54 protein-coding genes and 1 tRNA gene (2 of these 55 cut by a window edge) are annotated in these 55,910 nt (G+C 64.3%); 32 read left to right on the forward strand and 23 right to left on the reverse strand.

Going from position 1 to position 55,910, the window contains the following annotated elements; genetic code table 11:
- Both ABID26_RS05990 and ABID26_RS05995 read right to left on the reverse strand, forming a co-directional pair.
- A protein-coding gene (locus ABID26_RS05990; protein WP_354414476.1) for a tyrosine-type recombinase/integrase crosses the window boundary here: on the reverse strand, positions 1-952 show its 5' portion. The gene continues 308 nt to the left of window position 1, outside the view; only the first 952 of its 1,260 coding nucleotides appear in the window; its start codon is at positions 950-952; its stop codon lies off the left edge, out of view.
- Between the two features lie 177 nt (positions 953-1,129).
- Positions 1,130-1,219, reverse strand: a tRNA-Ser gene (locus ABID26_RS05995).
- 405 nt (positions 1,220-1,624) lie between these two features.
- Here ABID26_RS05995 and ABID26_RS06000 point away from each other — a divergent pair.
- The 4 genes from ABID26_RS06000 to ABID26_RS06015 all read left to right on the forward strand — a co-directional run bounded on the left by ABID26_RS06000 (position 1,625) and on the right by ABID26_RS06015 (position 4,457).
- Positions 1,625-2,326, forward strand: a complete 702-nt coding sequence (locus ABID26_RS06000; RefSeq protein WP_126097969.1) for a hypothetical protein — start codon at positions 1,625-1,627, stop codon at positions 2,324-2,326.
- 90 nt (positions 2,327-2,416) lie between these two features.
- Positions 2,417-2,737, forward strand: a complete 321-nt coding sequence (locus ABID26_RS06005) for a hypothetical protein (RefSeq protein WP_126097970.1) — start codon at positions 2,417-2,419, stop codon at positions 2,735-2,737.
- Positions 2,738-2,943: 206 nt separating this feature from the next.
- Positions 2,944-3,933 (forward strand): BMP family lipoprotein, encoded by a 990-nt coding sequence (locus ABID26_RS06010; protein WP_126097971.1) that lies wholly within the window; start codon positions 2,944-2,946, stop codon positions 3,931-3,933.
- Between the two features lie 68 nt (positions 3,934-4,001).
- The gene (locus ABID26_RS06015; RefSeq protein ID WP_292299735.1) at positions 4,002-4,457 is read left to right on the forward strand and encodes a GNAT family N-acetyltransferase; all 456 of its coding nucleotides are present in this window, start codon (positions 4,002-4,004) and stop codon (positions 4,455-4,457) included.
- Here the strand turns inward: ABID26_RS06015 and ABID26_RS06020 are convergent.
- Positions 4,452-4,859 (reverse strand): hypothetical protein, encoded by a 408-nt coding sequence (locus ABID26_RS06020; RefSeq protein ID WP_292299736.1) that lies wholly within the window; start codon positions 4,857-4,859, stop codon positions 4,452-4,454. The two genes, ABID26_RS06015 and ABID26_RS06020, sit on opposite strands and share 6 nt — an antisense overlap.
- A 37-nt stretch (positions 4,860-4,896) precedes the next feature.
- Positions 4,897-5,106, reverse strand: a complete 210-nt coding sequence (locus tag ABID26_RS06025) for a SlyX family protein (RefSeq protein WP_292299737.1) — start codon at positions 5,104-5,106, stop codon at positions 4,897-4,899.
- 165 nt (positions 5,107-5,271) lie between these two features.
- On the opposite strand from ABID26_RS06025, the gene ABID26_RS06030 reads away from it, so the two are divergent.
- Genes ABID26_RS06030 through deoA form a run of 6 tightly spaced genes read left to right on the forward strand, consistent with a single transcriptional unit; the run spans position 5,272 to position 11,515 of the window.
- Positions 5,272-6,804, forward strand: a complete 1,533-nt coding sequence (locus tag ABID26_RS06030) for an ABC transporter ATP-binding protein (protein ID WP_292299738.1) — start codon at positions 5,272-5,274, stop codon at positions 6,802-6,804.
- Positions 6,801-7,940, forward strand: coding sequence for an ABC transporter permease (locus ABID26_RS06035; RefSeq protein ID WP_292299739.1), 1,140 nt, complete (start codon positions 6,801-6,803; stop codon positions 7,938-7,940). Before ABID26_RS06030 ends, ABID26_RS06035 begins: the two co-directional genes overlap by 4 nt.
- A gap of 1 nt (position 7,941) precedes the next feature.
- A complete protein-coding gene (locus tag ABID26_RS06040; protein WP_126097977.1) occupies positions 7,942-8,913 on the forward strand; it encodes an ABC transporter permease in 972 nt (323 codons plus the stop codon).
- A gap of 56 nt (positions 8,914-8,969) precedes the next feature.
- Complete coding sequence (cdd, locus tag ABID26_RS06045) at positions 8,970-9,362, forward strand: cytidine deaminase (protein ID WP_292299740.1); 393 nt, start codon at positions 8,970-8,972, stop codon at positions 9,360-9,362.
- Between the two features lie 30 nt (positions 9,363-9,392).
- A complete protein-coding gene (locus tag ABID26_RS06050; RefSeq protein WP_292299741.1) occupies positions 9,393-10,199 on the forward strand; it encodes a purine-nucleoside phosphorylase in 807 nt (268 codons plus the stop codon).
- Positions 10,199-11,515 (forward strand): thymidine phosphorylase, encoded by a 1,317-nt coding sequence (deoA, locus tag ABID26_RS06055; RefSeq protein ID WP_292299742.1) that lies wholly within the window; start codon positions 10,199-10,201, stop codon positions 11,513-11,515. Before ABID26_RS06050 ends, deoA begins: the two co-directional genes overlap by 1 nt.
- A gap of 223 nt (positions 11,516-11,738) precedes the next feature.
- Here the strand turns inward: deoA and ABID26_RS06060 are convergent, their stop codons facing one another.
- The 3 genes from ABID26_RS06060 to ABID26_RS06070 all read right to left on the reverse strand — a co-directional run bounded on the left by ABID26_RS06060 (position 11,739) and on the right by ABID26_RS06070 (position 14,169).
- The gene (locus ABID26_RS06060) at positions 11,739-12,305 is read right to left on the reverse strand and encodes a TIGR02281 family clan AA aspartic protease (RefSeq protein ID WP_126097981.1); all 567 of its coding nucleotides are present in this window, start codon (positions 12,303-12,305) and stop codon (positions 11,739-11,741) included.
- 105 nt (positions 12,306-12,410) lie between these two features.
- A complete protein-coding gene (gene upp, locus ABID26_RS06065) occupies positions 12,411-13,040 on the reverse strand; it encodes a uracil phosphoribosyltransferase (RefSeq protein WP_059184513.1) in 630 nt (209 codons plus the stop codon).
- A 154-nt stretch (positions 13,041-13,194) separates the two neighbouring features.
- Positions 13,195-14,169: an adenosine deaminase gene (locus ABID26_RS06070; RefSeq protein ID WP_292299743.1), complete on the reverse strand. Its 975-nt coding sequence runs from the start codon at positions 14,167-14,169 to the stop codon at positions 13,195-13,197.
- Between the two features lie 168 nt (positions 14,170-14,337).
- Here ABID26_RS06070 and ubiE point away from each other — a divergent pair, with 168 nt between their 5' ends.
- The 3 genes from ubiE to coaBC all read left to right on the forward strand — a co-directional run bounded on the left by ubiE (position 14,338) and on the right by coaBC (position 18,254).
- Entirely contained in the window at positions 14,338-15,114 is a 777-nt protein-coding gene (gene ubiE / locus ABID26_RS06075; RefSeq protein ID WP_292299744.1) for a bifunctional demethylmenaquinone methyltransferase/2-methoxy-6-polyprenyl-1,4-benzoquinol methylase UbiE, read from the forward strand.
- A 13-nt stretch (positions 15,115-15,127) separates the two neighbouring features.
- On the forward strand, positions 15,128-16,702 hold the full coding sequence (ubiB, locus tag ABID26_RS06080; RefSeq protein ID WP_292299745.1) for a 2-polyprenylphenol 6-hydroxylase: 1,575 nt from the start codon (positions 15,128-15,130) through the stop codon (positions 16,700-16,702).
- A gap of 79 nt (positions 16,703-16,781) precedes the next feature.
- Positions 16,782-18,254: a bifunctional phosphopantothenoylcysteine decarboxylase/phosphopantothenate--cysteine ligase CoaBC gene (gene coaBC / locus ABID26_RS06085; RefSeq protein ID WP_292299746.1), complete on the forward strand. Its 1,473-nt coding sequence runs from the start codon at positions 16,782-16,784 to the stop codon at positions 18,252-18,254.
- 99 nt (positions 18,255-18,353) lie between these two features.
- On the opposite strand, the gene ABID26_RS06090 is transcribed toward coaBC, so the two are convergent.
- From ABID26_RS06090 to ABID26_RS06120, 7 genes are all read right to left on the reverse strand, one after another.
- On the reverse strand, positions 18,354-19,781 hold the full coding sequence (locus ABID26_RS06090) for an MFS transporter (RefSeq protein ID WP_292299792.1): 1,428 nt from the start codon (positions 19,779-19,781) through the stop codon (positions 18,354-18,356).
- Positions 19,782-20,074: 293 nt separating this feature from the next.
- Positions 20,075-20,551, reverse strand: coding sequence for a DUF992 domain-containing protein (locus ABID26_RS06095; protein ID WP_354414488.1), 477 nt, complete (start codon positions 20,549-20,551; stop codon positions 20,075-20,077).
- Between the two features lie 202 nt (positions 20,552-20,753).
- A complete protein-coding gene (locus ABID26_RS06100; protein WP_126097986.1) occupies positions 20,754-21,605 on the reverse strand; it encodes a tetratricopeptide repeat protein in 852 nt (283 codons plus the stop codon).
- Between the two features lie 132 nt (positions 21,606-21,737).
- Positions 21,738-22,004 carry a 30S ribosomal protein S21 gene (gene rpsU, locus ABID26_RS06105; protein WP_027165252.1) on the reverse strand — a complete coding sequence of 89 codons (267 nt, stop codon included), beginning with the start codon at positions 22,002-22,004 and terminating at the stop codon, positions 21,738-21,740.
- Between the two features lie 178 nt (positions 22,005-22,182).
- On the reverse strand, positions 22,183-22,569 hold the full coding sequence (locus ABID26_RS06110) for an SET domain-containing protein (protein ID WP_292299747.1): 387 nt from the start codon (positions 22,567-22,569) through the stop codon (positions 22,183-22,185).
- Positions 22,570-22,678: 109 nt separating this feature from the next.
- Entirely contained in the window at positions 22,679-23,437 is a 759-nt protein-coding gene (locus tag ABID26_RS06115; protein ID WP_126097988.1) for an SDR family oxidoreductase, read from the reverse strand.
- Between the two features lie 102 nt (positions 23,438-23,539).
- Positions 23,540-23,908, reverse strand: a complete 369-nt coding sequence (locus ABID26_RS06120; RefSeq protein ID WP_292299748.1) for a YrdB family protein — start codon at positions 23,906-23,908, stop codon at positions 23,540-23,542.
- 198 nt (positions 23,909-24,106) lie between these two features.
- On the opposite strand from ABID26_RS06120, the gene ABID26_RS06125 reads away from it, so the two are divergent.
- From ABID26_RS06125 to ABID26_RS06150, 6 genes are all read left to right on the forward strand, one after another.
- A complete protein-coding gene (locus tag ABID26_RS06125; RefSeq protein ID WP_292299749.1) occupies positions 24,107-25,360 on the forward strand; it encodes a sarcosine oxidase subunit beta in 1,254 nt (417 codons plus the stop codon).
- A gap of 9 nt (positions 25,361-25,369) precedes the next feature.
- Complete coding sequence (locus ABID26_RS06130) at positions 25,370-25,753, forward strand: hypothetical protein (protein WP_354414492.1); 384 nt, start codon at positions 25,370-25,372, stop codon at positions 25,751-25,753.
- Complete coding sequence (locus tag ABID26_RS06135; RefSeq protein WP_067325793.1) at positions 25,753-26,049, forward strand: sarcosine oxidase subunit delta; 297 nt, start codon at positions 25,753-25,755, stop codon at positions 26,047-26,049. The genes ABID26_RS06130 and ABID26_RS06135 overlap by 1 nt, the downstream gene beginning before the upstream one ends.
- Complete coding sequence (locus tag ABID26_RS06140) at positions 26,046-29,054, forward strand: sarcosine oxidase subunit alpha (RefSeq protein ID WP_292299751.1); 3,009 nt, start codon at positions 26,046-26,048, stop codon at positions 29,052-29,054. Before ABID26_RS06135 ends, ABID26_RS06140 begins: the two co-directional genes overlap by 4 nt.
- Entirely contained in the window at positions 29,047-29,631 is a 585-nt protein-coding gene (locus ABID26_RS06145) for a sarcosine oxidase subunit gamma (RefSeq protein ID WP_292299753.1), read from the forward strand. Before ABID26_RS06140 ends, ABID26_RS06145 begins: the two co-directional genes overlap by 8 nt.
- An 89-nt stretch (positions 29,632-29,720) precedes the next feature.
- The gene (locus tag ABID26_RS06150; protein WP_126092088.1) at positions 29,721-29,945 is read left to right on the forward strand and encodes a hypothetical protein; all 225 of its coding nucleotides are present in this window, start codon (positions 29,721-29,723) and stop codon (positions 29,943-29,945) included.
- 79 nt (positions 29,946-30,024) lie between these two features.
- Here the strand turns inward: ABID26_RS06150 and ABID26_RS06155 are convergent, their stop codons facing one another.
- The 6 genes from ABID26_RS06155 to ABID26_RS06180 all read right to left on the reverse strand — a co-directional run bounded on the left by ABID26_RS06155 (position 30,025) and on the right by ABID26_RS06180 (position 34,362).
- Positions 30,025-30,261 (reverse strand): DUF680 domain-containing protein, encoded by a 237-nt coding sequence (locus ABID26_RS06155; RefSeq protein ID WP_292299755.1) that lies wholly within the window; start codon positions 30,259-30,261, stop codon positions 30,025-30,027.
- 174 nt (positions 30,262-30,435) lie between these two features.
- On the reverse strand, positions 30,436-31,080 hold the full coding sequence (locus tag ABID26_RS06160; RefSeq protein ID WP_292299757.1) for a TetR/AcrR family transcriptional regulator: 645 nt from the start codon (positions 31,078-31,080) through the stop codon (positions 30,436-30,438).
- Between the two features lie 91 nt (positions 31,081-31,171).
- Entirely contained in the window at positions 31,172-31,948 is a 777-nt protein-coding gene (locus ABID26_RS06165) for an SDR family NAD(P)-dependent oxidoreductase (RefSeq protein ID WP_292339058.1), read from the reverse strand.
- A 3-nt stretch (positions 31,949-31,951) separates the two neighbouring features.
- Positions 31,952-33,019, reverse strand: a complete 1,068-nt coding sequence (locus ABID26_RS06170; RefSeq protein ID WP_292299761.1) for a phosphotransferase — start codon at positions 33,017-33,019, stop codon at positions 31,952-31,954.
- Positions 33,016-33,501: a MaoC family dehydratase gene (locus tag ABID26_RS06175; RefSeq protein WP_435528558.1), complete on the reverse strand. Its 486-nt coding sequence runs from the start codon at positions 33,499-33,501 to the stop codon at positions 33,016-33,018. The genes ABID26_RS06170 and ABID26_RS06175 overlap by 4 nt, the downstream gene beginning before the upstream one ends.
- Before the next feature lie 45 nt (positions 33,502-33,546).
- Complete coding sequence (locus ABID26_RS06180) at positions 33,547-34,362, reverse strand: SDR family oxidoreductase (RefSeq protein ID WP_126098000.1); 816 nt, start codon at positions 34,360-34,362, stop codon at positions 33,547-33,549.
- Positions 34,363-34,482: 120 nt separating this feature from the next.
- On the opposite strand from ABID26_RS06180, the gene ABID26_RS06185 reads away from it, so the two are divergent.
- Together ABID26_RS06185 and ABID26_RS06190 are read left to right on the forward strand one after the other, a co-directional pair.
- A complete protein-coding gene (locus ABID26_RS06185; RefSeq protein WP_292299763.1) occupies positions 34,483-35,724 on the forward strand; it encodes an acyl-CoA dehydrogenase family protein in 1,242 nt (413 codons plus the stop codon).
- 5 nt (positions 35,725-35,729) lie between these two features.
- A complete protein-coding gene (locus ABID26_RS06190; protein ID WP_292299765.1) occupies positions 35,730-36,767 on the forward strand; it encodes a zinc-binding dehydrogenase in 1,038 nt (345 codons plus the stop codon).
- A 242-nt stretch (positions 36,768-37,009) separates the two neighbouring features.
- Here ABID26_RS06190 and ABID26_RS06195 read toward each other — a convergent pair whose 3' ends face one another.
- The 3 genes from ABID26_RS06195 to ABID26_RS06205 all read right to left on the reverse strand — a co-directional run bounded on the left by ABID26_RS06195 (position 37,010) and on the right by ABID26_RS06205 (position 42,361).
- The gene (locus ABID26_RS06195; protein ID WP_292371380.1) at positions 37,010-40,141 is read right to left on the reverse strand and encodes an efflux RND transporter permease subunit; all 3,132 of its coding nucleotides are present in this window, start codon (positions 40,139-40,141) and stop codon (positions 37,010-37,012) included.
- Entirely contained in the window at positions 40,138-41,289 is a 1,152-nt protein-coding gene (locus ABID26_RS06200) for an efflux RND transporter periplasmic adaptor subunit (RefSeq protein WP_354414508.1), read from the reverse strand. Before ABID26_RS06200 ends, ABID26_RS06195 begins: the two co-directional genes overlap by 4 nt.
- A 241-nt stretch (positions 41,290-41,530) precedes the next feature.
- On the reverse strand, positions 41,531-42,361 hold the full coding sequence (locus ABID26_RS06205; protein WP_292299773.1) for a MurR/RpiR family transcriptional regulator: 831 nt from the start codon (positions 42,359-42,361) through the stop codon (positions 41,531-41,533).
- A 145-nt stretch (positions 42,362-42,506) separates the two neighbouring features.
- Here ABID26_RS06205 and ABID26_RS06210 point away from each other — a divergent pair, with 145 nt between their 5' ends.
- The 11 genes from ABID26_RS06210 to ABID26_RS06260 all read left to right on the forward strand — a co-directional run.
- Complete coding sequence (locus ABID26_RS06210; protein WP_292299774.1) at positions 42,507-43,325, forward strand: N-formylglutamate amidohydrolase; 819 nt, start codon at positions 42,507-42,509, stop codon at positions 43,323-43,325.
- A 22-nt stretch (positions 43,326-43,347) separates the two neighbouring features.
- On the forward strand, positions 43,348-44,904 hold the full coding sequence (locus tag ABID26_RS06215) for an amino acid permease (RefSeq protein WP_126098007.1): 1,557 nt from the start codon (positions 43,348-43,350) through the stop codon (positions 44,902-44,904).
- Positions 44,905-44,992: 88 nt separating this feature from the next.
- Positions 44,993-46,363, forward strand: coding sequence for a glutamine synthetase family protein (locus tag ABID26_RS06220; RefSeq protein ID WP_292299776.1), 1,371 nt, complete (start codon positions 44,993-44,995; stop codon positions 46,361-46,363).
- Between the two features lie 162 nt (positions 46,364-46,525).
- On the forward strand, positions 46,526-47,914 hold the full coding sequence (locus tag ABID26_RS06225; protein WP_354414511.1) for an aldehyde dehydrogenase family protein: 1,389 nt from the start codon (positions 46,526-46,528) through the stop codon (positions 47,912-47,914).
- Between the two features lie 18 nt (positions 47,915-47,932).
- Entirely contained in the window at positions 47,933-49,105 is a 1,173-nt protein-coding gene (locus ABID26_RS06230) for an iron-containing alcohol dehydrogenase (RefSeq protein WP_354414514.1), read from the forward strand.
- Between the two features lie 246 nt (positions 49,106-49,351).
- Complete coding sequence (locus tag ABID26_RS06235) at positions 49,352-50,458, forward strand: ABC transporter substrate-binding protein (protein WP_126098011.1); 1,107 nt, start codon at positions 49,352-49,354, stop codon at positions 50,456-50,458.
- A gap of 61 nt (positions 50,459-50,519) precedes the next feature.
- Positions 50,520-51,509 carry an ABC transporter permease gene (locus ABID26_RS06240; protein WP_435528549.1) on the forward strand — a complete coding sequence of 330 codons (990 nt, stop codon included), beginning with the start codon at positions 50,520-50,522 and terminating at the stop codon, positions 51,507-51,509.
- On the forward strand, positions 51,506-52,297 hold the full coding sequence (locus ABID26_RS06245) for an ABC transporter permease (protein WP_126098013.1): 792 nt from the start codon (positions 51,506-51,508) through the stop codon (positions 52,295-52,297). Before ABID26_RS06240 ends, ABID26_RS06245 begins: the two co-directional genes overlap by 4 nt.
- Before the next feature lie 11 nt (positions 52,298-52,308).
- Positions 52,309-53,373, forward strand: coding sequence for an ABC transporter ATP-binding protein (locus ABID26_RS06250; RefSeq protein ID WP_354414517.1), 1,065 nt, complete (start codon positions 52,309-52,311; stop codon positions 53,371-53,373).
- Positions 53,374-53,573: 200 nt separating this feature from the next.
- Entirely contained in the window at positions 53,574-55,127 is a 1,554-nt protein-coding gene (locus ABID26_RS06255; RefSeq protein WP_292299785.1) for a cation:proton antiporter, read from the forward strand.
- Between the two features lie 112 nt (positions 55,128-55,239).
- Positions 55,240-55,910, forward strand: the 5' portion of a protein-coding gene (locus ABID26_RS06260; protein WP_292342738.1) for an endonuclease/exonuclease/phosphatase family protein. The gene runs 247 nt beyond the window's last position; only the first 671 of its 918 coding nucleotides appear in the window; the start codon lies at positions 55,240-55,242; its stop codon lies beyond the right edge, outside the window.

Here is a 55,910-nt window from a genome sequence, read left to right on the forward strand (position 1 = left end):
AGCCTACTAGGGGGATGTCACGAGCTGAATGATCAGTCTTCAGCCGACGCCCGTTGGGACGCACCTGTATGTGCGGGATCTCGTGATCGAGGCGGATTGTTTCCGTGGTGAGGTTTGCCGCTTCAGAGAGCCTGAGTCCGGTATCGGCAATTAGATAAACAAGATGGCGCGCCTCGTCGTTCAACCCATTCAGCGCGCCTTCCGCCAGAATCTGTCCCTGTACGAACTCCGCTGTGAACGCCGCCCGTTGACCCGCGACGGCACCGGAGAGACGCAATTGGTGGAAAACCGGCTCCAGTTTGAGCTGATGGGTGAGGTCCACGACGCGCAGCATCTTGGAGATGTGACCGATGTCCTTGTTGGCTGTAGCGATATCGAGACCGCCCCCGACGATCCGCTTCTGCCACCACTCACGGAAAGCGACTGCGTCATCGCGGGTCAGGCGAGCGATCTCTTTGTCGCCAATGACGCCGATACAGTTTGCGATCGCGCGCTTCTTGGGGTTCCGCCACTTCTTAATCTGGTTTGGCGACATCGCCAGCAGGTTCTGTTGTTCAATCGCCTCGAACTCCTTGAGAAGCCCGCTCAGGCGCAGCGCCGGCCGCTGCTCACCGCCCATCACCGCGGAGACGTCCGTTGCGTTATCGACGGCATTTCTATCGAGAAGCAGCTTCATGCGGGCTATGAGTTCGTCCAGCGGCCCCGCCGCCAGTTCCTCATTGGTTCGATAGGCCAGCCCGAACGATCGTGCGCGCTTCCTCGCTGCCTCGAAACGCAGAACTGCCTCTGCGGACTGGCCATCGCCCAGTTTGCGCCAATAGGTCTCGAGCTCCGCCCCGAGGCTTCGCACGGCATCGCGAGCCCTTACACCACGCGGATCGTCAGCAACTGCGACCCCAGTGGAAATACGCACCAACCCACGGCGGTCGAACGACGAGAATTCCTTCGGCACCCGACGCACGAGGTACCAGATGCCATCCCGCTTATGCGGGCGGGGCGCTGTCGATCGCCGCATTAGCTTGCTCTAATGTTACACAGTTTGTTACACAGAATGAGATATGTTTCGATGCCGGGCAGTCAAGGGCTATAACGAAGATTTTGAAAATAAACGGTTTTTATGGAAGTTAGCTGGCGGAGAGAGCGGGATTCGAACCCGCGTTACGGTTTCCCGTAAACACACTTTCCAGGCGTGCGCCTTCAACCACTCGGCCACCTCTCCGTCCTTGCACTCTCGCGCCGGCCGGTTTCGCCGCGCGGGTTGGGGAGATGCACCTCCCTCGGGAAGTCCTCGGCGGACTATTTGGGGTGCCTTCAACCGGCGGGCAACCCTTCCCAGCACCTCTAGCCGTCTAGGCAAAACAGGCGCGGGGCTCATCTAGTCGATCCTAAGGCGAATGCCAAGCCATAAAGGCGGTGCAAAGGCTTTTGCCGTTGATGGCTCGAAGGCGGGCTCGATAAAGCGCTGCCGACCTTCGAATGATGTGCACAGGGCGGGCCGCAGCCTCAGCTGCGCTTGACTTCGGCCTTTGCCACCTGTCGACTGACTGAAATATTCGTTTTTGCGCAATTGCGGATGGAAAACCGCTGCGCGCGTTTTGGGCTTTGCGAGGGGCATCGTCCTGACATGACATCGATCCACCAGCAACCCGCGGGCCGGCCGGACAGCGGGCTTACCTTCATCCCGGTGGCGTGGCTGATCGTCGTCATGGGCCTGTCGGCCTACGGCCTGATCTCGAGCTGGCGGCTGATCGGCGACTTCAACCTGCCGGAAAGCGTGCTCTTCCTGATCTATGGCGGGCTGGCCGGCGGCCTTGTCACCATTTTGTGGGGGCTTTATCTGCTTAGCCTCGCCTTCAACCGGTCGGCGCGGTTTCCCCGCCATTACACCATCTGGCAGGTGGCGATCATCCTGTGGCTCATCGTGCGCCAGGCTTACACGCTTCTGATGCCCGACTTCGTCTTCTCCGCAGAAGCGCTGGGCTTCACGGCCGCCGAGATCGCCATCGGCCTGCTTTGCATCTACCTGTTGCGGCATGGCGCCGGCGCCGAGACCGTCTATGCCAATCCCGAGACCGAACGCCCGCCACTGCTGGTCTCGCTCGTTGCCGCGCTGCTCGGCATCATCCTTGGCGGCGCCAGCGGCGCCTGCGCCGGCTTCTTTGCCGGTTCGCTGATCGCCGACGCCACCCATATGAGCTGCTTCGAGGGCGCCTGCGGGTTTTTCGCCGCTTTCATCGGCCTCGCAGGCCTGATCGTCGGAGCCATCGCCGGCGGAATCTTCGCCATCTGGCGGGTCAACCGGCGCAAAACGGCAAAAACAGTCTAACCTCAAAATCACGTGTCGCGATTGCGTGGCGATTGCGCTCGCTCTATGTCGGTTGCGGGCAGACGGGAGCATTCCCGGGGAGTGCGTTGGATGTTGCGTTTCATCTTTCGGCTGGCGGCTATGATTGCGTTGTCGATTTCCGTCATCATGGCGGTGATCGACACCACGCGCTCGGTGGCGGCGTCGGCGCTCGTCATGACACCGCTCAACACGAGCTGGCTGGCGGTATCGCCCGACACCCGCGCCGCCTTCGAGACCTATGTGCGCGCCAAGGCCAGTCCGCTGGTCTGGGACGGTGCCATCGCCTGGGTGCTCGGCCAGCCTGGGTTCGCGGTGTTCGCCGTGCTGGCGTTCCTGCTCTACGCCCTCGGCTACCGGCGTCGACGCCACGAATTCGCCCCGACCAACTGACGCGGACGTTTCGCTCCGCCCGGAAACGGGCAGGCCGGCCGCTTTTTCCAACAGGTCAAAATTCCACGTGAATTTTGTTTCGGGCCGTGCCAGATTGGCCACCAGCGGGGAGGGGCATACACTTCCTGCATGACGTCGTGTGCCTGCCGGAGAACCGGGCGGGAATGCGGTGCAACGGAAAAAATAACCGACAGGGTGTGGATCACATGAAACGTATCGTTCTCGGCCTCCTGGCCGCAACTGCAATGGTTCTTCCGGCTTTCGCCGCGGATGTCCAGCCGGCCATTCTCTACGATCTCGGCGGCAAGTTCGACAAATCCTTCAACGAGGCCGCCTTTCACGGCGCCGAGAAATTCAAGGCCGAAACCGGCGTCGCTTACGTCGAATTCGAGGTTTCCAACGCCTCGCAGCGCGAGCAGGCGCTGCGCCGCTTCGCCGAGGACGGCCGCAACCCGATCGTCATGGCCGGCTTTGCCTGGGAGGATGCGCTGAAGAAGGTCGCGGCCGAATATACCGACCTCAACTTCGCCATCATCGACGATGCCGTCGACCTGCCCAATGTCCGCTCGCTGGTATTTAAGGAAAATGAGGGCTCCTACCTCGTCGGCATCCTGGCGGCGATGGCGTCGAAGTCGAAAAAGGTCGGCTTCGTCGGCGGCATGGACATTCCGCTGATCCGCAAGTTCGAATGCGGCTATGTCGGCGGCGCCAAGTCGGCTGGCGCCACCGACGTCATCCAGAACATGACCGGCGACACGCCGGCCGCCTGGAACGACCCGGCCAAGGGCGGCGAGATCGCCAAGACGCAGATCGACCAGGGCGCCGATGTGGTCTACGCCGCCGCCGGCGGCACCGGTGTCGGCGTGCTGCAGGCCGCGGCCGATGCCGGCAAGCTCGGCATCGGCGTCGATTCCAACCAGAACGGCCTGCAGCCCGGCAAGGTGCTGACCTCGATGATGAAGCGCGTCGACGTTGCCGTCTACAACGCCTTCATGGACGGCAAGAACGGCACCTTCAAGGGCGGCGTCCAGAATCTAGGCCTCAAGGAAGGCGGCGTCGACTATGCCATGGACGACAACAACAAGGCGCTGGTGACCGACGAGATGAAGGCGGCCGTCGAAAAGGCCAAGGCCGACATCATCGCCGGCAAGGTCGAGGTGCACGACTACACCGCCGACAACAAGTGCCCGTATTGATCGGCAACTGAACCAAGGTTTTTGGACCGCCGGGCGAAGTCCCGGCGGTTTTATTTTGGGCGAGCGCGATGCTACCGATTATCGAAGCAATGGCCGAGCCTGACGTCGAGGCCATCGCAAGGCTGCGCCTGGCTGCCTTCTTCGGAGGGACGGCCCGGACGCTCGAAGAGGACATCGCGGGGCTTGGCGGACTGGTCGCGGGCGACGGGTTCGAGGCGGCCTTCGTCGCTCGCCTCGGCGATGCGCCGATCGGCAGTTGCCTGTTCGTCCGCAACGAGATCGATCCGGCGCATGATCTGACGCCCTGGCTCGCCGGGCTTGTCGTGGACGAGAATTATCGGGGTCGGGGTATCGGCGTGGCGCTTCTCAAGGCCGTTGAGGCCCATGCGGCCTCCGTCGGCGTGGACAAGCTCTATCTCTACACTTGGCAGGCACGACGCTTCTACGAGGCCCTTGGCTGGACTGCGGTCGAGACCTTTGAGCAGGGCGACGAACCGATGGTGCTGATGGAGCGATCTCTATAGGGTGCCGGCGAGATAGCCGAGCGCAAACGCCGCCAAGAGCGCCATCGCGATGACAAATCCAAGCCGACCGCCCAGGGAATGCAGGCCGACACCGTAAGGCTTGCGCTCAAGCCGGTGGATCACGATCGGCTGCGGTTTCGCCTCTCCGTCCGTCAAGCCGGCAAGTCGCATCTGCGGCAGTTCGCCGAGGCGGCGCTGGACGAGCTGCCAACGTTGGTCCGAAGCGGCATTCGACGCTCCCGCCGGCTCCAGGGCGCGCATACGTTCGGCGAGCCGTAGCACCGCGCCGCGAAAGGCGGGATCGATCTCAAGGTCGCGCTCGGCGCGGGCGCGCTCCCGCTCATCCATCAGGCCAAAGACATAGTCGCCGGCCCTTGCGATGCGGTCTCCTTCACTGGGCATGACCGTTCTCCCCAATGCTCGCTCACCCCGTGCTTGCTCACCAGTGCGGCGGCTTGGTCACCGGCACGTCGGGCGCTGCCTGCTCCTCCAGGGCCAGGAACCGGTCGGTCAGGGCGGCGAGCTTGCGTTCCATGCGCTCGATCACCTTCCACTGCTCGGCGATCTGGCCGGACAGCTCCTCGATCGTCTTTTCCTGCTCGGCGGCGCGGATTTCCAGCCTCGTCAGCCGGTCGTCAGGTCTGGTCATTCAAAACCCGGGTTCTGTGAATGTGAAGCTCTCGGCCACCTTCGAAATTGACAAGCGCGCGGGGATTTGTCGAGAGTGAATGACGTTCCGTGCCAATTGGCATGGGCGGGGCATCATGCTAGGCATTTTGACCAAGCGATAAAAAAACTGAGTGGGACAGGCTGCATGGCGCAAGCCGCAATCGAGCTCATAGGCATCAACAAGAGTTTTGGCGCCGTGCGCGCCAACCGCGACATCAACCTGGAAGTCGCGCGCGGCACCATCCACGGCATTGTCGGCGAAAACGGCGCCGGCAAGTCGACGCTGATGTCGATCCTCTATGGCTTCTACCAGGCCGACAGCGGCGAGATCCGCGTCGGCGGCAAGCCGGTGTCGATCAACACCTCCAACGACGCCATCGCGCTCGGCATCGGCATGGTGCATCAGCACTTCATGCTGGTCGACAATTTCACGGTGCTGGAAAACGTCATTCTCGGCGCCGAGAGCGATGCGCTGTTGAAGAAAAGCATCGCCAAGGCGCGCTCCGAGCTCGAGCGGCTGGAGCGCGAATACGGCCTCGAGGTCGATCCCGACGCCATCATAGAGGAGCTGCCGGTCGGCCTGCAGCAGCGCGTCGAAATCCTCAAGGCGCTCTATCGCGGCGCCGAGATCCTGATCCTCGACGAGCCGACGGGCGTGCTCACGCCGGCCGAGGCGGACCATCTGTTCCGCATCCTCAAGCAATTGAAGGAGCAGGGAAAAACGGTGGTGCTGATCACCCACAAGCTGCGCGAGATCATGGCCATCACCGACACGGTCTCGGTCATGCGCCAGGGAACCATGGTGGCCACCAGGGTGACGAAGGAAACCACGGTCGGCGAATTGGCCGAGCTGATGGTCGGGCGGCGCGTGCTCTTGCGGGTCGAGAAGGGCCAGTCGGAAGCCGGCGCCGTGAAGCTCTCGGTCAAGAACCTGACGGTCAAGGATTCACGCGGCGTCACCATGGTCGACGACGTCTCCTTCGACCTGCGCGGCGGCGAGATCGTCGGCATCGCCGGCGTGGCCGGCAACGGCCAGTCGGAGCTGCTCGAGGCGATTTCCGGTATCCGGCACGCCGTCTCGGGTGAAGTCATGCTCGAAGGCAAGCCGGTCGACCTGACCGGCAAGGCCGACCCAGGCGAGTTGCGCGACCGGGGTCTCGCCCATGTGCCGGAGGACCGCCACCATGTCGGGCTGGTGCTCGCCTTCGAGGAGAACGAGAATTCGATCCTCGGCTATCACGACGACGAGCGCTACCTGAAGGGACCGTTCCTCAACGTCGATGCCATCCGCAACGACGCCAAGGACAAGATCGGCAAATACGACATCCGTCCGGCCGACTGCAGGCTGAGGACGGCCAATTTCTCCGGCGGCAACCAGCAGAAGATCGTGCTGGCGCGGGAGATGGAGCAGGATCCCGGCGTGCTGATCGTCGGCCAGCCGACGCGTGGCGTCGATGTCGGCGCCATCGAATTCATCCACAAGCGGCTGATCGCCATGCGCGACCAGGGCAAGGCCGTGCTGGTGGTGTCGGTCGAGCTCGACGAGATCCGTTCGCTCTCCGACCGCATCCTGGTGATGTTTGCCGGCCGCATCGTCGGCGAACGGGGGCCGGAGGCGACCGAAGGCGAGCTTGGCCTCTTGATGGCCGGTGTCGAGCACCAGGAGGCCGCCGAATGAGCACGCCTTACGCAAAACTGCCGGCCTGGGCCGATTACGGACTGATCCCGCTGATCAATCTTTCGGTGGCCTTCATCGTCGCCGGCTTCGTCGTCATGCTGGTCGGGGAAAATCCGTTCCGCGCCGCCGTCATCCTGGTCGAGGGCGCTTTCGGCAAGGGCACGGGCATCGCCTTCACCTTGTTCTATGCCACCACCTTCATCTTTACCGGTCTGTCGGTGGCGGTGGCGGCGCATTGCAGCCTGTTCAACATCGGCACCGAGGGCCAGGCCTATATCGGCGGCCTCGGCATCGCGCTCGTTTGCCTGAGCTTCGACAGCGTGCTGCCCTGGTGGGCGATCTTTCCGATGGCGATCGTCGCCGCGGCGGTGTTCGGCGCGCTCTGGGGTTTCATCCCCGCCTATCTGCAGGCCAAGCGCGGCTCGCACATCGTCATCACCACCATCATGTTCAACTTCATCGCCGCCTCGGTGATGGTCTATCTGCTGGTCGGCCCGCTGAAGCCGGCAGGATCGCAGGCGCCGCAGACACGCAATTTCCTCGCCGGCGCGGAATTGCCGAAGCTCAACTGGATCATCGAATTGTTCGGCGCCAAGATCCGCTCGGCGCCGCTCAACATCTGCTTCCTGCTGGCGCTGGCGATGGCGTTCCTGGTCTGGCTGCTGATCTGGCGCACCAGGCTCGGCTACGAGATGCGCACCTATGGCCATAGCCCGAAGGCGGCGCGCTATGCCGGCATTTCGGAAACCCGCATCATCATAACCGCGATGATGATCTCGGGCGCGCTGGCCGGCATGATGGCGCTCAATCCGGTGATGGGCGACCAGCACAATGTGGCGATCGATTTCGTCTCGGGCGCCGGCTATGTCGGCATTGCGGTGGCGCTGATGGGCAGGCTGCATCCGGTCGGCATCGTGCTGGCGGCGATCCTGTTCGGCATGCTCTACCAGGGCGGCGCCGAGCTTGCCTTCGAGATGCCGGCGATCAGCCGCGACATGATCGTCATCATTCAAGGGTTGGTGATCCTGTTCGCCGGCGCGCTGGAGCATATGTTCAGGCCTTACATCCAGGCGCTGTTCGCCTCGTTCAGTCCGAAATCGGTCGGCATGCAGGCGGTCAAGGGGAGGGGGGCCTGAGATGGACACGTTCAACGCAATCGTCCAGGTTCTGGACTCCACCATCCGCCTCTCGGTGCCGCTGCTGCTTGCTTGTCTCGCCGGCCTTTATTCCGAGCGGGCCGGCATCTTCGACATCGGCCTCGAAGGCAAGATGCTGGTCGGCGCTTTCGCCGGCGCTGCGGCGGCCTCCGTCTTCCATTCGGCCTTCATCGGCCTCGGCATGGCCATCCTGATCTCGGTCGCCTTCGCCATGGTGCACGGCTTCGCCTCGATCACGCATCGCGGCAACCAGATCGTCTCCGGCGTCGCCATCAACTTCGTCGCCGCCGGCTCGACCATCATCCTCGGCCAGGCCTGGTTCCAGCAAGGCGGCCGTACGCCGGCGCTGCAGCCGGGCGAGCGGTTCGAGGCGATCGCCTGGCCCGGCGCCGAAGCCGTCCGCGACGTGCCGATTCTCGGGCCGATCTATGCCGAGCTGATCTCCGGTCATTCGATCCTGGTCTACTTCGCCTTCGCGATGGTGCCGTTCACCTGGTGGGTGCTGTTTCGCACCCGCTTCGGCCTCAGGATGCGCGCCGTGGGCGAAAACCCGGCCGCCGTCGACACGGCCGGCATCTCGGTCGCCTGGCTGCGCTACCGCGCGCTGATCTGCACCGGCGTGCTGACCGGCGTGGCCGGGGCGTATCTTTCCATGGTGCAGAATGGCGGCTTCGTGAAGGACATGACCGCGGGCAAGGGCTACATCGCGCTGGCCGCGTTGATCTTCGCCAAGTGGAAGCCGGTCAACGCCATGTTCGCCTGCCTTTTGTTCGGCTTCCTCGACGCGGCGGCGATCCGCCTGCAGGGCTCGCCGCTGCCGGTCATCGGAAAGGTGCCGGTGCAGTTCATGCAGGCGCTGCCCTATGTGCTCACCGTCATCCTGCTCGCCGGCTTCATCGGCAAGGCGATCCCGCCGCGCGCCGGCGGCGTGCCCTACGTCAAGGAACGCTGAGGCTCGGGTAGCTTCGGCAACCGGCATTGAACAAGATCGTGGGAGAGAAGAACTGAATGTCGCATGATCTGTTCGAGGCGGCGAAGACGGCGATGGCCAAGGCCTATGCGCCCTATTCCAAGTTTCCCGTCGGCGCGGCGCTGCGCACCGAGGACGGGCGCGTCTTCACCGGCGCCAACATCGAGGTGGCCTCCTATCCCGAGGGCTGGTGCGCCGAGACCACGGCGCTCGGTCACTACGTCATGGGCGGCGGCGGCAAGATCACCGAGATCGCGGTGATCGCCGAGCGCATGGCCAAATGCTCGCCCTGCGGCGGCTGCCGGCAGAGGCTGGCGGAATTCTGCCGGCCGGAGACAAAGCTCTATCTCTGCGACAATACCGGCGTGGTCGAGACGGTCACCATGGGCGACATGCTGCCTTACGGCTTCAGGGGCGACATCTTGAAATGAAGAGCGGTTTGAAATGAAGAGCGGGTTGAAATGAAGGAAGCGCTGGATCATCTGGTCGAGAAGCTGGACGGGCTGGCCCCGACCGCGGCGCTTGTTCTGGGTTCCGGCCTCGGCGGGCTGGTCGACCAGGTCGAGGACGCGAGGCGCATTTCCTATGCGGAGCTGCCGGGCTTCCCGCGCAGCGGCGTTTCCGGCCATGCCGGCGAGGTGGTGGCGGGGCATTTCGCCGGTACGCCGGTGCTGATGCTCTCCGGCCGCGCGCATTACTACGAGCACGGCAACGCGGCCGCGATGCGCCCGGCACTGGAGGTGCTTGCCGGCATCGGCATCTCGCATCTCATCCTCACCAACGCCGCCGGCTCGGTCGAGCCGGACATGGGGCCGGGCTCGGTGATGCTGATCACCGACCACATCAACTTCTCCGGCTCCAACCCGCTGATCGGCGAGCCGAGCGACCGCCGCTTCGTCGGTCTCACCGAGGCCTATGATGCCGGCCTGCGCAAGGCGATCGAGAAGGCGGCGAAGGAGACCGGCACGGCGCTGCACAAGGGCGTCTATATGTGGTTTTCCGGCCCGTGTTTCGAAACGCCGGCCGAGATCCGCATGGCGCGCGTCATGGGCGCCAACGCGATCGGCATGTCGACGGTGCCGGAAGTCATCCTTGCCCGCTTCCTCGGCCTCAGGGTCGCCGCCTGCTCGGTCATCACCAACCTCGCGGCCGGCATGACCGGGGCGGAACTCTCGCACCAGGAAACCAAGGACATGGCGCCGGTCGGCGGCGCGCGGCTGGCGACGATCCTGCGGCGCGTCTTCGAGCAAGGCTTGCCGGAAAGCTGATGCTCCCCCAGGAAATCATCCGCCGCAAGCGCGACGGCCACAAGCTCTCGGCGGCCGAGATCGCGGCCTTCATCGAGGGGATAACGGCCGGCACGCTGTCGGAGGGCCAGATCGGCGCCTTCGCCATGGCCGTGTTCCTCAAAGGCATGAGCCGCGAGGAGGCGGTGGCGCTGACCACCGCCATGCGCGATTCCGGCGATGTGCTCGACTGGTCCGATCTGCCGGGCCCGGTCACCGACAAGCATTCGACGGGCGGCGTGGGCGACAACGTCTCGCTGATGCTGGCGCCGATCGTCGCCGCCTGCGGCGCCTATGTGCCGATGATCTCCGGCCGCGGTCTCGGCCATACCGGCGGCACGCTCGACAAGATGGATGCCATCCCCGGCTATACCAGCCAACCGGATGTGGCGCGTTTGCGCAAGACGGTGCTGGAAACCGGCTGCGCCATCATCGGCCAGACCGCCGACCTGGCGCCGGCGGACCGCCGGCTCTATGCCATCCGCGACGTGACGGGGACGGTCGAGTCGGTGCCGCTGATCACGGCCTCGATCCTGTCGAAGAAGCTCGCCGCCGGGCTCGGGTCGCTGGTGCTCGACGTCAAGGTCGGCAACGGCGCCTTCATGGAGAAGTCGCGCGATGCGGTCGCCCTGGCGAACAGCCTGGTCGAGGTCGCCAATGGCGCGGACCTGAAAGCGTCGGCGCTGGTGACCGGCATGAACGAGCCGCTCGCCTCGGCCGCCGGAAATGCGGTCGAGGTGAAGAACGCCGTCGATTTCCTGACCGGCCGTTTCCGCGACCGCCGGCTGGAGGACGTGACGCTGGCGCTGGCCGCCGAAATGCTGCAGTCGGCGGGGATTGCCTCGTCCAACCAGGACGGGATCAGGCGCGCCGCCGAGACGCTTGCCGGCGGCCGCGCGGCGGCGGTTTTCGCGCGCATGGTGACGGCGCTCGGCGGTCCGGCCGACTTCGTCGAGAACCCGGAAAAATATCTTCCCAAGGCGCGGGTCGAATTGGCGGTGGACGCGGCGGCGGACGGCTTCGTCGCCGGCATCGCGACGCGCGACATCGGGCTAGCCGTCGTTGCCCTCGGCGGCGGGCGCACCCGTCCGGACGACAGGATCGATCACGCCGTGGGCCTGACCAGCCTGTTGCCGGTCGGTGCCGAGGTGCGTGCGGGCGAGCCGCTGGCGCTGGTCCACGCGCGGACCGAGGCGGACGCCGAGGCAGCCGCCGCCGCGGTGCGTTCCGCCTATTCGATCGGCGCCTCGAAGCCGCCCGCCGAGAAGACGGTGCTCAGGCGGATCCTGCCGCTTTAGGATGTGTTGATATTCACGTGATGCCGGCCTGCGAACGGCGGCTTCCTGCGCTTCCGGTGCTCACGTACTTCAAGCACGCTCCGCTCCGGCCTTCGCCGGCCGAAGCTCTCATAAGTGTCTCCGCTCTATGAAGGCTACGGCCGGCGTAGGCCGGTTCTCGGAAACCACCGTTCTCGGCTCGGCCTGACCTGAATCTCAACACACCCTAGGCAGGGGGCAATTCCTACTGCACGAGCAGCAGCGCGCCGTTCTGGACTTCGTATTTCTGCAGCCGCTGCAGGAAGCTCATGCCGATCAGGTTGGTTTGCAGCGCCCGGTCGTCGAGCACCACCGCCTGGACGTTGTCGACGGAGATCTTGCCGATCTGCAGATGGTCGACGGTCACCACCGCGGCCTTGATGGCACCGTTCGCGGTGTTCACCTGGTGACTGAAATCCGACTGGTTGAGCGAGATGCCGATCCGGCGCGCCGTCGATGTGTTGATGGCGACCAGCGTCGCACCGGTGTCGATCATGCCATCGATCTGACGGCCGTTGAGCTTGAAAGCGGAGGTGAAATGACCGCGCTCGTCGGCATTGACCAGCACCTGGCGGCCGAGCGGCATCGGCGTCGCCGGCTTGGCCGGAACCGAGGCAAGTTTGACGTCCGGCTGGACCTCCGGGGCCGCCGGCTTCGAGGCGACCGCCGATCTCAGCAGGCTTTCGACCATCCGCGGGTTCGACTGGTAGACGATCGGGATCGATGCCGAGCTTCCGACAAAGACACCAAGGAGGAGAAGCTTGCGCAGCATGGATCGACCTTCGTGAAGGTTCGATCCTTAAGCCGACATGGTGTTTTCAGCTTTAACGGGCGCCGGAACCGTGGTCTTTGCGTAAACAAGCGGTAAAGAAAACGCTCACTTGGTCCCGTACATGCGGTCGCCGGCGTCGCCAAGGCCAGGCATGATATAGCCCTTTTCGTTTAGCTGGCGATCGATCGAGGCGGTGAAGATCGGGACATCCGGATGTGCCTTGGTGAAGCGCTCGATGCCTTCGGGCGCCGCCAACAGGCAGAGGAAGCGGATGTTGGTGGCGCCGCGCCCCTTCAGCTTGTCGATCGCCGCAATCGCGGAATTCGCCGTCGCCAGCATCGGGTCGACGACGATCACCAGACGGTCGGCAAGGTCGCTCGGCGCCTTGAAGAAATACTCGATCGCCTCCAGCGTCTCGTGGTCGCGGTAGAGGCCGATATGGGCGACGCGCGCCGCCGGCACCAGGTCGAGCAGGCCTTCGAGCAGGCCGTTGCCGGCCCGCAGCACCGAGGCGAAAACCAGCTTCTTGCCCTCCAGCGTCGGCGCTTCCATTTCCTCGATCGGCGTCTCGATGGTGGTTGTGGTCAGTTCGAGATTGCGGGTGACCTCATAGCCCAGAAGCAACGAGATCTCGCGCAGCAGCCGCCGGAAGCCGGCCGTCGAGGTTTCCTTCTTGCGCATGATGGTCAGCTTGTGCTGGACAAGGGGGTGGTCGACGACGGTGACGCCCTGCATGATGTGCTCCGACTGGTTCGCAGTGGGTAGTGAATAGTGAGTAGTGAATAGTGAGCCGATTTGCGAGTCCCTGACTGAGGGAAAGCGCCAACCTTCAACCGCGCGATGCGCACCCCGCCAAATCAATCACTGCCGACTACTCACTACTTCCTACTCACCGCACCTTCACGTCCAACCGGCCTAGCAGCATCGCCTTGGTCTTCCGGTCGACGAAGGCCGCTTCGATGGCCGTTCTGGTGACGGCGGTGAGCGCCTTGTCGTCCATCGCGAAATGCTCGGCGGCAATGTCGTATTCGCGCTTCAGCGAGGTCCAGAAATAGGGCGGATCGTCGGAGTTGAGCGTCATCTTGCAGCCGGCGGCGCGCAATGCCGGGAAAGGATGGTCGGCGAAACTGTCGAACACTTTGAGCGCAATGTTGGAGCCGGGGCAGCATTCCAGCACCACGCCCTCGGCGGCAATGCGGCGAACGAGGTCGGGGTTCTCGATGGCGCGCACGCCATGGCCGATGCGCGACGGGCGGATATGGTCGAGCGCTGCCTTGACACTTTCCCAGCCCATCAATTCGCCGGCGTGGATGGTGATGCCGAGGCCTGCCTCTCGCGCGATCTCGAATGCCCGCACATAGTCCTCGAAATCGCCGATGCGCTCGTCGCCGGCAACGCCGAAGCCGGTCACCAGCGGATGGCGGCAGCGCGCCGCGAAGCGTGCCGCCTGCTCGATCGCCTCGACGCCGACATGACGCACGCCGGTGACGATCATGCGGCCTTCGATGCCGGTCCTTGCCTTGGCGCGGACCATGCCTTCGCCAAGCGCGTCCGTGTAGGCCTTGGGCGAGAGACCGGCCTTCCTGGCATGATCCGGCGAGGTGAAGACCTCGGAATAGATGGCGCCGTCGCGGGCGAGGCTGGTGAGATAATGATCGGTCAGCCGGGCGTAGTCCTCCTCGGTGCGGAACAGGTCGGAGGCAAAGTCATAGGCCGCGAGGAAAGAGCTGAAATCGTGCCAGACGAAGGAACCGTCCTGGATATAGGGCGAGGGGTCCTTGCCGTATCTGCGGGCCTGGCTGACGACAAGGTCGGGCGCCGCTGCCCCTTCGATGTGGCAGTGCAATTCGGCTTTCAAAATCATGCGGCCATCCCGTCCGGTATTTTGTCCTCGCGCCGATTCCGGGCGGAAAATCATGCGAGATCCTGCCCGAACCCGTCTCCAAGGCGCGGCCGAAAACCGCGCCTTGGACAATAGCGCCAGCCCCATCGATCGGCTATGGTCCCGCCGGTTTTATGGCGGATCAAAATAATGTCAGTTGAGAGAACCACGGCCGCGGGCGGCATGGAAACCTCCTATGGTTTCAGGAGGGTGGGCGCAGGCGACAAGCAGTCCCTGGTCAACGATGTCTTCCATAAGGTGGCCAATCGATACGACCTCATGAACGATCTGATGTCGGGCGGGTTGCACCGGTTATGGAAGGACGCGATGGTCGCCTGGCTCAATCCGCCAAAGCGGTCGGGCTGGAAGGTGCTCGACGTCGCCGGCGGCACGGGCGACATCGCCTTCCGCATCATCGAGGCCAGCCACCGCCACGCGCACGCCACGGTGCTCGACATCAACGGCTCGATGCTCGAAGTCGGCCGCGACAGGGCCGAGAAGAAAAACCTCCAGGAAAACACCGATTTCGTCGAGGCCAATGCCGAGGCGCTGCCCTTCGAGGACGACATTTTCGACGCCTATACGATCGCATTCGGTATCCGCAACGTGCCGCGCATCGATGTGGCTCTGAGCGAGGCTTTTCGCGTGCTGAGGCGCGGCGGGCGGTTCCTTTGCCTGGAATTTTCCGAGGTCGACATGCCGCTGCTCGACAAGGCCTACGAGGCCTGGTCCTTCAACGCCATTCCCAGAATCGGCAGGGCGGTGACCGGCGACGGCGAACCCTATTCCTACCTGGTGGAATCGATCCGCAAATTCCCCAACCAGCAGAATTTTGCCGCCATGATCACGCGGGCAGGGTTCGATCGCGTCACTTTCCGCAACTATTCGGGCGGCATCGCCGCGCTTCATTCGGGCTGGAAGCTTTGAGGCAAGCGCAGCGATGACCACCGTCGGCGCTGGTTTCAGGCTCATGCGAGCCGGCTGGGTGCTGGTCCGCGAGGGCGTCGTCGCGGCGCTGCCCGGCGAAGAGCTTTCCGGCATGCCAAAGCTCGGCTGGCAGCTGGCGCGCGTGCTTACCCGCCGCCGCGCGAGAAAGCATCTGCGCGGCGACCGGCTGGCGCAGGCGGTGGTGCGGTTGGGCCCATCCTACGTCAAGCTCGGCCAGTTCCTCGCGACGCGACCCGACGTCGTCGGCAACGACATGGCGGTCGACCTCGCCCTGCTGCAGGACAAGATGCACACCTTCCCGAAGGCGGAGGCGATCGCGGCGATCGAGGCCTCGCTCGGGCGCAGGATCGACGATCTCTATGCCAGCCTTGGCGAGCCGGTGGCGGCCGCTTCGATCGCCCAGGTGCACAGCGCCGAAGTCGTTCGCGACGGAATGATTTCGCGTGTGGCGGTGAAGGTGATCCGGCCGGGGGTGCGTCGCCACTTCTTCCACGATCTCGAAAGTTATTTCCTCGCCGCCCGCCTGCAGGAAAAATACATCCCTTCGTCACGTCGCCTGCGTCCGGTCGAGGTGACCGAGACGCTGGCGCAGACCACCAAGATCGAGATGGATATGCGGCTCGAGGCGGCGGCATTTTCCGAGCTCGGCGAGAACACCAAGGACGATCCGGGCTTCCGCGTGCCCGCTGTCGACTGGGAAAGGACCGGTCGCGATGTAATCACCATGGAGTGGATCGACGGCGTCAAGATGAACGATCTCGCCGGCCTTGCCGCCGCCGGCCACGACCTCAAGGCGATCGCCGCCAACCTCATCCAGTCGTTCCTCAGGCACACACTGCGTGACGGCTTCTTCCATGCCGACATGCATCCCGGCAACCTTTTCGTAGAGCCGGACGGCACCATCGTTGCTGTCGATCTCGGCATCGCCGGCCGGCTCGGAAAGAAGGAGCGGCGCTTTCTCGCCGAGATCCTCTACGGCTTCATCGTGCGTGACTACCGCCGCGTCGCCGAGGTGCATTTCGAGGCCGGCTACGTGCCGCGCCGGCACAATGTCTCGGCCTTCGCGCAGGCGATCCGCGCCATCGGCGAGCCGATCCACGGCCAGTCGGCCGAGACCATCTCGATGGCCAAGCTTCTGACGCTGTTGTTCGAAGTCACCGACCTTTTCGACATGGCGACACGGACCGAACTGGTGCTGCTGCAGAAGACGATGGTGGTGGTCGAGGGTGTCGCCCGCACGCTCGATCCGGCCTTCAACATGTGGAAGACGTCGGAGCCCGTGGTCAGCGACTGGATCGCCAGCAATCTCGGCCCGCGCGGAATGCTTGGCGACGCACGCGACGCCGGCAAGGCGCTGGTGGCTTTGGCGAGGCAGGCGCCGGATATTGCGGCCCGCACCGAGCGGCTGTCGCGCGAGATCGACCTGATGGCCGAGCATGGCCTTCGCTTCGACGAGGCGACCGCGCACGCCATCGGCAAGGCCGAGGCGCGCCATACGCGCTCAGGCCGCATGGCGCTGTGGGTGATCGCACTGACGCTGATCTACATTGCGTGGAAGCTGCTCTGACTGCTTGCAGTGCTAGCTCCCCGTTTGCTAGCATTGCAGGCAACAATGCCTTTGGCCATCGACGGCTAGGAGCGGGATCATGGGCACGATTACTGTCCGTAATCTAGCGGACGACGTGAAGCAGAGATTGCGCGAGCGTGCGGCAGCGCGCGGCGTCTCGATGGAAGAAGAGGCGCGCGACATCCTTGGCAAAACCGTTCTGCCCGCAGGAGCGGCGACCGCGCCCGAGGGCGAGACTCTTTACGCGACCATCCGAAGCGTAGTCGAGCCGCATGGCGGTTTTGACATTGCGCGGCGCGACCAAGCTTTGGGGGGGCGCATAACCCTCTCGGGCAAGCGCATCCTGCTCATCATCGGCGGCGGCATCGCCGCCTATAAATCGCTCGACCTGATCCGGCGCCTGCGCGAGCGCGGCGCTTCAGTCCGGGCGGTGATGACGGCCGCCGCGCAGGAGTTCGTCACCACGTTGTCGGTCGGCGCGCTTTCAGCCGACCACGTGTTCACTGATCTTTTCGATCGCAATGACGAGCATGATGTCGGCCATATAAGGCTGTCGCGCGAGGCAGATCTGCTGGTCGTGGCGCCGGCCACCGCCGATCTGCTGGCGAAACTCGCCAACGGCCATGCCAATGACCTTGCCTCGACGGTGCTCCTGGCCACCGACAAGAAGGTGCTGATGGCGCCGGCGATGAACCCGAAAATGTGGTCGCACCCAGCGACGCGCCGCAACCGGACAACGCTGCAGAAGGATGGCATCGCCTTTGTCGGCCCGGCCAAAGGCGAGATGGCGGAAAGCAACGAGGCCGGCGAGGGCCGCATGGCCGAGCCGCTGGAGATCGTGGCCGCGATCGAGATCATGCTCGACGAGAAGCCGAAGCCGCTTGCCGGCCGCAGGATCATCGTCACCTCGGGGCCGACGCATGAGCCGATCGACCCGGTGCGCTACATCGCCAACCGCTCCTCCGGCAAGCAGGGCCATGCGATCGCGGCGGCGCTGGCGAAGCTTGGCGCCGACGTCCGGCTCGTATCCGGGCCGGTCAACATCGCCGATCCGGCCGGGGTTACGACCACGCATGTCGAGACCGCGGCCGAGATGAAGGACGTGGTCGAGCACCTTTTGCCGGCGGACGCTGCAGTTTTCGTTGCCGCGGTCGCCGACTGGCGCACGGCCAATGCGGCCGGCGAGAAGATCAAGAAGGTGGCGGGCGAGGGGCCGCCGTCGCTCAAAATGGTCGAGAATCCCGACATCCTCGCGGGAGTCGGCCATCACAAGCAGCGGCCGGGCCTCGTCATCGGCTTCGCCGCCGAGACGCAGGATCTCATCAGCAACGCCGAGGCGAAGCTGAAGAAAAAGGGCGCCGATTTCATCGTCGCAAACGATGTCTCGCACGAGAGCGGTATCGGCCCGTCCGGCGTGATGGGCGGCGACCGCAACAAGGTGCGCATCGTCTCGCGCTCCGGCGTCGAGGAATGGCCGGAGATGGGCAAGGACGAGGTGGCGGCGCGGCTTGCCGCCTTGATTGCCGAGCGGCTGAAGACGATCGTGGTCTAAAGCGCGTCGCGATCTTTCAGATTCGCTCCGTGCGCTTTAGGCTTTTGATTTTACGCATGTCTTTGTCCCGAAACCGGTCCCACTTTCGGGAGACATGCTTTAGCCGGTCGCTTGCTGGGGCCGGAGAGCCGGCAACGCGATCCGCAGCGCGGCGATGCAGCCCAGGACCCCAAGCGGCACGAAGGCCAGGAACAGCCAGCCGGCCACGCCCGCGGCCGCTTCGCGGTTCAGGCCTTCGGAAAAACCGCTGGCGTTGGCGACGATGCCGGCAAGGGCTGCGCCCACCGCATAGCCGATGCGCTGCATGGTCGGCACGGCGGCCGACGCGATCGTCTGCTCGCCCTCGCGGGCCGAGGCGACGATGACGCGTGTGAGGAACGGCCAGCAGACGCCGAAACCGCCGCCCTGCAGCAGGGCGCAGAACAGGATCAGCGGGATCGAGCCCGACGGGATGGTGTAGGCGAAGCCGGCGAGGCCGGAGGCGATCATCAGCGCGCCGATGACGATGATCAGCCGTTCGCGTTCCAGCGGCGCATTGGCGATGAGGATCGACAGGATCGACCAGGCGATCGATTCGGCGGCAATGAAGTAGCCGGTGGTCAGGATCGGGATGCCGTGAAGCGTGGTCAGAAGCAGCGGCCCGTAGATGGTGAAGGTGCAGGTGGCCACCGAGAATGCCGCAACCATGGTCATGCCGCTGCCAAGCGGCGAGCGCCATGAGAACAAAGGCGACGGGAAGAGGCGCGAGCGCGGCCTCAGCGCATCGATGCGGAAGAACAGCGCCAGGCCGATCAGGCCGACGAGGAGCAGCAGCGACGAGCGCAGCAAGGCAATGTCGACGCCGGCGGCGGCGATCAGCACCACGCTGATGGCGAGACAGGCAAGTGCGGCATAGGGGAAGGGCGGCGCAGTGCCGTTGCCCGCCTGCGGCTTCGTCGCCTCGGGCGTGTCGAGCACGATGAAGCTTGCCAGCGCCATCGCCGCGCCGCCGAACGTGAAGACGCCGAAGGCCCAGCGCCACGACAGGAACTCGGTCATAACAGCGCCGAGCATCGGTCCGCTGAAGGCGGCGACGCCCCAGATGGCCGACATGATGCCGAAGAGCTGCGGCCAGATGTTGCGTGCAAACAGGCGCTCGACCGAGACGAAGGCCAGCGACACCAGCGCGCCGCCACCGAGGCCCTCGACCAGGCGCCCGGCGAGGAACACAGGCATGGAAGGCGCCGCGGCGCAGATCAGCGCCCCGGCCGCGTAGAGGAGGGCGGCGACCATCATGTTGGAGCGCAGCGCGACATAGCTCACCAGCCGGCCGGCCGCCGCACCCGCGACAATGGCGCCGAGCTCATAGATGGCCAGCGACCAGCCGACCAGTTGCACGCCGGCCAGATCGCCGACCATGGCCGGCATCACCGTCGCCACCATCGTCTCGTTGGTGGCATGCAGCAGGATGCCCAGGCTGATGAAGCAGAAGCGCGCCAGGTCGCCGCTTGCCCACAGCGTCCGCCAATCCACCTTGTTACGGGCCACCCTGTTGCGGGCCACCTTGTTGCCGCCCGCCTTGTTGCCGCTTGCTGCCGTCACGCCGATCTCCCTGATGCCATTCGCATCCTCATTCGCGTTTGAAGGAGGCGCCAGATCCAGTTCGGCATGGCTTGTAGAACCTCAAGCGAGGTTGAGCTCAAGAGGCTTTTTTCAGCGATATCGCGGCTGCGCACAGAGTCGCGAATTCAAGCACAAGCGATCAGCGCGCCAAAAAGAATACGGCCCGGAACGAGTGTCCCGAGCCGCATCCGTTCTGACCGAACGGCCGATCGAAAGCTTCACTTGTAGGAGTGGACGAGGTCCAGCGAGGCCACGGTGACGGCCAGATTGACGCCAGTCTGGGCCTGGACGCTGAGCGGCTCCAGCATGAAGGCGCCGTCCAGGCCGCCGACCAGGAGATTGGCGCCGCCGCCGGTCACGACGCTCGCCTCGGCGTTGACGCCGTAATAGCTGCCGGCGAGATCGCCCGCGTCATGGCTGCGGGTTGCGGCGAGAACCGTCCAGACAAGCTGGCCCTGATGCGTCTGGCCGACATCGACGCCCAGCTTGGAGATCATGCCCGTGTAGATCTCGGCCGGACCGTGATGGGAGGGGCGGAAGACGCAGGAGACGCCTTTGTTGGAGGTGATAACATAGCCGGTACCCCCGTCGATGGTGCAATCGAGCGTGCCGAGCCGGAGCGTGCCGGCGTTGACTGGAGAAGCGAGGACCGTGGCGGCAAGCGCGGCGGCGGCACAGGCAAGTGTTTTGATCATTGGAAAGGTCCTTTCGCGAAAATTGGCCTCGGTTAACGGTCGAGGTGCGTGGAGCGTTCCGCTGAAAACTTGGCGCGAGCGTGGCAAGGGATGACGCATTGCGCCGGGCGGTTAACGGATCGCAACCGGCGTCTCAGCGCCGCAACACTGCGATCGCCGGCGACGACCGGGAGCGTGCCGCACATCCAGCGTCAGCCTCCGATCAGCTGGCGCTGCCGGAGGTGCGCGACAGGCCGTCCTTGGCCGGCTGGTAGTTCGGGTCGAGGTGGACAGCCTCACGGTAGGACTTGGCTGCCCTTACCTTGTCGCCGCGCTTTTCATAGATCAGCGCCTGGTTGGCCCAGGCCTCCGCGTTCTTGCCGTCGAGCTTGATGGCCATGTTGAAATCGGAGAAGGCGTTGTCCTCGTCGCCGGTCGCCAGATAGGAGAGGCCGCGGCCGTTGTAGGGCTCGGCGGCGTCCGGCGCCAGCGAGATCGCGGTCGAGAAATCCTCGATGGCGAATTTGTGCTGGCCCTGGCTCTGATAGATCAGGCCGCGATTGTGGTAGGCGCGGGCGTCGGTCGTATCGAGCTGGATCGCCTTCTGGAAGTCGTTGAAGGCATCCTGGGTGCGGCCACCCTTGCGGTAGAGATTGCCGCGGCCGATATAGGCGGCGTCGTAATTCGCGTTGATCTGGATCGAGCGGTTGTAGTCGGCAAGCGCTGCTTGCTGGTTGCCGAGGAAGCGTTGGATGAGCGCCCGGTTCGAATAGGCCTGGTAGAAATTCGGGTTGAGCTGGATCGCCGTGTCGAAGTCCTTCAGCGCCGCCTGGTACTGGCCGCCACGGCCGTAGGCCGAGCCGCGCACATTGTAGCCTTCGGGATCCTGCGGGTTACGCTGGATGACCGCCGATAGCGAGGAGATGTTCTCGGTCGACCCTTGCGCCTTGTCGATTGAGCTGAATTCGCCAGTCGGGGTCGTCTGGCATGCTGCGAGCGTCAGGCCCGAAAGCAGGGCCGCCGTCAGGGCGAAGCCGCGAAAAGCGGTTCTGCGCTCCACGGAAATTGCGTTCATCTTTGTCCTCACTGCCGCGGCGCCGTCAGTCCGTTCCCTCTCCGAACCGGCTCGAATGCATAAACAAAAAGGTGGCGGCGATTCCGCATCGCGCCACCCTCGGTATCCTTCGAAAAGGACGAAAAATTGGCGTTATGAGCGCGGCGAGCGCGATGCGCCGGCAGCACCAGCCGGAGCCGGGCGCGGGGTCATCGGCAGCAGGCCTTCGCGCTGAGCGCGCTTGCGGGCCAGCTTGCGGGCGCGGCGCACGGCTTCAGCCTTTTCACGGGCACGCTTCTCGGACGGCTTCTCGTAGTGACCGCGCATCTTCATTTCGCGGAAAATACCTTCGCGCTGCATCTTCTTCTTCAGCGCGCGAAGCGCCTGATCAACGTTGTTGTCGCGGACGAGTACCTGCACGTGCAATCCTGTCTTCCGGTTTGAAATCAATAAGGCAAACGACCATAGCCATTGTGCCTCCGCGGCGGGTTGCACCGCGAATTGTGGCGGCTGATAGCAGAATCAGGCCGTGCTGTCCACCGTTGATTGCAGGAAACCGCGATCAAAAGCCGATGCGCTGCGCCCGCCTGCCCGGCGCTCATGCCGTTGCCAAATGGAGACGGGCGAAATCCTCGAAAAACTCGCCATAGTCGCAGGTGATTTCCTCGCCCGCCGCAATGTCGCGGATGGCGGTGGCGCCGCCATATTGCGAGAAATCCGTGTTCGGCCGCTCGGAATGGTTCATGAAGCGGCCATTGTCGACCTCATAGACCATGAAACCGGGCTTGTCGGGGCTCGGATAGGCGTAGCGGTCGAGCAGTTCCCTGAGATGCGGCGGCGCCGCCTCGTATTTCTCCATCGGGATCAGCCGATCGAAATCCGGGTCGAGCCGCCAGATCGAGGCGCCCTTCCTGACCGGTTCGGCGGCGAAAACACCGACGCCTTCGATGGCGCTCTTGGCGACATAGGTTTTGATCAGCAGCATCGGTCCGGTCCGTTTTTGACGGGAAACCAAATCGTCAAATCGGACCGGAATGCAAGGCCGCATCGCAATATTTCAGCGGATGAGGATGGCTGCCTGCGGGCCAACCGGATCATGTCCGGTTGATCGACACGCCGCCATCGGCAAACAGCGCCGTGCCGGTGGTGAAGCTCGAGGCGTCGGAGGCGAGGTAGAGCGCCGAACGGGCGATCTCTTCCGGCTGGGCCACACGCTTTAAGGCATGCAGGTTTTCGACGAATGTCCGCGATTCGGGCGTCTTGAATGTCGCCGCAGGCGTGTCGGTGCCGCCCGGCAGGAGCGCGTTGACGCGAATGGCTTGCGGGCCATATTCGGCAGCGAGCACCTGCGTCAATCCGATCAGGCCGGCCTTGCTCGCCGCGTAGCTCGTCATGCCGGGCATGCCGACCGTGTGGCCGACAAAGGTGGATGTGAAGATCAGCGAGCCGCCACCCCGCTCGATCATTGCCGGCACCTGGTATTTCGCGCCGAGAAACGCGCTTGTCAGATTGGTGTCGAGCGTCTCGCGCCATCCCTCCAGCGACAGGTCGGAAATCGATCCCATCTGGCCGACGGCGCCGACATTGTTGAAGGCGATGTCGAGACCGCCGAGCCTGTCAACCGCCAGATCGACGAGGGCTTTTGCGTACGCTTCCTCCCTAACGTCGCCAGCAAGGGCGACAGCAGTGCCATTGGCGTCCTCGATCTCGGCAACCAGCATATCCAGCTCAGCCCGGCGGCGCGCCGCGACGACGAGGCTGGCGCCTTGCTCGGCGAACAGCCTGGCGGTGGCGCGGCCGATGCCGGAACTGGCCCCGGTGACGATGGCGACTTTGTTGGTGAGCGCGAACATTTTTCCTCATCCTTCCTCTGTGCCGGTCTTGCCGGCGGGCGGATGCTGGTCGCAAATGAGGATGGTCGCGGCCACCCGAAACCCGCAAAGACCGCTGTTGCCCTACTGCCGCAACAGCCAATTCAGTCGGTCCGGCGAGAAGGCGTAGCTGAGGGCAATCAGCAGAGCCATGACAATGCCCGTAGCCGTATGACCGGCCAGATAGAATCCAGCGGCGCCGCCGAACAGTATGACAAGTTCCAGCACCAGCCTGACGGCGCCTGACACCGGCACCGGGGCCCGGCCCGATCGGCTAGGATCATCGAGCACGGCGAAGGTGCCCCATAACACAGCAGCGATGAGCGGCAGGGCGATGGCGAGAACCCAGCGCCAGAACTCGACCGGAAAGCTCCAGCCGGCCATGCCAAGACCAAGCAATGCTGCAAGTTCCAGCAGAAAGCGCAGGGTCAGATTCCACCAGGCGTTACCCATCATCATCCTCCAGCGTCACGCGACAGGAAGTGTCGCCGAAGACAGCCACGGAAGCCAGATCGGATGCATCATTTTGACCGCGGCGCAAAACGGCAAGCGCCGTCGCAAACAGCGCAAGGATGGCAGCGCGGTTTCGCTAGTGATACACCTCCCGTGACGGGCGGACGACATCCGCGATTTTTGGCGCGAGGCTATAACGTGAAGAAATACTCGGTATTCGCCATTGCCCGCGAGGCGATGCGCGGCCACAAGGGCTGGGAAGAGCAGTGGACCTCGCCCGAGCCGAAGAAGGAATACGACGTCATCATCGTGGGCGCCGGCGGCCATGGCCTGGCGACCGCCTATTATCTGGCGACCGAGCACGGCATCACCAATGTCGCGGTGCTGGAGAAGGGCTGGCTCGGCGGCGGCAACACCGGCCGCAACACCACCATCATCCGCTCCAACTACCTCTATGACGAGAGCGCCGGCATCTACGACCATGCGCTGAAGCTGTGGGATGGGCTCAGCCAGGAGCTCAACTACAATGTCATGTATTCGGCGCGCGGCGTCATGATGCTGGCGCACAACGTCCATGACGTGCAGGTGTTCAAGCGCCACATCCATGCCAACCGGCTCAACGGCATCGACAATGAGTGGCTGACGCCGGAGCAGGCGAAGGAATTCTGCCCGCCGCTCAACATCGCCAAGGAGGCGCGCTACCCGGTGATGGGCGCCGCGCTGCAGCGGCGCGGCGGCACGGCGCGGCACGATGCGGTCGCCTGGGGCTATGCGCGCGGCGCCTCGGCGCGCGGCGTGCACATCATCCAGAATTGCGAGGTCACCGGCGTCAAGCGCGCGGCCAATGGCGCCGTCACCGGCGTCGAGACGACGCGCGGTTTCATCGGCGCCAAGAAGGTCGGCGTTGTCGCCGCCGGTCATTCGTCGGTGATCATGGATATGGCCGGCGTGCGCATGCCGCTCGAAAGCTATCCGCTGCAGGCGCTGGTGTCGGAGCCGGTCAAGCCGGTGGTGCCTTGCGTGATCATGTCGAACACGGTGCACGCCTATATCTCGCAGTCCGACAAGGGCGAGCTGGTCATCGGCGCCGGCACCGACCAGTATATCTCCTATTCGCAGACCGGCGGCCTGCACATATTGCAGCATACGCTCGACGCCATCTGCGAGATGTTCCCGATCTTCACCCGCATGAAGATGCTGCGCTCCTGGGGCGGCATCGTCGACGTGACGCCAGACCGCTCGCCGATCCTGGCCAAGACGCCTGTCAAGGGCCTCTACGTCAATTGCGGCTGGGGCACGGGCGGCTTCAAGGCGACACCGGGATCGGGCAACGTCTTCGCGCACACAATCGCGAAGGATGATCCGCACCCGATCAATGCGCCCTTTACGCTCGAGCGCTTCCGCACCGGCCGTCTCATCGACGAAGCGGCCGCGGCCGCGGTGGCGCACTGAGCACCGGCAATGACGCGCAAGACCCACACCATGCTTTTCGGATTGGGCCTACTGGGCGTCACGATGCTGTTCACGCTCTTGGTGGTCAGGGAGATTTTGGTTCGAATGGTCGGGTACGAGGCCAACGGAGTCGATCCCGTCATGTTGGCCATGTTTGCAATTGTCGGGGTACCAACTGCCTTCTGCGTGTGGGCGTTTGCCATACCGAAAATGCTCGAAAGAACTTTCTCCGGACCTCGAACACAGGCGGATGTCGATCGAGCCAAAGCGATTTTGCGTCCGATAGGATTGCTTGTTGAAGACCGCCCTTCCGAAGGAAATGTCGTGACCAACCGTGGCAGGCATGACGGCTCTGCGCGTGGCGGTTCGACCGAATCAAAGAAAGTCGATTGATGCTTCTCATCCGCTGTCCCTATTGCGAGGAAGAGCGCCCGGAACTCGAGTTCCGCAATGCCGGCGAGGCGCATATCGCGCGCCCGACCAACATTGCCGCCGAGAGCGACGACGATTTCGAGAAATTCTTCTTCATCCGCTCGAACCCGAAAGGCGTCATCTATGAGCGCTGGCGGCACATCCACGGCTGCGCGCGCTTCTTCAACGCCGTGCGCGATACCGTCACCGACAAGTTCGTCATGACCTACAAGGCCGGCGAGCCGAAGCCCGCGAAGTTGCCTGGAGCCTCGAAATGAACGCCGCCTTCCGCATCTCCGGCGCCGGGCGCCTGAAGCAGGCCAAGACCGCCTCCTTCAGCTTCGACGGCAAGTCGTATATCGGCATCGAGGGCGACACGCTCGCCTCGGCGCTGCTTGCCAACGGCGTGCATCTGGTCGGCCGTTCCTTCAAATACCACCGGCCGCGCGGCTTCCTGTCGGCCGGCGCGGAAGAGCCGAACGCGCTGGTTCAGATCGTTCGCGACGACGCGCGCAAGACGCCGAATGTGCGGGCGACCGTGCAGGAGCTCTATGACGGCCTCACTGCCCATTCGCAGAACCGCTGGCCCTCGCTCGCCTTCGACGTCGGCGCGGTCAACGACATGGCCTCACCGCTGTTCTCGGCCGGTTTCTACTACAAGACGTTCATGTGGCCGAAGTCGGCCTGGAAGAGCCTCTACGAGCCGAAGATCCGCGCCGCGGCCGGGCTTGGCGTTTCTCCGGACCGGCCGGACCCTGACCATTATGCCGCGCGCTACGCGCATTGCGAGGTGCTGGTGCTGGGCGGCGGTGCTGCCGGCATTGCCTCAGCACTTGCCGCTGCCGAAACCGGTGTCAGGGTGATCCTCGCCGACGAGCAGGCCGAATTCGGCGGCAGCCTGCGCTTCGAGAGCGGCGCAAAAATAGACGGCGAGAACGGCTATGCCTGGGCTCAAAGTGCGATCGCCAAGCTGAAGGCGATGGACAATGTCCGCGTGCTGCCGCGCACGACCGCTTTTGGGTATTACGCGCAGAATTTTGTCGGCCTGGTCGAGCGGGTCAGCGACCATCTCAAGGCTCCTGGCCGGGAGATGGCGCGCGAGCGCCTGTGGCAGGTCCGCGCCAAGCGCGTAGTGCTCGCGACCGGCGCCATCGAGCGGCACATGGTGTTCGCCAACAACGACCGTCCGGGCGTCATGCTGGCATCGGCCGCGCGCACCTATCTCAACCACTATGGCGTCGCCGTCGGTAGGAATGTCGGCATCTATACGGCGAACGACTCGGCTTACGCGGCCGCGATCGACCTGAAGAAGGCCGGCGTCAATGTCGCGGCAATCGTCGACCTGCGCGACAATCCGTCCGGCCCGGTGATCGACGAGGCGAGAGGCCTCGGCATCGAGATCAATTTCGGCCGCGCGGTGGTCAGCGCCGGCGGCAAGCTGCGCGTCTCGTCGATGACCGTGCAGCCGAAGACCGGCGGCGGCGAGCGCACGATTCCCGTCGATGCCATCCTGATGTCGGCGGGATGGACGCCGTCGGTGCATCTCTTCTCGCAGTCGCGCGGCAAGGTCGCCTTCAACGAGGAGACGCGGCGCTTCGTGCCGGGAACCTATGCGCAGGACTGCGTCTCGGTCGGCGCCTGCAACGGCACGGACGGGCTCTCCGCAACCATCGACGAGGCCTACGCGGCTGGCGCCAAGGCGGCGAAGGACGCCGGCGGCAAGGATTCCAGCGTCAAGACGGGCAAGAGCGCCAAGCCGAAGGTCGATGCCAGCGAGAGCTGGTCGCGCGGCATGCTGGGCGCCGCGCCCGGCGCCGGACCAGACACCACCGTCAAGGCGTTCGTCGATTTCCAGAACGACGTCACCGCCAAGGACATCCGCCAGGCGGTGCATGAGGGCATGCACTCGATCGAGCATGTCAAGCGCTTCACCACCAACGGCATGGCGACCGACCAGGGCAAGACGTCGAACATGCACGGTCTGGCGATCGCGGCCGAGACGCTCGGCAAGCCGATCCCGCAGGTCGGCCTCACCACCTTCCGCGCGCCCTATACGCCGGTCACCTTCGGCTCGATCGTCGGACACGCGCGGGGTCCGCTTTTCGACCCGACGCGCCGCACGGCGACCCATGGCTGGGCGGCCGCCAAAGGCGCCGTGTTCGAGGATGTCGGCCAGTGGAAGCGCGCCTGGTATTTCCCCAAAACCGGCGAGGACATGCATGCCGCCGTCAATCGCGAATGCGTGACGGTGCGCAAGACGGCCGGCCTGTTCGACGCCTCGACGCTCGGCAAGATCGAGGTGGTCGGGCCGGACGCGGCGAAGTTCATGGAGCTGCTCTACACCAACCCGTGGGAGAAGCTGGAGCCCGGCCGCTGCCGCTACGGCATCATGCTGCGCGAGGACGGCTTCATCTATGACGACGGCGTCGTCGGCAGGCTGGCGCCGGACCGCTTCCATGTGACGACCACTACCGGCGGCGCGCCGCGCGTCATGCATCACATGGAGGACTACCTCCAGACCGAGTTCCCTCACCTCAACGTGTGGCTGACCTCGATCACCGAACAATGGGCGGTGATCGCGGTGCAGGGGCCGAAGTCGCGGGACATCATCGCGCCGCTGGTCGAAGGCATCGACATGTCGGACGAGGCGCTGCCGCATATGTCGGTGCGTGAGGGCAAGATCTGCGGCGTGCCGACCAGGCTGTTCCGTATGTCCTTCACCGGCGAGCGCGGATTCGAAGTCAATGTGCCGGCCGATTATGGCGAGGCGGTCTGGGAAGCGCTGTGGGCCGAAGGCCAGAAGCATGGCGCGACCGCCTACGGCACCGAAACCATGCACGTGCTGCGCGCCGAGAAGGGCTACATCATCGTCGGCCAGGACACCGACGGCACGGTGACGCCGAACGACGCCGGGCTCGACTGGGCGGTCGGCAAGAAGAAGACCGACTTCGTCGGCATCCGCGGCATGGCGCGTGCAGACCTCGTCGCCAAGGGCCGCAAGCAGCTCGTCGGCCTGAAGACCAAGGACCCGAAGGTCGTGCTGGAAGAGGGGGCGCAGATCGTCGACGATCCGAAGCAGGCGATCCCGATGAAGATGATCGGCCACGTCACCTCCAGCTACTGGTCGGAGAATTGCGGGCGCTCGATCGCGCTGGCGCTGGTCGCCGGCGGCCGCGACCGCCTGGGTCAGACGCTCTACGTGCCGATGCCGAACGGCACGATCGAGGTAGAGGTCACCGGCATGGTGTTCGTCGACGAGAAGGGAGAACGCCTCAATGGCTAAGGCTGCCGCCAAGACAAAAGCCGCCGCGGCTTCCGGCTCCGTCGAGCGGCGTCCGGCGCTTGCCGGCCGCGCGCTGTCGGCGCCGGGCGTCAAGGTCGAGATCCTGCCTCCGGCCGAACGCATCTCGCTTCGCGCGCCGCAGGCTTCCATCGCCGCGCTCTCCAAGGCGCTCGGCGTGACGCTGCCGGCGAAACCGAAAACCTCGGCCGCGAAGGGCGGGCGCACCGCTCTGTGGCTCGGGCCGGACGAGTGGCTGATCATCGACGAGGCCGGCAAGGATCCGCTTGCCGATTGCGCCAAGGTGTCGGCGCTGCATTCGGCGGTCGGCATCTCGCATCGCAATGTCGCGATCTCGGTCGCCGGGCCAGCCGCTGCCGTGACGGTCAATTCGGGCTGCCCGCAGGACCTGTCGCTCGAGGCATTCCCGGTCGGGGTGGGTTCGCGCACCATTCTCGGCAAGTCCGAGATCGTGCTGTTGCGCACCGCGGCGGATGCATTCCGGGTGGAGTGCTGGCGTTCCTTCTCGGACTATGTCTTTACTTTGCTGTCGGAAGCGGCAAGCGACGCGGCGAACTGATTTTCCTGACCGCCGTTAACCGGAGGCGGCGTCGCAGGAACCATCGCCGATCCGTCCCCGTTGTTTGCGACTAGCGAGGGAGAAGGCCGATGCTATCCAAATCAGCGCCGAAGTCGCCCAAGAAGACCGCGGCGGTCCGTTCACTGGAGCGGGAGCAGCATCACGACATCGAGGATGAGGAACTTGAGGAAGGCCTCGAGGACACATTCCCGGCCAGCGATCCTGTTTCGATCACCAGCACTTCGATTACGGGCGCGCCTGCGAAGCCGGCCAAAGCCAAGACAGTGTCGCGACAGAAACAGCGCAAGAGATAAAACGTTCGCTTCGAGAGCGCCGGTATAAACGAAAACGGGCGGCCGAATGCCGCCCGTTTTCGTTTCCAGTTTTGCAGGTTTAGAGGCCGGGAACGAACCACGGGTCCACGTCGATACCGAGTCGCGGGCCGTTGGTCGTTTGGGTCTTGCTGGTGTCGGCCTTTTCGACCGAACCGGTCGCCGTGCAGTCGAGCGTCACATTGGTATGGGTCTGAGCGCAGGCCGCGGGAGCGTGCTTGGCCGGCTGGCTCGCACCGGCGAAAGCGGCACCCGAGAAGGCCAGCACGGTGGCGAGAGTGAGGATTGTCTTTTTCATCTTCCGTCTCCAGCAAATCTTCTTCCGTACGTGTACGATACGACGTACACATACGGTTAACGAAAGCTGAATTCAAGGGGGAATTTGTACGCGTACGACAAATTTTCTTGAACGTAGGAATTCGCCGCCGCGAATCAAACGATTGGCGCAGCGGAAAAACGGCGGGACAACCGGTCAGCAGTTGACGGGTGTTTCGGTGAGCGGGGGAATGTCCTGCGCCGACAGGGAGGCCAGCATGAAGTCGCACATCCGCTTCACATAGGCCTGGGGGTCGCCGAAGGGATAGAAGGGAAAGGTGATCAGCAGCGAGATCGTGCCGTGGCCGACCGTCCACAGCATGGTGGCGATGGCGCGGGGGTCGCCCTTGAGCTTGCCGGCGGCGACGCATGCCTCGACCCTTTTGATCAGCACCTTCATCGCCGGGTTGCCCTCTTCCATCTCCTCGTAACTGCGGCCTTCCGGCAGCTTGGTCTTCTCGGTCATGAACACGGTGCGATATTCATTGGGGTTGCCGAGGCCGAAGGCGGCATATTCGGTCATTACCGCCCGCAGCGCCTCGATCGGGTCATCGGCGGGATGCTCCTCGATGCGCCGGGCAAGCGTCTCGAAGGCATCCTCGGCCAGCGCGAACAGGATGTCCTGCTTGTCGGCGAAATAGGAATAGACCGACATCGGCGCGTAGCCGACCCGCTTGGCCAGCTTGCGGATGGTAAGCCCTTCGTAGCCCTCTTCCTGGACGAGCTTGTGGGCCGCGTCGACCAGCTCGGAACGAAGTTCGGCTTTTTGTTTTTCGCGGCGTTTCTGAACGCTCAGCGCCAATGTCCGCCTGCCTTTGTGGTTGGTTGCCTTACAAAATTATATACGCTGTACGGCAACGGACAAGAGCGCAGGCCGGTTCCGTAACGTCCGCTCAAATGGCGCCAATACCGCCGTCGAGCGCCAGCGAATGTCCGGTCATGAAGGAGTTGGCGGGATCGGCGAGATAAAGGATGCCGTTTACGATCTCAGCGACCTCGCCGACCCGCTTCATCGGCACACCGCGGGTCAACTCCGCCAGCGCTTCCGCCTCCGGCGCGCCGGTGGAACGCACGAAGCCGTCGACCATCGCCGTCCTGGTGTGGGCCGGACAGACGGCGTTGATGCGTATTCCCTTGCTGGCATATTCGACCGCCGCCGACCGTGTCAGTCCCATCACGCCATGCTTGGCAGCAGCGTAGACCGACAGCATCGGCGCGCCGGAGAGACCGGCCACCGAGGCGACGTTGACGATGGCGCCGCCCTTGCCGCTTTCCCTGAACTGGCGCTCCATCTGCGGGATCTGGTGCTTCATGGCGTAGAAGACGCCGAGCAGATCGACCTCGAGCACCCGGCGCGCTTCCTGCGATGTCACCTGCGGCAACCGCACGAAGGCGTGCACGATCCCGGCATTGTTGACGGCAATGTCCAGCCGGCCGAATTTTTGCAACGCCAGCTTCACCAGATCCTCCGAGAGCTTTTCGTCGGCAATGTTGCCGGCAAGAAGCGCGGTCTCGGCGCCTAGCGTCGCCGCGAAATCGCCGAGTGCCGCTTCGTCGAGATCGGAAAGGACCAGCCGCGCGCCCTCAGTGGCGAAGGCTTTGGCCGCGCCGCTGCCGAGCCCGCCGGTCGCACCGGTTATCAGCACCGTGGCTCCTTCGAAACGGCCCATCGCTCAACGCTCCGTTGTCAAAATCTTGCTGTCGATCAGCTCCACCGCGAGCGCGGCAAGCAGCTTCACTGCCTCGCCATAGGTCCTGGCCTTCTCCGGATTGGAGGCGTTGCCGTCGAGCGCGCGACGATAGACACCCTGGCAGATCGCCGCCAGCCGGAAGAAGGAGAAGGCGAGGAAGAACGTCCAATTGCCGATGCCCTCGATCCCACGCCGGCGGCAATAGGCGGCGACATAGGCTTCCTCGGAGGGCAGGCCGAGCATGGCGCGGTCGAGGCCGCCGAGACCGCGAAAGCCGGAAGCATGCGGCAGCCGCCACTGCATGCACTGATAGGCAAGGTCGGCAAAGGGATGGCCGAGCGTCGACAGCTCCCAGTCGAGCACGGCGATCACTCGCGGCTCGTCCTTGGCGAAGATCATGTTGTCCAGCCGGTAGTCGCCATGCACCAGAGAGACCCGGCCGTCATCGGTCGGCATATGCGTCTCCAACCAGGCAATCAGCCGATCCATGGCGGCGATCTCTTCCGTTTCGGAGGCGCGATACTGGCTGGTCCAGCGGGCGAACTGGCGCTCGAAATAGCTGCCGGGCTTGCCGAAATCGCTTAAGTCCACGGCCTCGACATCGACGTCGTGCAATGCGGCAAGCGTCGCATTCATGGCGTCGTAGACAGCAGTGCGCTCGTCATTGCTGGATTTGTTGGGGTCGGCTGCGTCCGGCAATGACGGATCCCAGAAGATGCGGCCGTCGAGGAACTCCATGACGTAGAACATGCGGCCGATCGGGGAATCCTCGCCGGACAGATGCAGCATGCGCGGCACCGGCACGGCGGTCGCGCCAAGCGCCTGCATGACCCGGAATTCGCGATCGACCTGGTGCGCGGATTTCAGCAATTGTCCCGGCGGCTTGGCGCGCAGCACGTAGCGGCCGCTGGCGGCGGTGAGCAGATAGGTCGGGTTCGATTGCCCGGATTTGAATTTCTCGATCGCGGAAAGGCCGGCAAAACCCGGGATATGCGCTTCGAGGTAGAGCGCAAGCGCTGCCCGATCTAGCACGTTGGCACCGTCGCTCATGCGGTCTCTGGCTGGCGCTCGATCAGCGTCAGGGTCAGCCAGCGCGCGGTGAGCGCCGGCTTCTTCGATCCCTCGATCTCGATGGTCACGTCGTGCGCCGTCTGCACCCAGCCGGACGACCGCACCTTGACGTCGGCCAGCACGAAATGGGTGCGGATGCGCGAGCCCGTCTTGACCGGCGCCAGGAAACGCAGCGTGTCGAAACCGTGATTGACACCCATCTTGGTGTTTTCGATCGGCGGCATGGTCTCGAAAGTCATCGCCGACAAAAGCGACAGCGACAGAAAACCATGCGCGATGGTGCCGCCGAACGGCGTTTCGCGCGCGGCACGCTCGGGATCGCAATGGATGAACTGGTGGTCGTCGGTGGCGTCGGCGAACTGGTCGATCATGCGCTGCGTGACCGTTCGCCAGGGCGACACGCCGACTTCCTTGCCGACGCTGGCCAGAAGCGTATCGAGACTGATCGGTTCCACCCTGATGTCCTCCGCACCCCGCCCGGACCGCGATTCCTTGAGCCGGACGCCTTATTCCTTGAACAATGTCATCCCGTGCTGCACCGACTGGCCGCCGTCGATCGGCAGGATGGCGCCGGTGACATAGCTTCCGGCACGGCTGCACAAATAGAGCGTTGCGCCGGCAATGTCATCCGGTCCCCCGATACGGCCCAGCGGAACGTGGTTACCGACATGTTTCGCCTGCTCCTCGGTGGCGGTGGCAAACGCCGTCATCCGGCTTTGGAAGGGGCCGGGCGCAAAGGCGTTGACGGTGATGCGGCGCCCCGCGAACTCGATCGCCAGCGTGCGCGTAAGGTGATGCACGGCGGCTTTCGACGCCGTGTATGAATAGGCATCGTCGGCCAGCGGCTGGGTCCCCATCACCGAGCCCAGATTGATCACGCGGGCAGGATCCTCGTCGCTTGCGGCGGCATCGAGCAGCGGCAAAAGTTCCCGCGTCAGGTGGAAGACGGCGGTGACGTTGACGCCGAAGACCTTCGCCCAGGCGTGGTAGGGGAATTCCTCCAGCGGCGCGCCCCAGGAAATGCCGGCATTGTTGACCAGGACATGCAGCCGGTCCGTCCGCACCTTAACCTCGGCGACCAGAGCTGCGATACCTGTTTCACTGGACACGTCGCCGGCAAAGCCCTCGGCCCGGCCGTCGCCTCCCTGCGCATTGAGCTCGCTGGCGACCCGGACGCAGTCCTCGCCCTTGCGCGAGGCGATCATCACGGTGGCGCCGGCCCGCACCAGCGCGGTCGCCACCATGCGGCCGATGCCGGTTGCTGCACCGGTCACCAGCGCGGTCTTGCCGGCGACCGAGAACAGCTTGTCGAGATAGCTCATCCTAATTCCTCCCACGTGCCTGGTCCCGGCCGGAACCGAAGGACTCGCGTTGACAAGGCTAGCCGAAGTACGGTCATCCTTGCCACGGGTAAAGATGCATCTGCGAAAGGGCCTGAACCGATGGTGGACATGAATCTCGGCATGACCGAGCGGCTGAAGCCGATCCATCAGCGCGTGGCCGCGATGGTGCGCGACGAGATCGCGCCGCTCGGCGAGGAGTTTCTGGCCGAGGTCGGCAGGAACGGCGACCGCTGGGCCTACACGGCGAGGCAGACCGAGATCCTGGAAGGGCTGAAGCAGACGGCGCGCAAGCGCGGCCTGTGGAATTTCTGGCTGACCGATTCCAAGCGCGGCTACGGCCTGTCGACGGTCGAATACGCCTATCTGGCGGAGGAGATGGGCAAGGCGCATCTCGGCGCCGAGACCTTCAACTGCTCGGCGCCCGACACCGGCAACATGGAAGTGCTGGAGCGCTATGGCTCAGAGGAGCATAAGCAGGAATGGCTCGAGCCGCTGCTCGAGGGCAAGATCCGCTCGGCCTATCTGATGACCGAACCGGACGTCGCCTCATCGGACGCCACCAACATCTCGATGCGTTGCGAGCGGAGCGGCGAGGATTATGTGCTGAACGGCGAGAAATGGTGGGCATCGGGCGCCGGCGATCCGCGCTGCGCCATCTATATCGCCATGGTCAGGACCGGGTCTGACGACGAGCCGCAGCATCGCCGGCATTCGATGATCCTGGTACCGGCGGAAAGCAAGGGCATCACCAAGCTGCGGCCGATGCAGGTCTATGGCGACGACGACGCGCCGCACGGCCATATGCATCTGAGGTTCGAGGACGTGCGGGTGCCGGCGGCGAACCTGATCCTCGGCGAGGGCAGGGGGTTCGAGATCGCGCAGGGGCGACTGGGGCCCGGCCGCATCCATCACTGCATGCGCGCCATCGGCCAGGCCGAGATGGCGCTGGAGATGCTGTGCCAGCGCTCGGTGCGGCGCGAGGCTTTCGGCCAGTCGCTGGCCAAGCTCGGCGCCAATTTCGACATCATCGCCGAGTGCCGGATGGAGATCGAGATGGCCAGGCTGCTCTGCCTCAAGGCGGCGTGGATGATCGACCAGGGCGATGCGCGCGCCGCCGCGCCCTGGATCAGCCAGATCAAGGTCGTGGCACCCCGCGTCGCGCTCAAGGTCACCGACGAGGCGGTGCAGATGTTCGGCGCGCAAGGCATCAGCCAGGACACGCCGCTCGCCCGCTCCTGGACACATCTCAGAACCCTGCGGCTTGCCGACGGGCCGGACGCAGTGCATCGGCGGCAGGTGGCGCGCAGCGAGCTCAGGAAATACACGCAGGAGAAGGTGTGATCGCCATGGCGCTTCCGTCGGAAATGAAGGCCTTGCTGCTTGTCGGCGACGGCTACACCAAAACGCCTTCGGCCGGCGCGCTGGAGGCGGTGGAGCCTTATCTTCGGCCGGGCAGCATCGCCGTGCCGGCGCCGGGACCGACGCAGGCGCTGATCAAGGTCGGCCTCGCCTCGATCAACCCGTCCGACATCGCCTTCGTCAAGGGGCAGTACGGCCAGCCGCGCGTGAAGGGCCAGCCGGCAGGCTTCGAAGGCGTCGGCATCGTCGTCGCTACCGGCGATGACCCCTATGCAAAGAGCCTGGAGGGAAAGCGCGTCGCCTTCGCCACCGGTGTGTCGAACTGGGGAGCATGGGCCGACTATGCGGTGGCGGAGGCCGCGTCCTGCATTCCGCTGCTCGACACGGTGCGCGACGAGGACGCCGCGGCGATGATCGTCAATCCGCTGACCGCGCTCGCCATGTTCGGCATCGTCAAGCAGGAAGGCGACAAGGCCTTCATCATGACCGCCGGCGCCAGCCAGCTCTGCAAGCTGATCATCGGGCTGGCGAAGGAGGACGGTTTCCGCCCGATCGTCACCGTGCGCCGCGACGAACAGATTCCTTTGCTGAAGGAGCTCGGTGCCGCCCATGTGCTCAACGAGAAGGCTGCGGATTTCGAGGCCAAGCTGCGCGAGGCGATCAAGGCCGAGCAGCCGCGCATCTTCCTCGATGCGGTAACCGGACCGTTGGCCTCGGCCATCTTCAATGCCATGCCGAAGCGTTCGCGCTGGATCGTCTACGGCCGGCTCGATGCCGAGCCGACGGTGATCCGCGAGCCCGGCCAGTTGATCTTCCAGCACAAGCGCATCGAGGGCTTCTGGCTGGCCGAATGGATGCGGCAATTCCGCGACCGGCTCGGCCCGGCGGTGCTGGAGGCGCAAAAGCGCTTTTCCGACGGGCGCTGGTCGACCGACGTGACGGCGGTGGTGCCGCTGGTAGAGGCGATGGCGCGGCTGCCGGCCGAGTTGGCCAAGCCGAACGGCAAGGTGTTTATCAAGCCGTAAGCGCGGACTTTCCTTCTCCCCGTTCTACGGGGAGAAGGCGCCCGAAGGGCGGATGAGGGGCGGCGCTGACCGCTGTGACTGGCCGTGCTGCCGGCGTTTCGCTATCGTCTGTATCAGGCGGTAATCTCGCAAGCAGGCGCTGCCCCTCACCTGCCTGCCCGTCCTCCGCAGCAGCTGCGCTGCAGCTGCGGAGGGTGGACCGGCATCCTCTCCCCGTATAGTGACGGGGAGAGGAGAGCTAATCATTCCGCCGGCTCGACGTTGGTATAAGCGGCCTCTTCGAGCTCGCGCTTCAGCCGTGCTTCCTCATGCGCCTTGGGCATGACGAAGCGGCCGAGCAGAAGGTAGGCGACAGGGGTCAGGAACAGCGTCGAGACGGTGGCCAGCCCGAGGCCGCCGACGATCACCCAGCCGAGAGCGATGCGCGCCTCGGCGCCGGCGCCCGATGCCAGCACCAGCGGCACGCCGCCGAGCACGGTGCAGATCATGGTCATCATCACCGGGCGGAGCCGTATGGTGGCGGCCTCCTCGATCGCCTGGCGCACGCCAAACCCGCGGTCTCGCAACTGGTTGGCGAACTCGACGATCAGGATGCCGTTCTTCGCCATGACGCCGACCAGCAATACCAGTCCGATCTGGCTGTAGGCGTTGAGGCTGGTGCCTGAGAGCAGCAGCGCGAAGATGGCGCAGGCCAGCCCGAGCGGCACCGTCGCCATGATGATGACGGCGCTGACAAAACTCTCGAACTGTGCCGCCAGCACCAGAAGGATGATGACCAGCGCGAAACTGAACACGGCGATCATGGCGCTGTTACTTTCGCCGAGCGTCGCCGCTTCGGCGAGCGGCAGGATACGCGCGCCCGGCGGCAGAAGCGGCGTCGCGATCTCCTCGGCGCGGGTCAGCGCTTCGCCGAGCGCGAAGCCGCCGCCGAGGTTGGCGGTGATCGCGACCGACGGCTGCTGCTGTTCGCGCGTCAAAGACGGCGGCACGGCGCGTTCGGTCAGCGTGGCGATGGTCGACATCGGCACGAAGCGGCCATCCGACGTTTTCAGGAAGATGTTTTCGAGATCGGTCGGATCGTTGATCGGGTTGGTGGTGGAGACCAGCTTCACGCCGTAGCTGCGGTCGGCTATGTAGACGTCGACGACATCGTTGCCGTCGAGCATTGCCTGAAGCGTGTCGGCGAGCCCGGTGATGTCGATGCCGAGGTCGGAAGCACGCTCGCGGTCGATGGCCACCGCCAGCTGCGGCTGCGTCGGATCGACGGAAAGCCGCGGCGTCTGGAAGCGCGGATCCTGGCGCATCTCGTCGACGATCTTCACCGCCGCCTCGCTCAACGCCTTGCGGTCGTTGCCGACCAGCGCGAATTGCAGGCCGTTGCCGGCACCGCGGATGCCGAGGCTGTTGGGCTGCACGGGGAAAACGCGCACGCTCGGCACCTGCTTGGTCAGGCGGCCGATGTCGGCCATGATCTCCTGCTGGCTGCGGCTGCGCTCGTCCCATGGCGCCAGCGTCATCACCATGAAGCCCGAGTTGTAGGAGCCATTGTTGCCGGCATTCTCGAAGGTCGAGCGGATCTCGCCGGAATCGCGCAGCGGCTGGATCAGCCGCTCGATCTTGCGCATCTGCTCGGTCGTGTAGTCGAGGCTGACGCCTTGCGGGGCGTTGATGCGCAACAAAACGACAGCGCGGTCCTCAGTCGGCGTCAGCTCCTGGCGGATGGTGCCGAACAGCGTGAAGGCGGTGCCGGCGAAGAGCAGTGCTGCGAGCACCACGATCCAGGGCGCGGCGAGGCAGGCATGAAGGCAGCGCTTGTAAAGGCGGTGCAATGCGCCGCCGATGCGGGCGCCGATACCGCTGCCGCCGTCGTGATGGAGGGAGACGCTGGAGAGCATGCGCGAAGCAAGCATCGGGCACAGCGTCAGCGCCACCACGCAGGAGAGCAGCACCGACATCGCCAGCACGAAGCCGAACTCGCGGAACAGGCCGCCGGTCTGTCCCGGCAGGAACGAGATCGGCACGAAGACCGCGACCAGCGTCAGCGTGGTGGCGACGACGGCGAAGAACACTTCCTGGGTGCCGAGCACGGCGGCCGCGCGCGGTCCCATGCCCTCGTTGCGGCGCCGCACGATGTTTTCGAGCACGACGATGGCGTCGTCGACGACAAGGCCTGTCGCCAGCACCAGCGCCAGCAGCGTCAGGATGTTGACGGAAAAGCCGGCGAGATAGATCGCGGCGATGGTGCCGATCATGGCGACAGGCATCGACAGGCCGGGGATCAGCGTCGCACGCCAGTCGAGCAGGAAGGCGTAGATGACGATGAGCACGATCGAGACGGAGAGCACCAACGCGATCTCGACCTCGTGCACGGCGCCGTTGACGAAGACCGCGTCGTCGCTGGTGACTTTGATCGACATGCCTTGCGGCAGGTTCTGCTGCAGCTTCTCGACGGCCGCCCTGACGCCGGTGGAGATATCCAGCGTGTTCGATTCCGCCTGGCGGATGATGCCGAGGCCGATGCCGGTCTTGCCGTCGGAGCGCAGCGAGGTCTGGCCGATGTCGGGGCCGAGCGTCACGGTGGCGACGTCGCGGATGCGGGTTGCGCCGCCGATGACGATATTTTCGAATTCCTCCGGCGTGGTGACGTCGGCGGTCGTGCGCACGATGAGGTCCTGGTTGGTCGTCGTGATCGAGCCGGCCGGGGAATCGAATGCCACCGAGGCGAGCGCCTTGCGCAGATCCGCTACGGTGAAGCCGTGGCTCGCCAGCTTGTTCTGGTCGACATCGATGCGGAAGATCTTGTCGCGATCGCCATAAACCTGGACGTCGGCGACGCCGGGCACGGCGGCGAGCTCATCCTCGATACGATCCTGCACCAGCACCGTCATGTCCTGCACCGACATGGTGTCGGAGGTGACGGCAAGCCGCATCACAGCGTCGGAATTGGCGTCGGCCTTGACGATGCGCGGGGCGTCGGCGGTCTCCGGCAACTGGTTGGTGATACGGCTGACGACGTCGCGCACGTCGGATGCGGCGACATTGAGGTCGACGCCGTCGTTGAACTCGATGGTGACGCGGCTCTGACCGAAGGACGAAGTCGACGAGATCGACTTGACGCCGGAGACGCGCGCGACGGCGCCCTCGATAGCGTCGGTCAACTCGCGGTCGACGGTTTCGGCGGCAGCGCCCTCGAAGGTGGTGTTGACGGTGATGACGGGGCGGTCGACATCCGGCAGTTCGCGCACCTCGACGCCCCAGAAGGCGGCCAGCCCTGCGACCGCGATCAGCGTGTTCAGCACGAAGGCCATGACCGGCCTGCGGATGAAGAGCGCCGTCAGGCCCGACCCCGCGGCCGGATCGCCGGAGGCGCTCATGAGCCTTCGGCTCCGGTCGCGCGGTCCTCGCCGGCGATGCGGACATCGCCGCCCTCGCTGACGCTCTGGGTGCCTTCGGTCACCACCATGTCGCCGCTTTCGACGGGAGCGTCGATCAGCACGGTCTCGGTGTTGCGCTGGATGATGCGCACCGGCACACGCTTGGCCTTGCCGTTCTCGACAGCCCAGACATAGGCGCCGTCGGTGCCCCACTGAATGGCCAGAGGGCTGACGGCCGGATAGGTGTCGCCGGGGAATTTCATGCCGATCTGGAACGACATGCCGGCGCGAAGCGAATCGGCCGGGTTGGCGATGGTCGCCTTGACGAGCAGCGTGCGGCTGTTCTCGTCGATATGGTTGTCTATAGCCGAAACCGTGCCGCTATAGACCTGATTGGGGTTGGCGAGCGGCGTGGCCGACAGTTGCGCGCCGACCTTGACCGCGGCAGCGAAGCGTTCAGGAACCCAGAAGTCGACCAGGATGCTCGAGCGATCATCGAGCGTGGCGATCGCCGACTGGCTGGTGACGTAGTTGCCGGCGGCGATGGGCAGGATGCCGACCGTGCCTTCGAGCGGCGCCACGATCGAGCGGCGCTCCAGCGCAAGCTCGGCATCGCGCAATGCCAGCTTGGCATTGGCGAGCGCCACCTCGGCATCGGCGACGGCCACCGGCGTGGCGGCATTGGAAGCCCGCAGCGACTTCACCCGGTCGAGTTTGGATTGAGCATCTTCAATCGCCACCTGGGCGCGATCGCGTGCAATGACCTCGGTTTCGGAGTCGAGCTTTGCGATGACGTCGCCCTTCTCGACATGGGTGCCGGACTGGACCAGCAATTCGGTAAGGCGGCCGGCGGAATACGGATTGACCGTCACGGTCGCGTTGGCGCGGCCGGTGCCGATCGCCTGCAGCCTGTCGTTGATTGTGGCGGTGCCGGCCGGCGAGGCGACGATGGTCACGACCTGACCTGCGCGGTTGCGTCCGGACCGGGCAGAGCCAGTCGAAGCGCTCTCCGTGGCAGGAGCGGCGATAGCCCAGTCCATGCCCCGGCGCGCCAATATCTCAGGCGCACTGGGATAGAAGCGTACCCAGGCGGCCGCGGCGGCGACCACGATCACAAGCGCAACAACAACCTGATTCCAGCTCGACATCGACACTCCAGCGGCAGGATTCGTCTACCGGTTCCAGGCGGAAGCAGGCACAGCGACGATACGGGCTGGGGGCGAAAACCGGCCACGCCACACCCCGATATCAGCGGTTTATGGCAATTATCACGCAATCGTGCACATTAAATCTCGGTAACGTGAAGCCGGATCGCGTGCCGACTTCCGGTTCGGCTTATTTTACGCAATTCCGAACGGAAAACCGCTACACACTTTTCCTGGGATTGCTTTAGCGTAGGCTTTCCAGGTCGCGGATGCGCTTGGCGCCGGCGGCTTCGAGCTGTCTCGTGACGGCGCCGATCAGCGTCTCGACGACGACGAGAAGCGCGGCCGAGGAATCCCAGGCCGAGGGCACGGCGGTGCGCCCGGCGATCACATGGCGGGCGAAGCGGGCGATCGGCGAGAGCCATTGGTCGGTGAACAGCACGATCTGCACGCCGCGCTGGTGCGCCTTCTCGGCGAAGCGGACCAGGCTCTCCTGGTAGCGCCTGATATCGAAGATCACCAGCACGTCGCGCTTGCCCATGTCGATCAGCCGGTCTCGCCAGATGCTCTCCTGGCCGGCGAGGTGGTAGACGTCCGGCTGGATGATGGCGAGATGGGCGGCCATGTAGCGGGCCAGCGGGTCGGTGAAGCGGCCGCCGATCAGGAAGGTCTTGCCGCGCCGCTCGGCAAGCCTTGTGGCGATATCGGCCAACTGCTTGTCGGAGAGGTGCCGGAACGTCTCGCGCATGTTGTCGAGCGTCGCCTCCAGCATCGGGGATGCGGCACCGCCGCTGGCGGGCGACGCCGGGTTGAGCGTGCGCGATGCCGGAGACTGCAATTGCGCGGCGAGTTCATCCTGCAGCGCCGACTGGAATTCGGGATAATTCTGGAAGCCGAGCCTGGCGACGAAACGCAGGATCGTCGGTGACGAAACCCCCGCTGCGGTCGAGAACTCGGCCACCGTCTTCAGCCCGGTCAGCGGATAATTGGCAATCAGCGTCTGCGCGGCGCGGCGCTCGCCCGCCGGCATGGTGCCGATGCGGTCCGAGATCAGTTCGGCAATGCTGGAAATCATCGTTTTCCCCACCCTTTGACCTGGTCGGCGCCGTTTTCGGAATTGGCGTTTGACAAAGCCGGGCAAACTGTATGAAATCATCCACAGGGACGCAATGAGGCAAAATACGTAACATACGATACAGCGCTCCCCAGGGGACGGCATTATGGAGAAAGCACGGCCCACCAGCCTTGCACCGTCGGAGACCGTAAGGGTGACCAACCCTGGCGGCTCGAGCCCCTTCGTCTTCACCTGCGACCACGCTTCGAACTTCCTGCCGGCGGAATTCGGCACGCTCGGCCTGCCGGTCGGGGACCTTTCCCGCCACATCGCCTGGGATCCCGGCGCGCTTCCCGTCGCAAGCCGCATGGCCGAGGCGCTCGACGCCACGCTGGTCGAAACCCGCGTCTCGCGTCTGGTGATCGACTGCAACCGGCCGCTCGACGCACCCGACCTCGTGCCGCCGGTCAGCGAAACGACGGCCATTCCCGGCAACACCGGCCTTTCGGACAAACAACGCGGCGCGCGGATCGACCTGGCGTGGCGTCCATTCCACCACACGATTGCGCAGATCATCGAACAACGGCTGGCATATGGCCAGGAGACGCGGCTTGTGTCGGTGCATTCCTTCACGCCGGTCTACAAGGGCAAGAGCCGGCCCTGGCATATCGGCATCATCCACGACGACGACCGCAGACTGGCAGCGCCGTTGATATCGGCGCTGCAGCGGCTTGCCGGCGTCAGCGTCGGCGTCAACGAACCTTATTCGCCGGCCGACCGCGTCTATTTCACGCTGGAAAAGCACGCGCGCCCACGCGGTCTTGCCTGCGCGATGATCGAAATCCGCAACGATGAAATCTCCGGCGAGACCGGGCAGCGGAAATGGGCGGACCTGCTCACAGGGATATTTTCGAATCTGGAGCCCGAGGAGGCCAGGGGCTCCCGACAACGCGTAATGGGAAAGTCAGTAGAGTCGGCCAGCTAAGAACCAACAGGGGACTTCCAACATGACAGCGCAAGACTATAACGAAGTCGACAAGGCGGAGGACATAAAGGTCCTTCACAGCATGGGCTATGCCCAGGAACTCGAGCGGCGCCTCAGCCGCTTCTCGAATTTCGCGGTTTCCTTCTCCATCATCTGCATCCTGTCCGGCGGCATCAACTCGCTGGCGCAAGCAACGTCGGGCGCGGGCGGCATCGGCATCGGCATCGGCTGGCTGGTCGGCTGTTTCGTGTCGCTCACCTTCGCGGTCGCGATGTCGCAGATCAGCTCCGCCTATCCGACGGCCGGCGGCCTCTATCACTGGGGCTCCATCCTCGGCAATCGCGGCACCGGCTGGGTGACGGCCTGGCTCAACCTGCTCGGCCTGATCACCGTGCTCGGCGCCATCAATGTCGGCACCTGGACGTTTTTCATCGGCGCTTTCGGGCCGGCGCTGGGCATCGAGGGAACGCTGACCAACCAGATGATCTTCCTGATCATCATCACCGGCGCCCAGGCGCTGATCAACCACCTCGGCATCAAGCTGACGGCGAAGCTCACCGACTTCTCGGGCTACCTCATCTTCTTCGGCTCGATCCTGATCGCGGTGGTCTGCCTGCTCTCGGCCGAGACCTGGGACTTCAGCCGCCTCTTCACCTTCCACAACTACTCCGGCGATGCGGGCAACGGTGTGTGGCCATCGGTGTCCAACGCCTGGGTGTTCGCGCTTGGCCTCTTGCTGCCGATCTATACCATCACCGGCTACGACGCGTCCGCGCACACGTCGGAGGAAACCATCAAGGCGGCTTCTTCGGTGCCGCGCGCGATGGTCATGTCGGTCATCTGGTCGGCGCTGTTCGGCTATCTGTTCCTGGCTGCGTTCATCCTGATGATCCCGAACATGGACGACGCCGCCAAGCAGGGCTGGAACGTGTTCTTCTGGGCCTTCGACCAGCGTGTCGGCACCGGGCTCAAGGAGTTCGTCTACCTCGTCGTATTCCTGGCGCAGCTCCTGTGCGGTCTCGCCACCGTCACCTCGGCCTCGCGCATGATCTTCGCCTTCTCGCGTGACGGCGGCCTGCCGGGTTCGTCGGCGCTCGCCAAGGTCAGCCCCGCCCACCGCACGCCGGTGGCGGCGATCTGGACAGCCTCGATCCTGTCGGTACTGTTCGTGTGGGGCTCATCGGTGGTCTCGGTCGCGGGCACCTCGGCCTACACGATCGTTGTTTCCTGCACCGTCATCTTCCTGTTCCTCTCCTTTATCGTGCCGATCGTGCTCGGCATGGCGGCGTGGGGAACGCCGAAGTGGGACAAGATGGGCCCTTGGAACATGGGCCGCGGCCTGTTCATGCTGTTCTCGGTCCTGTCACTCGTGTCGATGATCCTGATCTTCGTCATCGGCATCCAGCCGCCGAACGACTGGGCGCTCTACATCACCGTCGGCTTCTTCATCCTGACGGCGATCGTCTGGTTCGCCTTCGAGCGCAACCGCTTCCAAGGCCCGCCGCTCGGCGACATCATCGCGGCGCGCCAGGCGGCGATCAAGGCGGCCGAACAGGCGGTCGGCGAGACCGGCCACTGATACTTCACCTCATGACCATGGCCGGCATCATGCCGGCCATGGCCTCGTTTCTTCCTTTTCAACCGACAAGTACTGGAGTGCCAAAGGAATGGCCGGGAATTTCTCGTTCGATCAGTTGAAGCAAGCGGTCTCCAACGGCGAGATCGACACCGTGCTGGCCTGCATCGTCGACATGCAGGGACGGCTCGCGGGTAAGCGCTTCCTGGCCCAGTATTTCGTCGATTCCGCGCATGGCGAAACGCATGGCTGCAACTATCTGCTGGCCGCCGACATCGATATGGAGCCGGTGCCCGGCTACAAGGCGGCGAGCTGGTCGAAGGGCTATGGCGACTTCGTCATGAAGCCCGATCTTTCGACGCTGCGGCGTATCCCGTGGCTGGAAAAGACGGCGCTGGTCATCTGCGACGTGCTCGATCACCATGATCATGAGGATTTGGCACACTCACCCCGCGCGATCCTGAAGAAACAGATCCAGCGGCTCAAGGAGCGCGGGTATATCGGCTATTTCGCCTCCGAGCTCGAATTCTACCTGTTCAGCGAAACCTACGATTCCGCCCGCAGGAAGCATTGGCAGGGCCTCGACACCGCTTCGCCCTATATCGGCGACTACCAGATCGGCATCACCACCAAGGAAGAAGGCGTGATGCGCCGGCTGCGCAACGAGATGGAAGCGGCCGGCATTCCGATCGAGAACTCCAAGGGCGAGTGGGGCCCGGGCCAGGAAGAAATCAACGTGCGCTATGCCGAGGCGCTCGAAATGGCCGACCGCCACGTCATCCTGAAGAACGGCGCCAAGGAGATCGCCCACTCCGAAGGCAAGGCCATCTCCTTCATGGCCAAGTACAATTACGGCCTCGCCGGCAACTCCAGCCATATCCATAATTCGCTGTGGAGCGCCGACGGCAAGACGCCGCTGTTTTTCGATAAAAATGCGGAGTGGACGCTGTCGACGCTCGGTCAGCAATGGGCGGCGGGACAGCTCAAATACGCCAAGGAGTTCACCTGGTTCCTGGCGCCCTACATCAACTCCTACAAGCGCTTCCAGGCCGGCACCTTCGCGCCGACCAAGATCATGTGGAGCGAGGACAACCGCACCGCCGGCTTCCGGCTCTGCGGCGAAGGCACCAAGGGTATCCGCATGGAGTGCCGCATCGGCGGCGCCGACCTCAATCCCTATCTCGCTTTCGCGGCATTGATCGCCGCCGGCCTTGCCGGCATCGACGAGAAGCTGGAGCTGCAGAAGCCGTTCGTCGGCGATGCCTATCAGGCGTCGCAGCTGCCGGAAATCCCGAAGACCCTGCGCGATGCGACCGAGACGTTGGCGAACTCTGCCATGCTGGAGCAGGCCTTCGGCGAGGACGTGGTCGAACACTACGTGCACACCGCTCGCTGGGAGCAGTTCGAATACGACCGCCGCATCACGGATTGGGAACTGCACCGGGGTTTTGAACGGTATTAGGGTGCCGTGAGATCAGCACTGCCCTTCTCCTCGCGATGAGCGGGTGAGGGCAGTGGAGCCTCCACCGTCTCGCCGCCGGCATTCGGGAAGATGGTGGCGGCCGGCGCGTGAATGCAGCGCCAGGCAGATGACTTTCGATTGTTGCAAAACTGCGAGGAAGACATGACCGAAACGGTCAAACTCAAATCCCCCATCGACGGCTCGATCTATGCCGAGCGGCCGGTCGCAAGCGACCAGGCGATCAACGCGGCTGTCGAGCGCGCCAAGGCGGCGCAGGAGAAATGGGCCGAGACACCGATTGTCGAGCGCGGCAAATACATGCTGGCGATGCTGGAAGCGCTGGTCGGCATGAGCGACGAGATCGTGCCGGAGATCGCCTGGCAGATGGGCCGGCCGGTGCGCTATGGCGGCGAGTTCGGCGGCGTCAAGGAACGCACCAACTACATGGTCGAGATCGCTGAAGCTGCGTTGAAGCCGGTCATGGCCTCCAACCCGAAGGATGGGTTTAGCCGCTATGTGAAGAAGGTGCCGCTCGGCGTCGTGCTGGTGATCGCGCCGTGGAACTACCCCTATCTCACGGCGGTCAACACAATCGTGCCGGCGCTGATGGCCGGAAGTGCTGTCATCCTCAAGCATGCGGCGCAGACGCTGCTGGTTGGCGAACGGTTCCAGCAGGCGTTCGACAAGGCGGGCCTGCCCAAGGGCCTGTTCCAGAACCTGGTCATGAACCACGACCAGACCGAGAAGCTGCTCGGTTCGGGCAAGATCGACCACGTCAACTTCACCGGCTCGGTCGCCGGCGGCCGCGCCATCGAGAAGGCGGCGGCCGGTACCTTCATGACGCTCGGCCTCGAGCTCGGAGGCAAGGATCCGGCCTATGTTTTGCCCGACGCCAAGATGGACCATGCGATCGCCAACCTCGTCGACGGCGCCTTCTACAATTCCGGCCAATGCTGCTGCGGCATCGAGCGCGTCTATGTGCATGAGAAGGTCTATGACGAGTTCGTCGAAGGTTTTGTCGCCGAGACGAAGAACTATGTCGTCGGCAATCCGCTGGATGAGGCCACGACCATGGGGCCGATGGCGCAGGCGCGCTTCGCCGACCTGATCCGCGAGCAGAAGGCAGAGGCGCTGCGCAAGGGCGCCAAGGGGCATATCAACATGAAGGTCGAGAACGACAGAGCGGGCTCGCCCTATCTGGCGCCGGAAGTGCTGACCGGGGTCGACCACCAGATGAGCGTCATGCGCGAGGAAAGCTTTGGACCGATCGTCGGCATCATGAAGGTGCGCAGCGACGAGGAGGCGATCGCGCTGATGAACGACAGCCCTTACGGGCTGACGGCTTCGATCTGGACGCGCGACGCCGAGCGCGCGGTGGCGATCGGCGACCGCGTCGAGACAGGCACGGTGTTCATGAACCGCTGCGACTATCTCGATCCGGCGCTGGTCTGGACCGGCGTCAAGGACACCGGCAAGGGCGCGGCACTCTCGGCCATCGGCTACGACAACCTGACCCGCCCGAAATCCTATCACCTGCGCGAAACGATCTGATTTTTCGAAAGACAGAAAATGCCCAAGCTCATCTCCAAATGGAACTACCCCACCACCGTCCGTTTCGGCGCCGGCCGCATCAAGGAACTGCCGGATGCGCTTGCGGCGGCCGGCATCAAGCGGCCGCTTTTCGTCACCGACCCTGGGCTGGCGAAACTTCCGGTCGTCGCCTCGACGCTGAAAATTCTCGACGACGCCAAGGTGCCTTACGGGGTGTTTTCGGAGGTGAAGCCGAACCCGGTCGAGTCCAACCTCACCGCCGGCATCGCCGTGTTCAAGAAGGGCAAGCATGACGGCGTCATCGCCTTCGGCGGCGGCTCGGCGCTCGACCTCGGCAAGCTGATCGCCTTCCAGGCGGGGCAGACGCGCCCCGTGTGGGATTTCGAGGATATCGGCGACTGGTGGACGCGCGCCAACTCGGACGCGATCGCGCCGATCATCGCGGTGCCGACAACGGCCGGAACCGGGTCGGAGGTCGGCCGCGCCGGTGTCATCACCAACGAGGCGACCCACACCAAGAAGGTTATCTTCCATCCGAAGCTTCTGCCGGCGATCGTGATTGCCGATCCGGAGCTGTCGGTCGGCATGCCTGCCTTCATCACCGCCGGCACCGGCATGGATGCTTTAGCCCACTGCCTCGAAGCCTATTGCGCGCCGGGCTATCATCCGATGGCCGACGGCATCGCGGTGGAAGGCATCCGGCTGGTGTTCGAGAACCTGCCCAAGGCCTTCGCCAACGGCAAGGATCTGGTCGCCCGCGCCCATATGATGAGCGCCGCCGCGATGGGCGCGGCCGCCTTCCAGAAGGGGCTGGGGGCCATCCACTCGCTGTCGCACCCGGTCGGCGCGCTCTACGACACCCATCACGGCATGACCAATGCGGTGTTCATGCCCTATGTGCTCGCCTTCAACCGCGAGGCGATCGATGAGCGCATCGCCCGGCTCGCCGCCTATTGCGGCATCAAAGGCGGCTTCGACGGTTTCGCCAAGGCGATCGTCAAGCTGCGCAAGGAACTCAAGGTGCCGCACGCGCTGCCCGGCCTGATCAAGGGCCTCGACATGGACAAGAAGCGCAAGGCACTGATCGCCGACATGGCGGTGGTCGATCCGACGGCCGGCGGCAACCCGGTCAAGCTGACCAAGAAGGCGGCGCTGACGCTGCTCGATAACGCGATCGCCGGCTCCGTATGAGAGCCGGCTTCGGATGCCGAAAAGTTGAAGAAGACGATACCTAAGGAAAAAGGAGAGGGGGCAAAAAGCAAGGCAACTAACCATTAGCCGGAAAATTAAGTGCGGGCTAATTGCTACAGTCCGTTAAAAAGAGTTAACTTTTTGTGCCGCGGGGCTCGGGTTTCAAAAAGCCTTCATCTGGCTGTCACACGAAAACGATACCCGCATCGCAGGCGCCCAGCGGCGCCAGTTCAACGGAGAGAACACATGTTCAAGTTCACGGGGAAAGTGCTTTCCCTCTCGGCCGCGGCGCTCTTTGCGTCGACGGTGATTTCGTCCGCGGATTCGCTGGACGACCTCGCCAAGGCCGCGAAGGCTGAAGGCCAGCTGACTGTCATCGCGCTTCCGCATGACTGGTGCGGCTACGGGGCGGTCATCGACGCTTTCAAGGCTAAGTATCCGGACATCAAGATCAACGAGCTCAACCCCGATGCCGGCTCTGGCGACGAGGTCGAGGCGATCAAGGCCAACAAGGACAACAAGGGCCCGCAGGCGCCAGACGTCATTGACGTCGGCCTGTCCTTCGGTCCGACCGCAAAGAAAGACGGCCTGATCCAGGCTTACAAAGTATCGACCTGGGATTCGATCCCGGACACTGCCAAGGATGCCGATGGTTTTTGGACCGGCGACTATTATGGCGTGCTGTCCTTCCTGGTGAACAAGGATCTCGTCAAGCAAGCGCCGGCCGACTGGGCTGACCTCTTGAAGTCGGATTATGCCAACACCGTCGCCCTGGCCGGTGATCCGCGCGCCTCGAACCAGGCGATCCAGGCGGTCTACGCCGCCGGCCTGTCCGGTGGTGCCGCTGCTGGTGAAGCAGCCGGCACGGCAGGTCTCGACTTCTTCAAGAAGCTCAATGCCGCTGGCAATTTCGTGCCGGTAATCGGCAAGCCGGCCACGCTGGCCCAAGGGCAGACCCCGATCCTGGTCACCTGGGACTACAACGCGCTTGCCGGCCGCGACACGCTGAAGGGCAACCCGCCGGTCGACGTCGTCGTGCCGAAGACCGGCGTCGTCGCCGGCGTTTATGTGCAGGCGATCAGCGCTTATGCGCCGCATCCGAATGCGGCCAAGCTTTGGCTCGAGTATCTCTACTCCGACGAGGGTCAGATCGGCTGGCTGAAGGGTTACTGCCATCCGATCCGCTTCAACGACCTCGCCAAGAGCGGCAAGCTCCCGGCCGACGTGATGGCCAAGCTGCCGCCGGCCGAAGCCTATGCATCGGCCGTATTCCCGACCCTCGATGAGCAGGGCAAGGCCAAGGAAGCGATCACCAAGAACTGGGACGCCACTGTCGGCGCCAATGTGAAGTAGCAGAATGATACGGCCGGGCGGCTCTGGCCGCCCGGCTCTTCTCACAGACGGTAGCCGGCGCATGACCGATCTCTCGCTTTCCAACCAGACAATTGCGGGAAAGGCCGCGCCGCCCAGCGAGGCGCGCGCGTTACGGCTGCCGACGCAGTGGCTGGGCGTTGCGCCATTCTTCATCTTCGCCATTATGTTCCTGATCCTGCCCACGCTTTACCTGATGCTGGGCGCGTTCCAGAATGATGCCGGCGAGTTCACCCTCGAAAACATCATTGGTATCTTCGACCCGCCCAATCTGTCGAACTATTTGCAGTGCCAGATTAATTCCTGGGCTTCCTGGGTCGATGGAAACTGTAGCCTGCCCACGATCCTCGCCGCGTACTGGATCTCTATCAAGGTCAGCCTGGCCTCTTCGCTGATCGGCGCGTTTGCGGGCCTGGCGATAGCCATCGCCATCGTGCGCGGCGGCCTGCCGGAGTGGATACGCTCGGCCACGCTGACCTTTTCCGGTGTGGCCTCCAATTTCGCCGGCATCCCGCTGGCTTTCGCTTTCCTTGCCACTCTCGGCCGGCTCGGCCTCGCCACGGTGCTCTTAAACACCGTGTTTGGTCTCAACATCTATGCGCACGGCTTCAACATCCTGTCCTTCTGGGGCCTGACGCTGACCTACGTTTATTTCCAGATTCCGCTGATGGTGGTCATCATCACTCCGGCGATCGACGGGCTGAAGCGGGAATGGGGCGAGGCGGCCGCCACGCTGGGGGCCACCACAGCGCAATACTGGCGCATGGTGGTCATACCGGTGATCTGGCCGAGTTTCCTCGGCACTGTGATCCTCCTTTTCGCCAACGCCTTTGGCGCCATCGCCACCGCTTACGCGCTGACCGGCTCGTCTTTGAACATCATTCCGATCGTGCTCTATGCGCAGATCCGTGGTGACGTGTTGCACAACGCGCATCTCGGCTATGCCATCGCCTTCGGCATGATCGTCATCACCGGCCTCGCCAATGTCTTCTACATCTGGTTCCGGACACGCTCGGAAAGGTGGCTGAAATGAAGACCGGACGCTTCTGGGCCTGGGTCGTTTTCATCCTTGGCGCGGCCTATTTCTTCATCCCGCTGATCGCGACGGTGGAATTCTCCATGCGCATGCGCCGCGGCGCCTATTCTTTCGACGCCTACCAGATCGTGTTGGGCGACGCGCGCTTCCAGGCGACCTTCATGTATTCGGTGATCGCCGCCATCTTCACCATCATCCTCGGCGTGCTGGTCGTGGTGCCGGCCGCCTACTGGATCCGGCTGCGGCTGCCGCAGATCAGACCGGTCGTCGAGTTCATCACGCTGTTGCCGCTGGTCATTCCGGCCATCGTCATCGTCTTCGGCTATATCAGGATGTATGGCTCGAATTCGCCTTTGCCGTTCCTGGCTAACGATACCGCCACCAACGCCCTGCTGGTCATCGGCTATGCCACGCTGTCGCTTCCCTACATGTACAGGGCAGTGGATACGGGCCTGCGCACCATCGATGTGCGCACGCTGACCGAAGCGGCACAGATCCTCGGCGCGGGCTGGTCCACGATCATCACCCGGGTCATCCTTCCCAATGTGCTGATCGCGGTTCTGTCGGGCGCCTTTCTCACCTTCGCGATCGTCATCGGCGAGTTCACGATGGCCAGCCTGCTCAACCGGCCGGCGTTCGGGCCGTACCTGCAGAATATCGGCGCCAACCGCGCCTATGAGCCGGCGGCGCTTGCCATCATCGCCTTTGCCATCACCTGGGGCTGCATGTCGCTGATCCAGATCCTGTCGCGTTTCGCGCCGAAATCGGCGAACCGCCCGAACTGAAAGTCAAAGCCATGGCCGAGCCGTTCCTCTCCATCCAGCATGTGCGAAAGTCCTTCGGCGCCACCACCGTCGTTCAGGACTTCAATCTCGATGTCGAGCCGGGCGAGTTCGTCTCTTTCCTTGGGCCGTCAGGCTGCGGCAAGACGACGGTGCTGCGCATGGTCGCCGGCTTCGAGGAGCCGTCGGCCGGCAAGATCGTGGTTGCCGGCAAGGATATCACCAGGCTGAAACCGAACCAACGCAATGTCGGCATGGTGTTCCAGGCCTACGCGCTGTTCCCCAATCTAACGGTGGCGCAGAACATCGGCTTCGGCCTCAAGGTCGCCGGCATGCCGAAGGCCGATGCCGACAGGCGCGTCGCCGAGATGCTCGACATCATCAAGCTGCCGCAGATGGGCGACCGCTACCCCTACCAGCTTTCCGGCGGCCAGCAGCAGCGCATTGCGCTGGCGCGCGCGATCGCGCCGAAGCCGAAACTCTTGCTGCTCGACGAGCCGCTGTCGGCGCTCGACGCCAAGGTGCGGGTGTCTCTGCGCGAGGAAATCCGCTCGATCCAGAAGAAGCTGGGCATCACCACCATCTTCGTCACGCACGACCAGGAAGAGGCGCTGTCGATCTCCGACCGCATCGCCGTCATGTATGGCGGCAGGGCCGAGCAGGTCGGCACGCCGTTCGAGATCTACAATCGGCCGGCGACCAAGTTCGTCGCCAATTTCGTCGGCACGCTCAATGTGCTGGAAGGCAAGGTCACCGATGCCGCCTCGGGCAAGGTGCAGGTCAACGCGCAGGAGGTCTCGCTCAAGGGCAAGCTCAACGGCTCGAAGTCCGGCGACACGCTGTCCTTGGCGTTGCGGCCGGAAGCGATCTCGCTGGCGCGCCAGCCTGGCCATGACACCAGCCTGTCGGGCGAGATCGCCGAAGTGCATTTCCTAGGCTCGGTCATCCGCGTGCGCGTCGGCATCGGCGGCAACACGGTTTCGCTCGATACCTTCAACAACTCCGCAACGCCGCCGCCCGCCGTCGGCGAGAAGGCGGACATCTCCTTCTCCTCGGGCGACATGCTGGTGCTGCATTAGCGAAGCTGGAGCGCCGCGTTCCTTCACACCCCCCTCTGTCCTGCAGGACAGAGGGGGTGCTGTCCCGCCAGCGCTTCGGATTTCTGCACCGCAGGGGCGTTCTGGGACGATCCGATTCACACTGCCAATCTTGCCGGACAATCAACAGCATCCTATCGGAAGGCACTGCCAACTCGCCCGCTTCGCCGCTACGATGAGCCATGGCGCTGTTCGAAGTCACCTTGATCCTGCTTTTGATTGCCGTCGCGCTGACGGCGCTGTCACGCTGGCTGGAGGTGCCTTATCCGTCGCTCCTTGCCCTGGCCGGGGCAGGGCTCGCCTTCCTGCCGGGCGCCCCGATGATCGAGATCGATCCGGAACTGGCGCTGGCGCTTTTCATCGCGCCTGTGCTTCTCGATGCCGCCTATGACACATCGCTGCGCGACCTGAAGCGCTACCGGCTGTCGCTGGTGCTGCTGGCGCTCGGCGCCGTCGTCTTCACCACCGTGGTCGTTGCCTTCGTCGGCTGGAAGATGGCCGGCCTGCCGATCGCGGCGGCGATCGCGCTCGGCGCCATCGTCGCTCCGCCGGACGCCGTGGCGGCGAGCGCCGTGCTCAACCAATTCAAGGTGCCGCACCGGCTCACCGCCATCCTGCAGGGCGAGAGCCTGCTCAACGATGCCACGGCACTGCTGATCTACCGGATTGCGGTTTCGGCCGCCATCGGCTCGGTCATGCTGAAGGACGCCGTGCCGGTGGTGCTTTTATCGACGGTTGGCAGCGTTGCCGCCGGCTATTTGTTCGGCCGCATCTCGCTGCTGACCCTGACGCGGATCGAGGATGCGGCAAGCAGCACCGTGGTGCAGTTTGCCGGAACCTTCGCGGTCTGGATCATCGCCGACAGGATCGGCCTCTCCGCCATTATCACCATCGTCGTCTATGCCATCACCATCGCGCGCACCGCACCGCGCCACATGACGGCGAGGCGCCGCGTCAGCACCTATTCGGTCTGGGAGTCGGCGGTGTTCGTGCTCAACGTGCTTGCTTTCGTGCTGATGGGCCTGCAGGCACGGTCGATCGTCGGCCGGCTCTCCGGCGAGGGGCAAGGCGATGCCTTTGCCTTCGCCGCAACGGTGCTGGCCGTCGTCATCGTGGCGCGCCTCGTCTGGGTGCTGGCCTATGTCGCCATCATGAGACGATTTGCCCGCTTCGACAGCGAAGAACAAAGGCGGGATGCGCCGACGTTTCGCGGTGCCGTGCTCGTCGGCTGGTGCGGCATGCGCGGGCTGGTGACGCTGGTCGCGGCTATTGCCTTGCCGACGGGCTTCCCCGGCCGTGATCCGATCGTGCTTGCCGCCTTCGCTGTCGTGCTCGGCACGCTGGTGCTGCAAGGCATCAGCCTGAAGCCGCTGCTGCGCCGGCTCAATTTCGAGCGGGATACGACGGTGGATCGCGAGGTGGCCCAGGCGCGCGTTGCCATCATGCAAGCCGCGCTCGACGTGCTGAGCCGCAAGACGACGGCCGCAGCCGCGGTCGTGCGCGAGCAGTACGAGGCTCAGCGTCTGGTCGCCGAGAATCCGGAAGATGCGCAGGCGGCCACCGAATACGACCGGCTGCGCCTCTATGCCATCAACCGCCAGCGCGACACGCTGGAGGAACTGCGCCGCAACGGGACGATCGGCGACGAGGCCTATCACCGGCTGGAAGAAGAGATCGACTGGGCCGAGCTGGCTGCATCGCCGGCCGGACGGTTCCAGCCGCTCACGACTTATTAGAGATGGGCCGATCCGGTGATTATCGGCTGGACCATTTCGCGTGCCGCCACAGTCCATTGCAACGCCATCGGCGGGGCGCTACTGCGGTCATCGGAATTGAGCCGGTTAATCGATGAAGCTGGTAAGCTACAATATCCAGTACGGGTTCGGCAGCGACGGCCGCTACGATCTTTCGCGCGCAGCGCGCCTTATCGATGGCGCCGACATCATCGCGTTGCAAGAAGTCGAACGGCACTGGCAGCGCAGCAATGGCGACGACCAGCCGGAGATGCTTTCACGGCTGCTGCCCGACTATTACTGGGCCTATGGCCCGGCCTTCGACATGGACGCCAGCGAAAAGCGTGACGGCCGTGTCGTGAACCGCCGGCGGCAGTTCGGTACGATGGTGCTGTCGAAGCTGCCGATCGTCTGGTCAAGGCTGCACGCGCTGCCGCTGCGCCGCACGCTCAGGCCGCTCAACACCCGCAACGCAGCGCTGGAATGCATGATCCGCACGCCGGCGGGACCCGTGCGGGTTATCTCGCTGCACCTTGCGCATATCGCGGCCGAGGAGCGGCTGGAACAGATCGACTATCTGCTTGGCGAGCATCGCCGGGCGCCGTCCGACGGCGGCCCGTGGAGCGGCGCCGACGATGAGCCGCAGCGCAATTGGAGCAATGGCGAGCCCGAGCCGGAAAACCCGCTGGCGGCGATCTGGCTAGGCGATTTCAACATGGAGCCGGGAAGCGCCGAATACCGGCGCATCGTCGGCAGCACGCCCTATCATCGTGGGGCGGCCTATCT

Origin of the sequence: Mesorhizobium shonense, assembly GCF_040545255.1 — a bacterium.
GTDB lineage: Bacteria > Pseudomonadota > Alphaproteobacteria > Rhizobiales > Rhizobiaceae > Mesorhizobium > Mesorhizobium shonense.

What these genes read in the sequence shown, in the direction of transcription:
- ABID26_RS06165 (WP_292339058.1), bottom strand. Translation starts at nt 31,948, where the DNA reads ATGGGCCGTTTCGAAGGAGCCACGGTGCTGATAACCGGTGCGACCGGC.
- ABID26_RS06190 (WP_292299765.1), top strand. Translation starts at nt 35,730, where the DNA reads ATGGCGCTTCCGTCGGAAATGAAGGCCTTGCTGCTTGTCGGCGACGGC.
- ABID26_RS06070 (WP_292299743.1), bottom strand. Translation starts at nt 14,169, where the DNA reads ATGATTTTGAAAGCCGAATTGCACTGCCACATCGAAGGGGCAGCGGCG.
- ABID26_RS06025 (WP_292299737.1), bottom strand. Translation starts at nt 5,106, where the DNA reads ATGACCAGACCTGACGACCGGCTGACGAGGCTGGAAATCCGCGCCGCC.
- ABID26_RS06245 (WP_126098013.1), top strand. Translation starts at nt 51,506, where the DNA reads ATGAAGACCGGACGCTTCTGGGCCTGGGTCGTTTTCATCCTTGGCGCG.
- ABID26_RS06250 (WP_354414517.1), top strand. Translation starts at nt 52,309, where the DNA reads ATGGCCGAGCCGTTCCTCTCCATCCAGCATGTGCGAAAGTCCTTCGGC.
- ABID26_RS06170 (WP_292299761.1), bottom strand. Translation starts at nt 33,019, where the DNA reads ATGAGCGACGGTGCCAACGTGCTAGATCGGGCAGCGCTTGCGCTCTAC.
- ABID26_RS06010 (WP_126097971.1), top strand. Translation starts at nt 2,944, where the DNA reads ATGAAACGTATCGTTCTCGGCCTCCTGGCCGCAACTGCAATGGTTCTT.
- ABID26_RS06255 (WP_292299785.1), top strand. Translation starts at nt 53,574, where the DNA reads ATGGCGCTGTTCGAAGTCACCTTGATCCTGCTTTTGATTGCCGTCGCG.
- upp (WP_059184513.1), bottom strand. Translation starts at nt 13,040, where the DNA reads ATGCAGGGCGTCACCGTCGTCGACCACCCCCTTGTCCAGCACAAGCTG.
- ubiB (WP_292299745.1), top strand. Translation starts at nt 15,128, where the DNA reads ATGACCACCGTCGGCGCTGGTTTCAGGCTCATGCGAGCCGGCTGGGTG.
- ABID26_RS06210 (WP_292299774.1), top strand. Translation starts at nt 42,507, where the DNA reads ATGGAGAAAGCACGGCCCACCAGCCTTGCACCGTCGGAGACCGTAAGG.
- ABID26_RS06015 (WP_292299735.1), top strand. Translation starts at nt 4,002, where the DNA reads ATGCTACCGATTATCGAAGCAATGGCCGAGCCTGACGTCGAGGCCATC.
- ABID26_RS06040 (WP_126097977.1), top strand. Translation starts at nt 7,942, where the DNA reads ATGGACACGTTCAACGCAATCGTCCAGGTTCTGGACTCCACCATCCGC.
- ABID26_RS06095 (WP_354414488.1), bottom strand. Translation starts at nt 20,551, where the DNA reads ATGATCAAAACACTTGCCTGTGCCGCCGCCGCGCTTGCCGCCACGGTC.
- ABID26_RS06100 (WP_126097986.1), bottom strand. Translation starts at nt 21,605, where the DNA reads ATGAACGCAATTTCCGTGGAGCGCAGAACCGCTTTTCGCGGCTTCGCC.
- ABID26_RS06030 (WP_292299738.1), top strand. Translation starts at nt 5,272, where the DNA reads ATGGCGCAAGCCGCAATCGAGCTCATAGGCATCAACAAGAGTTTTGGC.
- ABID26_RS06000 (WP_126097969.1), top strand. Translation starts at nt 1,625, where the DNA reads ATGACATCGATCCACCAGCAACCCGCGGGCCGGCCGGACAGCGGGCTT.
- ABID26_RS06035 (WP_292299739.1), top strand. Translation starts at nt 6,801, where the DNA reads ATGAGCACGCCTTACGCAAAACTGCCGGCCTGGGCCGATTACGGACTG.
- ABID26_RS06185 (WP_292299763.1), top strand. Translation starts at nt 34,483, where the DNA reads ATGGTGGACATGAATCTCGGCATGACCGAGCGGCTGAAGCCGATCCAT.
- ABID26_RS06220 (WP_292299776.1), top strand. Translation starts at nt 44,993, where the DNA reads ATGGCCGGGAATTTCTCGTTCGATCAGTTGAAGCAAGCGGTCTCCAAC.
- ABID26_RS06205 (WP_292299773.1), bottom strand. Translation starts at nt 42,361, where the DNA reads ATGATTTCCAGCATTGCCGAACTGATCTCGGACCGCATCGGCACCATG.
- ABID26_RS06240 (WP_435528549.1), top strand. Translation starts at nt 50,520, where the DNA reads ATGACCGATCTCTCGCTTTCCAACCAGACAATTGCGGGAAAGGCCGCG.
- coaBC (WP_292299746.1), top strand. Translation starts at nt 16,782, where the DNA reads ATGGGCACGATTACTGTCCGTAATCTAGCGGACGACGTGAAGCAGAGA.
- ABID26_RS06200 (WP_354414508.1), bottom strand. Translation starts at nt 41,289, where the DNA reads ATGTCGAGCTGGAATCAGGTTGTTGTTGCGCTTGTGATCGTGGTCGCC.
- ABID26_RS06155 (WP_292299755.1), bottom strand. Translation starts at nt 30,261, where the DNA reads ATGAAAAAGACAATCCTCACTCTCGCCACCGTGCTGGCCTTCTCGGGT.
- ABID26_RS06215 (WP_126098007.1), top strand. Translation starts at nt 43,348, where the DNA reads ATGACAGCGCAAGACTATAACGAAGTCGACAAGGCGGAGGACATAAAG.
- ABID26_RS06005 (WP_126097970.1), top strand. Translation starts at nt 2,417, where the DNA reads ATGTTGCGTTTCATCTTTCGGCTGGCGGCTATGATTGCGTTGTCGATT.
- ABID26_RS06110 (WP_292299747.1), bottom strand. Translation starts at nt 22,569, where the DNA reads ATGCTGCTGATCAAAACCTATGTCGCCAAGAGCGCCATCGAAGGCGTC.
- ABID26_RS06235 (WP_126098011.1), top strand. Translation starts at nt 49,352, where the DNA reads ATGTTCAAGTTCACGGGGAAAGTGCTTTCCCTCTCGGCCGCGGCGCTC.
- ABID26_RS06225 (WP_354414511.1), top strand. Translation starts at nt 46,526, where the DNA reads ATGACCGAAACGGTCAAACTCAAATCCCCCATCGACGGCTCGATCTAT.
- ABID26_RS06195 (WP_292371380.1), bottom strand. Translation starts at nt 40,141, where the DNA reads ATGAGCGCCTCCGGCGATCCGGCCGCGGGGTCGGGCCTGACGGCGCTC.
- ABID26_RS06145 (WP_292299753.1), top strand. Translation starts at nt 29,047, where the DNA reads ATGGCTAAGGCTGCCGCCAAGACAAAAGCCGCCGCGGCTTCCGGCTCC.
- ABID26_RS06180 (WP_126098000.1), bottom strand. Translation starts at nt 34,362, where the DNA reads ATGAGCTATCTCGACAAGCTGTTCTCGGTCGCCGGCAAGACCGCGCTG.
- ABID26_RS06020 (WP_292299736.1), bottom strand. Translation starts at nt 4,859, where the DNA reads ATGCCCAGTGAAGGAGACCGCATCGCAAGGGCCGGCGACTATGTCTTT.
- ABID26_RS06230 (WP_354414514.1), top strand. Translation starts at nt 47,933, where the DNA reads ATGCCCAAGCTCATCTCCAAATGGAACTACCCCACCACCGTCCGTTTC.
- ABID26_RS06115 (WP_126097988.1), bottom strand. Translation starts at nt 23,437, where the DNA reads ATGTTCGCGCTCACCAACAAAGTCGCCATCGTCACCGGGGCCAGTTCC.
- deoA (WP_292299742.1), top strand. Translation starts at nt 10,199, where the DNA reads ATGCTCCCCCAGGAAATCATCCGCCGCAAGCGCGACGGCCACAAGCTC.
- ABID26_RS06140 (WP_292299751.1), top strand. Translation starts at nt 26,046, where the DNA reads ATGAACGCCGCCTTCCGCATCTCCGGCGCCGGGCGCCTGAAGCAGGCC.
- ABID26_RS06135 (WP_067325793.1), top strand. Translation starts at nt 25,753, where the DNA reads ATGCTTCTCATCCGCTGTCCCTATTGCGAGGAAGAGCGCCCGGAACTC.
- cdd (WP_292299740.1), top strand. Translation starts at nt 8,970, where the DNA reads ATGTCGCATGATCTGTTCGAGGCGGCGAAGACGGCGATGGCCAAGGCC.
- ABID26_RS06060 (WP_126097981.1), bottom strand. Translation starts at nt 12,305, where the DNA reads ATGCTGCGCAAGCTTCTCCTCCTTGGTGTCTTTGTCGGAAGCTCGGCA.
- ABID26_RS06150 (WP_126092088.1), top strand. Translation starts at nt 29,721, where the DNA reads ATGCTATCCAAATCAGCGCCGAAGTCGCCCAAGAAGACCGCGGCGGTC.
- ubiE (WP_292299744.1), top strand. Translation starts at nt 14,338, where the DNA reads ATGTCAGTTGAGAGAACCACGGCCGCGGGCGGCATGGAAACCTCCTAT.
- ABID26_RS06050 (WP_292299741.1), top strand. Translation starts at nt 9,393, where the DNA reads ATGAAGGAAGCGCTGGATCATCTGGTCGAGAAGCTGGACGGGCTGGCC.
- ABID26_RS06120 (WP_292299748.1), bottom strand. Translation starts at nt 23,908, where the DNA reads ATGGGTAACGCCTGGTGGAATCTGACCCTGCGCTTTCTGCTGGAACTT.
- ABID26_RS06130 (WP_354414492.1), top strand. Translation starts at nt 25,370, where the DNA reads ATGACGCGCAAGACCCACACCATGCTTTTCGGATTGGGCCTACTGGGC.